The organism is Pseudomonas sp. HMSC065H01 (genome assembly GCF_001815235.1).
GTDB lineage: Bacteria > Pseudomonadota > Gammaproteobacteria > Pseudomonadales > Pseudomonadaceae > Pseudomonas > Pseudomonas aeruginosa.
Genome location: NZ_KV819923.1, coordinates 1 through 55711 on the forward strand (window position 1 = coordinate 1; position 55711 = coordinate 55711).

At 67.9% G+C, this 55711-nt stretch carries 53 protein-coding genes (1 of these 53 cut by a window edge); 27 read left to right on the forward strand and 26 right to left on the reverse strand.

Annotated elements, in window-relative coordinates:
* The coding region (gene yejK / locus HMPREF3014_RS26070) for a nucleoid-associated protein YejK (protein ID WP_070753854.1) at positions 1-799 on the forward strand (799 nt) is incomplete at its 5' end.
* Positions 800-841: 42 nt separating this feature from the next.
* Here the strand turns inward: yejK and HMPREF3014_RS26075 are convergent.
* From HMPREF3014_RS26075 to HMPREF3014_RS26115, 9 genes are all read right to left on the reverse strand, one after another.
* Positions 842-1753, reverse strand: a complete 912-nt coding sequence (locus HMPREF3014_RS26075; RefSeq protein ID WP_023087022.1) for a hypothetical protein — start codon at positions 1751-1753, stop codon at positions 842-844.
* Positions 1754-1841: 88 nt separating this feature from the next.
* The gene (locus HMPREF3014_RS26080; RefSeq protein ID WP_003105033.1) at positions 1842-2594 is read right to left on the reverse strand and encodes a VIT1/CCC1 transporter family protein; all 753 of its coding nucleotides are present in this window, start codon (positions 2592-2594) and stop codon (positions 1842-1844) included.
* A gap of 3 nt (positions 2595-2597) precedes the next feature.
* Positions 2598-3533, reverse strand: a complete 936-nt coding sequence (locus tag HMPREF3014_RS26085) for a glutathione S-transferase family protein (RefSeq protein WP_003092916.1) — start codon at positions 3531-3533, stop codon at positions 2598-2600.
* A 120-nt stretch (positions 3534-3653) separates the two neighbouring features.
* Positions 3654-4343, reverse strand: coding sequence for a CatB-related O-acetyltransferase (locus HMPREF3014_RS26090; RefSeq protein WP_003092917.1), 690 nt, complete (start codon positions 4341-4343; stop codon positions 3654-3656).
* Positions 4344-4371: 28 nt separating this feature from the next.
* Positions 4372-4686 (reverse strand): GIY-YIG nuclease family protein, encoded by a 315-nt coding sequence (locus tag HMPREF3014_RS26095; protein ID WP_003119275.1) that lies wholly within the window; start codon positions 4684-4686, stop codon positions 4372-4374.
* Positions 4679-5380 carry a glutathione S-transferase C-terminal domain-containing protein gene (locus HMPREF3014_RS26100; protein WP_003092922.1) on the reverse strand — a complete coding sequence of 234 codons (702 nt, stop codon included), beginning with the start codon at positions 5378-5380 and terminating at the stop codon, positions 4679-4681. The genes HMPREF3014_RS26095 and HMPREF3014_RS26100 overlap by 8 nt, the downstream gene beginning before the upstream one ends.
* 66 nt (positions 5381-5446) lie before the next feature.
* Positions 5447-5929, reverse strand: coding sequence for a nuclear transport factor 2 family protein (locus HMPREF3014_RS26105; protein WP_003118297.1), 483 nt, complete (start codon positions 5927-5929; stop codon positions 5447-5449).
* A 70-nt stretch (positions 5930-5999) separates the two neighbouring features.
* On the reverse strand, positions 6000-6716 hold the full coding sequence (gene pcsA / locus HMPREF3014_RS26110; RefSeq protein WP_003105024.1) for a phosphatidylcholine synthase: 717 nt from the start codon (positions 6714-6716) through the stop codon (positions 6000-6002).
* A 111-nt stretch (positions 6717-6827) separates the two neighbouring features.
* Positions 6828-7853, reverse strand: coding sequence for an amino acid ABC transporter substrate-binding protein (locus HMPREF3014_RS26115; protein ID WP_003119272.1), 1026 nt, complete (start codon positions 7851-7853; stop codon positions 6828-6830).
* A gap of 296 nt (positions 7854-8149) precedes the next feature.
* On the opposite strand from HMPREF3014_RS26115, the gene HMPREF3014_RS26120 reads away from it, so the two are divergent.
* Positions 8150-8797: an alpha/beta hydrolase gene (locus tag HMPREF3014_RS26120; protein ID WP_003105021.1), complete on the forward strand. Its 648-nt coding sequence runs from the start codon at positions 8150-8152 to the stop codon at positions 8795-8797.
* 15 nt (positions 8798-8812) lie between these two features.
* Here the strand turns inward: HMPREF3014_RS26120 and HMPREF3014_RS26125 are convergent, their stop codons facing one another.
* Positions 8813-10711 carry an acyl-CoA synthetase gene (locus HMPREF3014_RS26125; RefSeq protein ID WP_023087021.1) on the reverse strand — a complete coding sequence of 633 codons (1899 nt, stop codon included), beginning with the start codon at positions 10709-10711 and terminating at the stop codon, positions 8813-8815.
* A gap of 283 nt (positions 10712-10994) precedes the next feature.
* Here HMPREF3014_RS26125 and rhlB point away from each other — a divergent pair, with 283 nt between their 5' ends.
* From rhlB to dauR, 4 genes are all read left to right on the forward strand, one after another.
* Positions 10995-12518, forward strand: coding sequence for an ATP-dependent RNA helicase RhlB (gene rhlB, locus HMPREF3014_RS26130; RefSeq protein ID WP_003158777.1), 1524 nt, complete (start codon positions 10995-10997; stop codon positions 12516-12518).
* Positions 12519-12679: 161 nt separating this feature from the next.
* The gene (gene dauB, locus HMPREF3014_RS26135) at positions 12680-13627 is read left to right on the forward strand and encodes an NAD(P)H-dependent anabolic L-arginine dehydrogenase DauB (protein WP_003119268.1); all 948 of its coding nucleotides are present in this window, start codon (positions 12680-12682) and stop codon (positions 13625-13627) included.
* A 22-nt stretch (positions 13628-13649) separates the two neighbouring features.
* Positions 13650-14777, forward strand: coding sequence for an FAD-dependent catabolic D-arginine dehydrogenase DauA (gene dauA, locus HMPREF3014_RS26140; protein ID WP_023087020.1), 1128 nt, complete (start codon positions 13650-13652; stop codon positions 14775-14777).
* Between the two features lie 62 nt (positions 14778-14839).
* Entirely contained in the window at positions 14840-15472 is a 633-nt protein-coding gene (dauR, locus tag HMPREF3014_RS26145) for a transcriptional regulator DauR (RefSeq protein WP_003092943.1), read from the forward strand.
* Between the two features lie 23 nt (positions 15473-15495).
* On the opposite strand, the gene HMPREF3014_RS26150 is transcribed toward dauR, so the two are convergent.
* The 9 genes from HMPREF3014_RS26150 to HMPREF3014_RS26190 form a co-directional block, all read right to left on the reverse strand.
* The gene (locus tag HMPREF3014_RS26150) at positions 15496-16287 is read right to left on the reverse strand and encodes an ABC transporter substrate-binding protein (RefSeq protein WP_003118292.1); all 792 of its coding nucleotides are present in this window, start codon (positions 16285-16287) and stop codon (positions 15496-15498) included.
* A 637-nt stretch (positions 16288-16924) separates the two neighbouring features.
* Positions 16925-17914 carry a GTP 3',8-cyclase MoaA gene (moaA, locus tag HMPREF3014_RS26155; protein ID WP_003092949.1) on the reverse strand — a complete coding sequence of 330 codons (990 nt, stop codon included), beginning with the start codon at positions 17912-17914 and terminating at the stop codon, positions 16925-16927.
* Between the two features lie 56 nt (positions 17915-17970).
* A complete protein-coding gene (locus tag HMPREF3014_RS26160) occupies positions 17971-18789 on the reverse strand; it encodes a peptidylprolyl isomerase (RefSeq protein ID WP_003092951.1) in 819 nt (272 codons plus the stop codon).
* A gap of 54 nt (positions 18790-18843) precedes the next feature.
* Positions 18844-19527: a respiratory nitrate reductase subunit gamma gene (gene narI / locus HMPREF3014_RS26165; protein WP_012613641.1), complete on the reverse strand. Its 684-nt coding sequence runs from the start codon at positions 19525-19527 to the stop codon at positions 18844-18846.
* A 2-nt stretch (positions 19528-19529) separates the two neighbouring features.
* A complete protein-coding gene (narJ, locus tag HMPREF3014_RS26170; protein WP_003092956.1) occupies positions 19530-20270 on the reverse strand; it encodes a nitrate reductase molybdenum cofactor assembly chaperone in 741 nt (246 codons plus the stop codon).
* Positions 20271-20275: 5 nt separating this feature from the next.
* Complete coding sequence (gene narH, locus HMPREF3014_RS26175) at positions 20276-21817, reverse strand: nitrate reductase subunit beta (protein WP_023087019.1); 1542 nt, start codon at positions 21815-21817, stop codon at positions 20276-20278.
* 11 nt (positions 21818-21828) lie between these two features.
* Positions 21829-25614, reverse strand: a complete 3786-nt coding sequence (locus HMPREF3014_RS26180; RefSeq protein ID WP_023087018.1) for a nitrate reductase subunit alpha — start codon at positions 25612-25614, stop codon at positions 21829-21831.
* Positions 25615-25689: 75 nt separating this feature from the next.
* Positions 25690-27096, reverse strand: a complete 1407-nt coding sequence (narK2, locus tag HMPREF3014_RS26185) for a nitrate/nitrite transporter NarK2 (RefSeq protein WP_023087017.1) — start codon at positions 27094-27096, stop codon at positions 25690-25692.
* An 11-nt stretch (positions 27097-27107) separates the two neighbouring features.
* The gene (locus HMPREF3014_RS26190) at positions 27108-28403 is read right to left on the reverse strand and encodes a nitrate/nitrite transporter (RefSeq protein ID WP_003105298.1); all 1296 of its coding nucleotides are present in this window, start codon (positions 28401-28403) and stop codon (positions 27108-27110) included.
* 174 nt (positions 28404-28577) lie between these two features.
* Here HMPREF3014_RS26190 and narX point away from each other — a divergent pair, with 174 nt between their 5' ends.
* The 10 genes from narX to HMPREF3014_RS26240 all read left to right on the forward strand — a co-directional run bounded on the left by narX (position 28578) and on the right by HMPREF3014_RS26240 (position 36338).
* Positions 28578-30446 carry a two-component system sensor histidine kinase NarX gene (narX, locus tag HMPREF3014_RS26195; RefSeq protein ID WP_003105296.1) on the forward strand — a complete coding sequence of 623 codons (1869 nt, stop codon included), beginning with the start codon at positions 28578-28580 and terminating at the stop codon, positions 30444-30446.
* Positions 30443-31102: a two-component system response regulator NarL gene (narL, locus tag HMPREF3014_RS26200; protein WP_003092968.1), complete on the forward strand. Its 660-nt coding sequence runs from the start codon at positions 30443-30445 to the stop codon at positions 31100-31102. The genes narX and narL overlap by 4 nt, the downstream gene beginning before the upstream one ends.
* Positions 31103-31186: 84 nt before the next feature.
* Complete coding sequence (anvM, locus tag HMPREF3014_RS26205; RefSeq protein WP_003092971.1) at positions 31187-31582, forward strand: anaerobic/virulence modulator AnvM; 396 nt, start codon at positions 31187-31189, stop codon at positions 31580-31582.
* Between the two features lie 171 nt (positions 31583-31753).
* Positions 31754-32218 (forward strand): hypothetical protein, encoded by a 465-nt coding sequence (locus HMPREF3014_RS26210; RefSeq protein ID WP_003092973.1) that lies wholly within the window; start codon positions 31754-31756, stop codon positions 32216-32218.
* A 15-nt stretch (positions 32219-32233) separates the two neighbouring features.
* On the forward strand, positions 32234-32983 hold the full coding sequence (locus HMPREF3014_RS26215) for a class I SAM-dependent methyltransferase (RefSeq protein ID WP_003111263.1): 750 nt from the start codon (positions 32234-32236) through the stop codon (positions 32981-32983).
* A gap of 87 nt (positions 32984-33070) precedes the next feature.
* Positions 33071-33901, forward strand: a complete 831-nt coding sequence (locus HMPREF3014_RS26220) for an SDR family oxidoreductase (RefSeq protein ID WP_003119258.1) — start codon at positions 33071-33073, stop codon at positions 33899-33901.
* 20 nt (positions 33902-33921) lie between these two features.
* Positions 33922-34308 (forward strand): hypothetical protein, encoded by a 387-nt coding sequence (locus HMPREF3014_RS26225; protein WP_003113771.1) that lies wholly within the window; start codon positions 33922-33924, stop codon positions 34306-34308.
* A gap of 94 nt (positions 34309-34402) precedes the next feature.
* On the forward strand, positions 34403-35059 hold the full coding sequence (gene tpbA, locus HMPREF3014_RS26230) for a tyrosine phosphatase TpbA (protein ID WP_023087016.1): 657 nt from the start codon (positions 34403-34405) through the stop codon (positions 35057-35059).
* Between the two features lie 104 nt (positions 35060-35163).
* The gene (locus tag HMPREF3014_RS26235; protein WP_003113770.1) at positions 35164-36063 is read left to right on the forward strand and encodes a TIGR01459 family HAD-type hydrolase; all 900 of its coding nucleotides are present in this window, start codon (positions 35164-35166) and stop codon (positions 36061-36063) included.
* A gap of 29 nt (positions 36064-36092) precedes the next feature.
* Positions 36093-36338: a YgjV family protein gene (locus HMPREF3014_RS26240; RefSeq protein ID WP_003092978.1), complete on the forward strand. Its 246-nt coding sequence runs from the start codon at positions 36093-36095 to the stop codon at positions 36336-36338.
* 58 nt (positions 36339-36396) lie between these two features.
* Here the strand turns inward: HMPREF3014_RS26240 and HMPREF3014_RS26245 are convergent, their stop codons facing one another.
* Positions 36397-37671 (reverse strand): cation:proton antiporter, encoded by a 1275-nt coding sequence (locus tag HMPREF3014_RS26245; protein ID WP_003105667.1) that lies wholly within the window; start codon positions 37669-37671, stop codon positions 36397-36399.
* A gap of 441 nt (positions 37672-38112) precedes the next feature.
* Here HMPREF3014_RS26245 and HMPREF3014_RS26250 point away from each other — a divergent pair, with 441 nt between their 5' ends.
* Genes HMPREF3014_RS26250 through HMPREF3014_RS26265 form a run of 4 tightly spaced genes read left to right on the forward strand, consistent with a single transcriptional unit; the run spans position 38113 to position 41608 of the window.
* On the forward strand, positions 38113-38835 hold the full coding sequence (locus HMPREF3014_RS26250) for an ABC transporter permease (RefSeq protein ID WP_003092982.1): 723 nt from the start codon (positions 38113-38115) through the stop codon (positions 38833-38835).
* Positions 38835-39770: a glycine betaine ABC transporter substrate-binding protein gene (locus HMPREF3014_RS26255; protein WP_003105663.1), complete on the forward strand. Its 936-nt coding sequence runs from the start codon at positions 38835-38837 to the stop codon at positions 39768-39770. The genes HMPREF3014_RS26250 and HMPREF3014_RS26255 overlap by 1 nt, the downstream gene beginning before the upstream one ends.
* Positions 39770-40432 carry an ABC transporter permease gene (locus HMPREF3014_RS26260; protein WP_003119254.1) on the forward strand — a complete coding sequence of 221 codons (663 nt, stop codon included), beginning with the start codon at positions 39770-39772 and terminating at the stop codon, positions 40430-40432. The genes HMPREF3014_RS26255 and HMPREF3014_RS26260 overlap by 1 nt, the downstream gene beginning before the upstream one ends.
* Positions 40433-40444: 12 nt before the next feature.
* Positions 40445-41608 carry an osmoprotectant ABC transporter ATP-binding protein OsmV gene (locus tag HMPREF3014_RS26265; protein WP_003113768.1) on the forward strand — a complete coding sequence of 388 codons (1164 nt, stop codon included), beginning with the start codon at positions 40445-40447 and terminating at the stop codon, positions 41606-41608.
* Between the two features lie 127 nt (positions 41609-41735).
* Here HMPREF3014_RS26265 and HMPREF3014_RS26270 read toward each other — a convergent pair whose 3' ends face one another.
* The 4 genes from HMPREF3014_RS26270 to HMPREF3014_RS26285 are packed head-to-tail and all read right to left on the reverse strand — an operon-like array spanning position 41736 to position 46553.
* Complete coding sequence (locus tag HMPREF3014_RS26270) at positions 41736-42644, reverse strand: efflux RND transporter periplasmic adaptor subunit (RefSeq protein WP_003113767.1); 909 nt, start codon at positions 42642-42644, stop codon at positions 41736-41738.
* Between the two features lie 36 nt (positions 42645-42680).
* Positions 42681-42881: a DUF1656 domain-containing protein gene (locus HMPREF3014_RS26275; RefSeq protein ID WP_003082823.1), complete on the reverse strand. Its 201-nt coding sequence runs from the start codon at positions 42879-42881 to the stop codon at positions 42681-42683.
* Positions 42871-45066, reverse strand: a complete 2196-nt coding sequence (locus HMPREF3014_RS26280) for an FUSC family protein (protein WP_003119252.1) — start codon at positions 45064-45066, stop codon at positions 42871-42873. Before HMPREF3014_RS26280 ends, HMPREF3014_RS26275 begins: the two co-directional genes overlap by 11 nt.
* Positions 45063-46553, reverse strand: a complete 1491-nt coding sequence (locus tag HMPREF3014_RS26285; protein ID WP_003162562.1) for an efflux transporter outer membrane subunit — start codon at positions 46551-46553, stop codon at positions 45063-45065. The genes HMPREF3014_RS26280 and HMPREF3014_RS26285 overlap by 4 nt, the downstream gene beginning before the upstream one ends.
* Before the next feature lie 245 nt (positions 46554-46798).
* Between HMPREF3014_RS26285 and HMPREF3014_RS26290 the strand changes: the two genes are divergently transcribed.
* Positions 46799-47752 (forward strand): LysR family transcriptional regulator, encoded by a 954-nt coding sequence (locus HMPREF3014_RS26290; protein WP_004345745.1) that lies wholly within the window; start codon positions 46799-46801, stop codon positions 47750-47752.
* 94 nt (positions 47753-47846) lie between these two features.
* Entirely contained in the window at positions 47847-48824 is a 978-nt protein-coding gene (locus tag HMPREF3014_RS26295) for a 2-hydroxyacid dehydrogenase (protein ID WP_003104226.1), read from the forward strand.
* 17 nt (positions 48825-48841) lie between these two features.
* Here HMPREF3014_RS26295 and HMPREF3014_RS26300 read toward each other — a convergent pair whose 3' ends face one another.
* The gene (locus HMPREF3014_RS26300; protein WP_003092997.1) at positions 48842-49744 is read right to left on the reverse strand and encodes a DMT family transporter; all 903 of its coding nucleotides are present in this window, start codon (positions 49742-49744) and stop codon (positions 48842-48844) included.
* A gap of 125 nt (positions 49745-49869) precedes the next feature.
* On the opposite strand from HMPREF3014_RS26300, the gene mdrR1 reads away from it, so the two are divergent.
* The 4 genes from mdrR1 to fecA all read left to right on the forward strand — a co-directional run bounded on the left by mdrR1 (position 49870) and on the right by fecA (position 54760).
* A complete protein-coding gene (mdrR1, locus tag HMPREF3014_RS26305) occupies positions 49870-50751 on the forward strand; it encodes an efflux pump transcriptional regulator MdrR1 (protein WP_003132628.1) in 882 nt (293 codons plus the stop codon).
* 100 nt (positions 50752-50851) lie between these two features.
* Positions 50852-51361 carry a sigma-70 family RNA polymerase sigma factor gene (locus HMPREF3014_RS26310; protein WP_003092999.1) on the forward strand — a complete coding sequence of 170 codons (510 nt, stop codon included), beginning with the start codon at positions 50852-50854 and terminating at the stop codon, positions 51359-51361.
* Positions 51358-52311: a FecR domain-containing protein gene (locus HMPREF3014_RS26315; RefSeq protein ID WP_019681216.1), complete on the forward strand. Its 954-nt coding sequence runs from the start codon at positions 51358-51360 to the stop codon at positions 52309-52311. Before HMPREF3014_RS26310 ends, HMPREF3014_RS26315 begins: the two co-directional genes overlap by 4 nt.
* 94 nt (positions 52312-52405) lie before the next feature.
* The gene (fecA, locus tag HMPREF3014_RS26320; RefSeq protein ID WP_019681217.1) at positions 52406-54760 is read left to right on the forward strand and encodes a TonB-dependent Fe(3+) dicitrate receptor FecA; all 2355 of its coding nucleotides are present in this window, start codon (positions 52406-52408) and stop codon (positions 54758-54760) included.
* A 95-nt stretch (positions 54761-54855) separates the two neighbouring features.
* On the opposite strand, the gene ivy is transcribed toward fecA, so the two are convergent.
* The gene (gene ivy / locus HMPREF3014_RS26325; protein WP_003093002.1) at positions 54856-55317 is read right to left on the reverse strand and encodes a lysozyme inhibitor Ivy; all 462 of its coding nucleotides are present in this window, start codon (positions 55315-55317) and stop codon (positions 54856-54858) included.
* Positions 55318-55537: 220 nt separating this feature from the next.
* Between ivy and HMPREF3014_RS26330 the strand changes: the two genes are divergently transcribed.
* Positions 55538-55711, forward strand: partial view of a peptide chain release factor 3 gene (locus tag HMPREF3014_RS26330; protein ID WP_003093004.1) — the 5' end (the start) only. The gene runs 1410 nt beyond the window's last position; the window shows 174 of its 1584 coding nt (coding positions 1-174); the start codon lies at positions 55538-55540; the stop codon falls past the right edge of the window.

Here is a 55711-nt window from a genome sequence, read left to right on the forward strand (position 1 = left end):
CGGTGAGTACCTGGAGGGCGATCGCGACTTCGTCGGCTTCAGCCGCGAAGCGGTCGAGCACCTGCAGAAGCTGATGGAGGAGTCCAATCTCTCCACCGGCGGCCACATCCTGTTCGCCCACTACCAGCAAGGCATGACCGACTACCTGGCGATCGCCCTGCTGCACCACAGCGAAGGCGTGGCGGTGAACGAGTCGCTGGAGGTCACCCCGTCGCGCCACCTGGACCTCGGCCAGTTGCACCTGGCCGCGCGGATCAATATCTCCGAATGGCGCAACAACAAGCAGTCGAAGCAGTACATCTCGTTCATCAAGGGCAAGGGCGGGAAGAAGGTCTCCGACTATTTCCGCGACTTCATCGGCTGCCAGGAAGGGGTGGATTCGCCGAGCGAGACGCGCACCCTGCTGAAAGCCTTCAGCGATTTCGTGGAAAGCGAGGACATGGCCGAGGAACAGGCCCGCGAGAAGACCGAGACGCTGGTCGACTACGCCACCTCCCAGGCGCGCATCGGCGAGCCGATGACCCTCGACGCGCTTTCGGAACTGATGGACGACCAGCAACCGCGGGCGTTCTACGACTACATCCGTAACAAGGACTACGGCCTGTCGCCGGAAATCCCGGCGGACAAGCGCACCCTCAACCAGTTCCGCCGCTTCACCGGCCGCGCCGAAGGCCTGTCGATCAGCTTCGAGGCGCACCTGCTGGGCTCCAAGGTGGAATACGACGAAGAGCGCGACATGCTGATCATCCGCCAGTTGCCGACCCAGTTGAAGGACCAGCTCAAGCGGCGCAAGGACTGACCCGCGCCGCCCCGGAGCGCCGCCGGCGCTCCCTTTCCCTCCTCAGCCGCAGGCCCAGTCGAAGCGCATGTCGCGGAAATCGAGCTGGGCGTTGCCGCCGCCGAAGTTGTAGCCGCCCAGGTATTCCTCGAACTCTACGTAGAAGGGACTCATCTCCGGCACGCCCTGCACCGGACGCATGGTGCCGCCGATATGGTTCGGCAGGTGCCCTTCCACCCAGGGATGCTCGCGGTAGTTGTCGCGCTCGATCTTGCCGTCCAGCCAGTAGTGCGGCAGCTGGTAGCCGCCGTCGCCGTATTCGCTGGGCACCACCCCGGCGTTGGGGTCTTGCGCCCGCGCCGTCCAGCGCAGCGGGTAGCGTTGCTGGTGGCCGGCCGCCGGGCGGCCACCGAGGGCGCGCAGCAGGTAGTAGTCGTCCTCCGCCCAGTCCGGCACGAAGCTGGCCGCCGAACCAGCCTCCAGCCACTGCGGCGGCTCGGTCTGCGCCAACAGCGGGTTACCCGCCGGCAGCGCCGGCGGCTGGCAGGGCGCGCCGCTGAATTCAGCGGCGTCGAGCAGGATCAACGCATAGGCGCCGCCGAGGATGTCCTCCATCCGATGCAGACGCGGATGGCTATTGCGCCCGGCCTCCCAGAACGGCCGCAGTTCCGCTTCGGCCGGCGGTTGCGCGGGCGGATCGATGAGCATCTCGCGAATGCCGTCGACGCTGGTCGGTCCACCGTCGTTCTGGTCCGGGGCGAGGGAGAAGAAGCTCAGCGCGACGATCTCCGGGCCATGCACCCGGTAGTCCTCCGGCAGCAGCAGGGTGAAGCCGTGCATCAGCGGATAGCCGGTGTCCGGATCCAGCGGCCACTGCTCCGGACGGATGCCCGGCGGCAGGCCGAAGCACCAGCCGTGGTTGGCTTCGCCGGCGTGCGCGACGTCGTTGACGATTTCGATGTCGTAGGCGTTCATGGCCACTCCCTGGTCGGTTTTTCCTGTTCCCGGCCACGCCGGCCGGGTGTCGCAGTGTAAAACGGAGTCCCCCGCAGGCGAAAGACTTTCAGCCCAGGCCCACGCCGAGCGCGGTGCCCAACCCATAGGTGAAGGCCGCGGCAAGGGTACCGACCAGCACCTGGCGCAACGCCGAGAACGCCAGCGGCCGCCCGGTGAAACGGGCGGTGACCGCGCCGCTGAACAGCAGCGCAAGCAGGCTGGACAGCAGGCTTGCGACCAGCGCCGCGGCACCGTCGAGGAACAGGAACGGCGCCACCGGCACCAGGGCGCCAAGGGAAAACAGCAGGAACGACGTGCCCGCCGCGTTCCACGGGTTGCCGCCCAACTCCGTCGGATCGATGCCGAGGGCCTCGCGGGACAAGGTGTCCAGCGCGCCACGACCGTCGTTCATCAGTTGCAGGGCCACGCGCCGGGCGGACACCTCGCTCAGCCCCTTGGCGGTGAAGATATCGATCAGTTCCTGGGTCTCGGTGTTCGGGCAGAGCCTGAGCAGGCGTTCTTCCTCGGCGATGCGCTTGCTCGCCATCTCGCGGGCGTTGGTCACCGACAGCCACTCGCCGAGGGCCATCGAACAGGCCCCGGACACCAGTCCGGCCATCCCGGTGAGGACGATGGACGAATGCGCCATGCTCGCACCCGCCACGCCCATCACCAGGCACAGGTTCGACACCAGGCCATCGTTGGCACCGAGCACTGCGGCGCGCAGCTTGGTGCCGGCGTCGCGGTCCGGCCTCGCCTCGGGCAACGCGCACTGCGGCGGATCGGCGTCCGGCCGCAGCGGCGGGGTCTCCGCCGGCATGCCTCAACGCGCCTCGATGCGAAAGCCCAGGCGCGGGAAATGCACATGCACGGTACCCGCCCGCGGGTCTTCGCGGCGCAGGATGAGTTCCTCGCTGCCGGCGAAGAGCAGTTCGCCCTGTACCGCGTCGACACCGTAGTCGGTGGCGGCGATGGCGACCGCCTGGCCGGGCAGGAAACCGTTGGGGTCGCTGAAGGATTCGTCCGGCAATGCCGCGGGCTGGCTGCCGCGAGCCACCTCCAGGGCTTCCTCCGCACTCATCTCGGCTGGCGCGCCATGGCCGAAGCCGAGCACCCGTCCCAACCAGGCCTGCACCTGCGGGTAATCGTCGACCAGCGGCGCGGTGACCGGCGTGCCCTTGAGGAACCACAGGCAGTGCGCCACGGCGAAGTCGGCGACGGACGCTTCGCCGAACAGGAAATCGCCGTCCTCGCGCGACAACTGGCGCTCCAGTCGCGCCATGAATGCCGGCCACTGGTGGCGCGCCTGTTCCAGCGGCAGGCGGCCGGCGCTGCCGCCGCTGAATAGCTGGCTGCGATCGGCCATGAAGGCCTTGAGGAATTCCGGCGGCAGCTTGCCGAAACGCACGGCGATGGACTCCGGGGCGAACGCCAGGCTTACCGCGTGCTGGAACAGCACCGCGTCGGCCCACTGGGCGAAGCTCGCGGCGACCATCTCCTGGCCTTCGGGAAACAGCGCCGGAACCGCCTTTTCCTGCTCCAGGCGACGGGCGATCAACGCGGTATCGCAATACACATCGGCGCCGACCTGCAACACCGGGGTCTTTCGATAGCCGCCGGTCAGCGCCACCAGGTCCGGCTTGGGCATCACCGGCGGAATCATCACCGAACGCCAGGACAGTTGCTTGAAACCGAGCAGCAGGCGCGCCTTCTCGGCGAAGGGCGAAGTGGGATAGTGATGCAGGATCAGCTCTGACATGGGCGCCTCCGGGCGGATGTGAGGCACCAGCTTAGCGCGGCTGGGAAAACACGCCTATGACAATCCGGGACATGAAGGGCGCCCCATCGCCTGGCCCGATGGGCCTGGCGATGGGCGCGCTCAATCCAGCCGGCACCCCTGGCGGGTGATGGTCATCCGCCGGTACGCCGCACGCGGCGCCTCGCGCGCCTCCAGGGCGGCGAGGAACTCCCGGGGTCGGTCCAGCGGCAGGCCGGTGAGGAAGGCGCTATCCAGCTCCCACCAGCGTGAGGCGAGCAGGCCCTCGATGATCTCCGGCGGATGCCGGTAGCGGATCACCTGCGCCGGAGTCCCGGCGACGATGGCATAGGGCGGCACGTCGCGAGTGACCACGGCGCGCGTGGCGATGATCGCCCCAGTCCCGACCTTGACCCCTTCCATCACCATCGCGCTGTGCCCGATCCAGACGTCGTGGCCGATTTCCGCGTAGCTCAGCGCCGGCTCGTAGCGCAGCGCGGTGCCGGTGTGCTGGAAGGGGTGGCTGCTCACCCAGTCGCTGGGATGGGTGTGTTTTTCCTGGCCGATGAAGCAGTCCGAGCCGATCGAGCAGAAACGCCCGATGGACGCCACCAGGGACAGGTCGGTGCCGCTGCGCACATAGCTGTAGGCGCCGATCTCCAGCCTCGGCGGGACGATGCGCAGGTGGCCGAGTTCGACCTGCTCCTCGAGCACCAGCGTGGTGCGCTTGCCGACACTGGCCGGGCCGCCGGCCAGCTTGCAGCCGCGGCGGCGGATCCAGCGTTTCCACCAATGATTCTTCAGGTAACCCACGAATACCCCATGACCGCAGATGAACGTCCTAGATTGCCGGCTCGCCGACCTCGCGCAACACCGGTACGCCGACCAACAGGCGCTCCTTGGCGCGCTTGCTCAGGGCCTTGATCGCCCGCTCGCGGCGCAGGGCGTCGCCCTTGCTGGCGCAGGCCTCGACGTAGACCAGCGCGCGGGCGGGGCTGGAATGGAAGAACCGCGCACCCTTGCCGCTGCAATGAGTGTCGAAGCGGCGCAGCGGATCGTCGCTGATGCCGCAGTACAACGCGCCGTTTTCCGCCCTCACCAGGTAGACCGACCAACACTTCCCGATCGCCGCCGTGGCGGCCGTCGCCTCACTCACTCCAGACCCGCTCCCGCATCCGCTCGCAATACGCCACCAGGCGCGGATAGCCTCGCGCCACATGGCTGAGTGGGGTATCCAGGGTCGCCTCGATGAGGTTGGCGAGGATACCGTAAGCGGCGGCATCGGCGCTGCACGGATGTTCGCCGCCGTAGTACGGGACCTGGCCAAGCAGGCCGTCGAGGGCATCGAGGTCGTCGCGGGCGAAGGCCAGCAGTTCGTCCCTGCCGTGGACCCCGAGTCCCTGCGCCCTGAGGGTAGCGCGGACCTTGCGGCGCATGGCCCAGGCCACCGCGTCGCGCACGCCGAATGGCAGCGAGCCGAAGAACACCGGCTTGAGCACGCGCCAGCTGTCCTCGTCGAACCAGCGGAAATACAGCATCAGGTAGTACAGGTGTTCGTCGCACAGGCGTGTGATCGCCCGTGCCCAGCCCTTGCCCCGGGCATCCAGGCCGGCGTCGAGAGTGACCCCGTAGCGCTCGCCGAGGGTACGGATGACGATCTCGCTGTCACCGATCGCCTCGCCCTCGATACGCACGTAGGGCAGCTTGCCCTTGGGCGCCTTGCGCGGGTCGCTGACGACCTTCACCTGATACTCCAGGCCGGCCAGGCGCAACCAGGTTTCCAGTTTCAGGCAGTAGGGACTGGCATTGGGTACGTTGAATGCGGCGGGGAACTGGAAGAGCGTGATCATCGCGGCGTCCTGCGGGTTGTCCGCGGCGAGCTTAGGAGATTATCCGCGCTTCGGCCACCGACAGCCTCAGCCGGCCGCCGGATGGGCAGCCTGGTAGGCGGCCAGGCCCTTGCGCGCCTGCCCGCGGATCGCCCGCTGCACCGGCGGCGCCCAGCCCAGCAGCAGGCCCTTGGCGCCAAGCGCCTGGCGGCTCCAGCGCCACAGGTCGAACTGGTCGCGATGCTCGACGATCAAACCGCCGGCGAAGCGGAAACGGGCCTCGATGCGATTCTCCACCCTGCGCCCGGTCTGGGTGAACAGGTAGTGGGCCACCCATTGCGCACGCCCCTCGTTCTCGTCGGCGCGGACGTTCGCGTAGTCCAGGCGGAAGTCCCGCGCCCGGCTGGTCAGCAGGCGCCACATGTCGCCCACCTCGCGCCCGCGCAGTTCGCCGAAGGCCGGGTCGTGGAAGGTCGCCTGGGGAGCGTAGCAGGCCGCCATGGCCTCGCCGTCGAGGCGCTGGAAGGCCTGGTAGAAGCGCTCGATCAGTTCGGCGTTGGGGTGGGCCATGCGGGGTTCCTTGCGATGATAGGGACTTGCCAGGCGTCCCCAGGCGGGAACGCCGTCGTGCCGGGTCGTTTCAGCCGAACCACTCGCGGGCGCTGCGCCAGAGGCAGATACCGACGAAATAGGCCGAGGCGGCGAACCACAGGCCGAGCAGGATCGGCAGGTCGGCCGGCTGCTGGACGATCAGCAGACCGCTGCTGATCAGCCAGACGAAAGTCACGGCGATGTTCAGCGGCATGAACTGGCGCACGCGGAACGGGTGGAGGAACTTCATCCGGGTCAGGGTCAGGGCAGCCAGCACCAGCACCGTGGCGAGGTTGACCCAGGGGTGCAGGTCGAGCACGTAGAAGTACACCGCCACCACGTTCCAGGCGGCCGGGAAGCCGACGAAGTAGTTATCGGTGCTCTTCATGTTGACGTTGCAGAAGCAGAACAGCGATGAAACCAGGATCACGCCCACCGCCAGCAGCTCGAAATGCTCCGGCAGGGGGATGTAGCGGTAGATGAAGATGGCCGGGATGAACACGTAGGTCAGGTAGTCGATCACCAGGTCGAGCACCGAGCCGTCGAAATGCGGCAGCATTTCCTTGACTTCGTACTTGCGCGCCAGGGTGCCGTCGAGGCCGTCCACCAGCAGGGCCAGGCCGAGCCAGAGCAGGCAGGCCTGGGGTTTGTTGTCGACCAGCGCGAGCAGGGCCAGCAAGGCCAGGATCACGCCACTGGCGGTGACGGCGTGGACGCCCCAGGCCTTGGCTTTGTTGATGGGAGTCATCGATAGGTTCACGGGCATTTCTCTTGTTCGGTGTTCGGCATGACGCGTCGCTCTATAGTGCACCGGCACCGGTGCGTCTGTCTGTTATCGGATTGTCGGTGCTGGCGAGAGTTCAGCCAGCCCCGCCGGTCAGCGAATCGGCGGCGCATAGTGCAGGCCGCCGAGATTCCATTGCGCGTTGAGGCCGCGCGGCATCTTCAGCGGGCTGCCGTCGCCGACGTTGCGGGCGAAGATCTCGCCATAGTTGCCGACCTGGCGCACCATCTGCACCACCCAGTCGCGCGGCAGTTGCAAGTCCTTGCCGGCGTCGCCCTCGCTGCCGAGCAGACGGGCGACGTCCGGGTTGCGGCTGTCCCTGGCCTGGCGCTCGACGTTGCTCGAGGTGACCCCCAGCTCCTCCGCGTTGAGCAGGCCGTACAGGGTCCAGCGGACGATGTTGAACCAGGCTTCGTCGCCCTGCCGCACGGCCGGGCCGAGCGGCTCCTTGGAGATCACTTCCGGCAGCACCACGTACTGCTCCGGCTTGGCCAGCTTCAGGCGCTGGGCGTAGAGCTGCGACTGGTCGGAGCTGAGCACGTCGCACTGCCCCGCCTCCAGGGCACGGGCGCTCTTCTCGTAGCTGTCGTCGAGCACCGCCTTGTAGCGGATGCCGTGGGCCCGGAAGTAGTCCGCCACGTTCAGCTCGTTGGTGGTGCCGGACTGGATGCACACCGTCGCGTCCTTCAGTTCGCGGGCGCTGGACACGCCGAGCTTGCGATTGACCAGGAAGCCCTGGCCGTCGAAATAGGTGACGCCGGTGAAGTGGATGCCCAGCGCGGTATCCCGCGAGCTGGTCCATGAGGTGTTGCGCGACAGCAGATCGACCGTGCCGGACTGCAACGCCGAAAACCGCTCGGTGGCGGACAGCGGGGTGAAGCGCACCTTCTCGGCATCGCCGAACAGCGCGGCGGCCAGCGCCCGGCAGATGTCGACGTCGAGCCCCTTGAAACGGCCCTTGGCGTCGGCGTAGGAGAACCCCGGCAGGCCGTCGCTGACGCCGCACTGCACGTAGCCCTTGCGCTTCACCGCATCCAGCGTCGCACCGGCCTCGGCCGTGGCGCTGGCGCCGAGGCAGACAGCGGCCAGCAGCAGCCAGGTACCTTTCATTATTGTCATCTGTTCGCCACTCCCTTCGCCGCCCCTGGGTGAACCGCCGGCCCCGCGCCGGTCGCTTCCCGGGCCGGTCGCCGCACTGTAACCGCAAGCGCCGCGGCACCGGCAGAGGCAGCCGGCGGCGCGACCGCGGCGGGCGACGAACGGCGTACCCGGCGCACTTCCCTTAGCAAAGCGCATCCGCGGGAAATTGGCGAATGCATGATCTGCGACAATCTGGCCGACTTGCGAGCGGGAAAGCGCCTGTTGTCGAATGGTCCTCCCATTCCGAACGCATATGCCCCCTGCCTGGAGCCGTCATGAGCGAACCCCTGATCCTCGATGCCCCGAATGCCGACGCCTGTATCATCTGGCTGCACGGCCTGGGCGCCGACCGTACCGACTTCAAACCGGTGGCCGAAGCCCTGCAGATGGTCCTGCCGAGCACCCGCTTCATCCTCCCCCAGGCGCCGAGCCAGGCGGTGACGGTCAATGGCGGCTGGGTCATGCCGAGCTGGTACGACATCCTTGCCTTCAGTCCAGCGCGGGCCATCGACGAAGACCAGTTGAACGCCTCCGCCGACCAGGTCATCGCTCTCATCGATGAACAGCGCGCCAAGGGCATCGCCGCCGAGCGGATCATCCTCGCCGGTTTCTCGCAGGGCGGCGCGGTGGTCCTGCATACCGCCTTCCGCCGCTACGCCCAGCCGCTAGGCGGGGTGCTGGCGCTATCCACCTACGCGCCGACCTTCGACGACCTGGCGCTGGACGAGCGCCACAAGCGGATTCCGGTCCTGCACCTGCACGGCAGCCAGGACGACGTGGTCGACCCGGCGCTTGGCCGCGCGGCCCATGACGCCTTGCAGGCGCAGGGCGTGGAGGTGGGCTGGCACGACTACCCGATGGGCCACGAGGTGTCCCTGGAGGAAATCCACGACATCGGCGCCTGGCTGCGCAAGCGCCTCTGACGCCCGGAGCTTCTCTCAGACGGCGTGCAGCCGGTAGTTCAGCGCGTAGCCGCCGAGCAGCTCTTCCAGCGCCGCCTGGCGTCTTTCGTCAAGCGCGGGAACGTGCAGGTGGGCGAGCTGGCCGTGGCGCTCGTCGGCGACCACCTCCACGCGGATATCCTCGGCGATTCTCCGGCTTTCCTCCTCCAGCACCCGGCGGATCGCGTCCAGGCGCAGCGCCGGCTTGAAGGTCTTGCCCACCGCGGTGACCGGCATGCTCTCGATCAGCCAGATATCCTTGGGCACCGCCGCGCGCTCCGGTACGTGGCGGCTGGCGTGCTCCAGCAGCTCTTCCTCGCTGGTGCTGGCGCCGGGCTTGAGCTGGATATACGCCACCGGCAGCTCGCCGGCCTTGGCGTCCGGCTTGCCCACCGCCGCCGCCAGGGCCACGGCCGGATGCCGGTGCAGCGCTTCTTCGATCATCTGTGGGTCGATGTTGTGGCCACCGCGAATGATCAGGTCCTTGCTGCGCCCGGTGAGCCAGATGTAGCCGTCCTCGTCGATACGACCGAGGTCGCCGGTATTGAACCAGCCATCGCCGATCCAGATATCGCGGTTCCGGTCCTGTTGCAGGTAGCCCTTGAACACCGTCGGGCCCTTCAGGCAGAGGTTGCCCACCTCGTTCGGCGCGGCATCGCGCAGGTAATTGCCCTCGCCGTCGAGCACCGCGACCTTCACCTGGCAGTACGGCAGGCGCAGGCCGATCGAACCCGGCCGGCGCTCGCCGCCACGCGGGTTGCAACTGGTGCCGCAGGTACCTTCGGTGAGGCCGTAGCCCTCGATCACCTTGAGCCCGGTACGCGCCTCGAACTGGCGGATCAGCTCCACCGGCATCGGCGCCGCGCCGCACAGGGCGAAACGCAGGCTGGACAGGTCGCGGCCATCGCTGGGGACCTGCAGCAACGCCGCGTAGATGGTCGGCACGCCACTGAAGCTGGTGACCCGGTAGCGTTCCACCAGCTTCCAGAAGTCCTGGATCAGGGTCGGATTGCGGTAGCCCTGGGGCCCGGCCAGGAGCACCTGGGCGCCGCGATGGAAGGGCGCCAGGCCGGTAACCATCACGCCGTTGACGTGGAACAGCGGCAGGCCGCAGAGCAGCACGTCGTCCACCCCGTAGTCGGCGTTCAGGCCCATGATCTCGGCCATCGCCACCTCGTTGAAGTGGCTGTGCGGCGCCAGCTTCGGCGTGCCGGTGGTGCCGCCGGTGTGGAAATAGGAAGCGACGTCGTCCGGATGGATCGCCCGTCCGCTCTCCAGGCGGTCTGCCGGGCAGTCGGCGATCAGCGTATCGAAGTCCAGCACGCCCTCCGGCAGCGGCCCGCGCTGGGCCTTGAGCGCCTCGCGCTGCGGCGCCGGTAACAGGTTGGCCGGATCGACCACGACGATCGCGTACAGCTCCGGCAACTGCGCGCGCAGGCCGGCGACCTTCTGCCACAGGTCGGTGCCGGGGAACGGCGCCAGGGTCACCAGCACCCGGGTGTTGGAGGCGCGGATCAGCTCGGCGATGTGCTCCGGCTCCAGCAGCGGGTTGATCGCATTGACGATCCCGGCAGCCTCGCCGCCCCAGATCACGTAGTGGGTCTGCGGCAGGTTGGGCAGCAGGAAGGACACCGCCTGGTGGCTTTCCAGGCCCAGCCGGTGCAAGGCGTTCGCGGTCTGGGTGACGCGGGCGAACAGCTCGGCATAGCTGATCCGCAACGGTTCTTCGGCGGCGCTGCCATGCAGCAGGCAGCTCAGGGCGATACGCTGGCCGTGGCGCTGGGCCGAGCGTTGCAACAGTTCGTAGGTGCTGGACGGCAGGTCGCGCTGTTCCAGCGGCACGCGTTCCAGGGCTTCGATATCGCTCAGCCCGACGATCGATGGGGACGGATTCATGGTTTTCTTGTTCTTCCGTTGGTGAGTGGGCGGACACTCGCCGGATCGCTCCGGCACCGTCCCGAAGATGCCACCCCCGTCGTCGCCCTACCGTTGTCTTTTTGTAGCGCGCCGCCGGTCGCGCGCACGAGTCCTCCCGAAGGCTGCCCCGGGCGCTTCGCGCAGCCCCCTCCAGGCCCCGTCCGGCCAGGGCTGGAGGGCGCCGGCCAAGCATGGATTTCTCCCCGCTGGCAACATGCTTTACACTGGCGCCCGTTCATTCCTTAACCACTACGAGATCGCCGTGCTCAAAGCACTCAAGAAAATCTTCGGCAAGGCCGACGGAACCCAGCCGCAGAGCGGTTCCTCCCCGGTCCCGCAAGGCCCTGCCGGCGCTACCGCGAAAGGTACCGCCCCCACCGGCGAAAAGCCGACCGAGAAACGCCCACGCAAACCGCGCCCCCCGCGCGCCGACAACGAGTCCGGCGCCCCGCGCGCCGCTGAAAAGGCCGAGAAAGGCGAAAAGCCCGCCAAACCCGCCGCCAAAGAAGGCCGGGACGCCAAGCCGCGCAGCGACAAGCCGCGCCGCGAACGCAAGCCGAAGCCGGTGGACAACTGGAAGCTGGAAGACTTCGTGGTCGAACCGCAGGAAGGCAAGACCCGCTTCCACGACTTCAACCTCGCCCCGAGCCTGATGCACGCCATCCATGACCTCGGCTTCCCCTACTGCACCCCGATCCAGGCGCAGGTACTGGGCTTCACCCTGCGCGGCCAGGACGCCATCGGCCGCGCCCAGACCGGCACCGGCAAGACCGCCGCGTTCCTCATCTCGATCATCACCCAGTTGCTGCAGACCCCGCCGCCGAAAGAGCGCTACATGGGCGAGCCGCGCGCGCTGATCATCGCCCCGACCCGCGAACTGGTGGTACAGATCGCCAAGGACGCCGCGGCGCTGACCAAGTACACCGGGCTGAACGTGATGACCTTCGTCGGCGGCATGGACTTCGACAAGCAACTCAAGCAGCTGGAAGCGCGCTTCTGCGACATCCTGGTAGCCACCCCAGGCCGTCTGCTGGACTTCAACCAGCGCGGCGAGGTGCACCTGGACATGGTCGAGGTGATGGTCCTCGACGAAGCCGACCGCATGCTCGACATGGGCTTCATCCCGCAGGTCCGGCAGATCATCCGGCAGACCCCGCACAAGGGCGAACGCCAGACCCTGCTGTTCTCGGCGACCTTCACCGACGACGTGATGAACCTCGCCAAGCAGTGGACCGTCGATCCGGCGATCGTCGAGATCGAGCCGGAGAACGTCGCCAGCGACACCGTCGAGCAGCATGTCTACGCCGTGGCCGGCAGCGACAAGTACAAGCTGCTGTACAACCTGGTGGCACAGAACAACTGGGAACGGGTGATGGTCTTCGCCAACCGCAAGGACGAAGTCCGCCGCATCGAGGAACGCCTGACCAAGGACGGCATCAGCGCCGCCCAGATGTCCGGCGACGTACCGCAGCACAAGCGCATCCGCACCCTGGAAGGCTTCCGCGAAGGCAAGATCCGCGTCCTGGTGGCAACCGACGTGGCCGGCCGCGGCATCCACATCGACGGCATCAGCCATGTGATCAACTTCACCCTGCCGGAAGACCCGGACGACTACGTGCACCGTATCGGTCGTACCGGCCGCGCCGGCGCCTCGGGCACCTCGATCAGCTTCGCCGGCGAGGACGATGCCTTCGCCCTGCCGCCGATCGAAGAACTGCTGGGCCGCAAGATCACCTGCGAGATGCCGCCGGCCGAACTGCTCAAGCCGGTACCGCGCAAGCACTGAACGCAGGCGTGGAGAAAAAAAGGCGAAGCCATCCGGCTTCGCCTTTTTCGTTTCTGCGACACGCAGGTGCCGCCGTCGGTCATCGAGGCGGGTCGGCGCTTGCCCGACAATACCTTAAAGTCCAGAATGGACAAATTGTTTACATCCATTCCGGAGATCGCATGAGCGCCGCCACTCCCCTGATCGTCCAGCAGGCCGAAGCCGAGCAACTGCTCGCCCGTATCGACGTCCTCCAGGCCATGCGCCAGCTGTTCCTCGACCTGGCCGCCGGCCAGGCGCTCCAGCCGGCCCAGCAACTGGTGGAGTTCCCCGCCGGTCGCGGCGACTTCATCAACTACCTCGGCGTGCTCGCCCAGGAACAGGTCTACGGAGTCAAGACTTCACCCTACATCGTTCGCGAACAGGGCCCGTTGGTCACCGCCTGGACCCTGCTGATGTCGATGCAGACCGGCCAGCCCTTGCTGCTCTGCGATGCCGCCCGGCTGACCACCGCGCGCACCGCCGCCACCACCGCCGTGGCGGTGGATGCCCTGGCTCCGGCCGAAGCCGGCCGCCTGGCGCTGATCGGCAGCGGACCGGTAGCCCATGCCCACCTGCAATACGTGAAGGGCCTGCGTGACTGGCAGGGCGTGCGAGTCCATTCGCCGTGCCTGGACGAGCGCCGCCTGCAAAGCCTGCGCGCCATCGACCCGCGCGCCGAAGCCGCCGGCAGCCTGGAGGAAGCGCTGGACGAAGCCGATGTGATCCTGCTCTGCACCTCCTCGGCCCGAGCAGTGATCGACCCGCGCCAACTCAAGCGCCCGGCGCTGGTCACCTCGATCAGCACCAACGCGCCCCGCGCCCATGAGGTACCGGCGGAAAGCCTGGCGGCCATGGACGTCTATTGCGACTACCGGCACACCACCCCAGGCTCCGCCGGCGAGATGCTGATCGCCGCCGAACAGCATGGCTGGAGCCCCGAGGCGATCCGCGGCGACCTCGCCGAACTGCTCAGCGGCCAGGCGCCACGTCCGGAATACCGGCGCCCGGCGTTCTTCCGCTCGATCGGCCTGGGCCTGGAAGACGTAGCCCTGGCCAACGCCCTCTACCGCCTGCGCCAGGCAGGCTGATCGCGTGATGCAGGAGAGCAGCATGATCGAAGCGGATTACCTCGTCATCGGTGCCGGCATCGCCGGCGCATCCACCGGCTACTGGCTGTCGGCCCACGGCCGGGTCGTGGTGCTGGAGCGCGAGGCGCAGCCCGGCTACCACTCCACCGGCCGCTCCGCCGCGCACTACACGGTGGCCTACGGCACACCCCAGGTGCGCGCGCTCACCGCCGCCAGCCGGGCCTTCTTCGACAACCCGCCGGCCGGCTTCTGCGAGCATCCGCTGCTCAGCCCGCGTCCGGAAATGGTGGTCGACTTCAGCGACGATCCGGAAGAACTCCGCCGCCAATACGAAAGCGGCAAGGCGCTGGTGCCGCAGATGCGCCTGCTGGACGCGGAACAGGCCTGCTCGATCGTGCCGGTGCTGCGTCGCGACAAGGTCTTCGGCGCCACCTACGACCCCACCGGCGCCGACATCGATACCGACGCCCTGCACCAGGGCTACCTGCGCGGCATCCGCCGCAACCAGGGGCAGGTCCTGTGCAACCACGAAGCGCTGGAGATCCGCCGGGTCGACGGCGCCTGGGAAGTCCGCTGCGACGCCGGCAGCTACCGCGCGGCGGTGCTGGTCAACGCCGCAGGCGCCTGGTGCGACGCCATCGCCGGGCTGGCCGGCGTCCGCCCACTGGGCCTGCAGCCCAAGCGCCGCTCGGCCTTCATCTTCGCCCCGCCGCCGGGCATCGACTGCCACGACTGGCCGATGCTGGTCAGCCTCGACGAATCCTTCTACCTGAAGCCGGACGCCGGCATGTTGCTCGGCTCGCCGGCCAACGCCGATCCGGTCGAGGCCCACGACGTGCAGCCCGAGCAACTGGACATCGCCACCGGCATGTACCTGATCGAAGAAGCCACCACCCTCACCATTCGCCGCCCGGAACACACCTGGGCAGGGCTGCGCTCGTTCGTCGCCGACGGCGACCTGGTGGCCGGCTACGCCTCCGATGCGGAAGGCTTCTTCTGGGTCGCCGCCCAGGGCGGCTACGGTATCCAGACCTCGGCGGCGATGGGCGAGGCCAGCGCCGCGCTGATCCGCCACCAGCCGCTGCCGGCGCACCTGCGCGAGCACGGCCTGGACGAGGCGATGCTGTCGCCGCGCCGCCTGTCCCCCTGATGACCCGGCGGCGGGTTTGCGGCACACTCGCCTCGCCCGCCGTCCCACGAGAGTTCCTGCGCATGAGCCCGAGCCAAGACCCCAGCCTGGAGAACTACCGGGCGATCGCCGACGGCATCGCCACCCTGTTCTTCCCCCACGCCGAAGTGGTCCTGCACGACCTGCGCAGCCAGCGGGTCGACTACATCGCCAACAACCTGTCCAAGCGCGAGGTCGGCGACGACTCGGCGCTGGAAGACATGCTCGAAGGCGATAGCGACGAGCGCAACATCGGTCCCTACGAGAAGCTCAACTGGGACGGGCAGAAGATCCGCTCGGTCAGCACCGTGCTGCGCGACGCCGCCGGCCAGCCGCTGGCGGTGCTGTGCATCAACCTGAATATCAGCCTGTTCGAGAGCGCCAAGGCGGCGCTCGACCTGTTCCTCTCGCCGAGCAAGCTGATCCCGCAACCGGACGCGCTGTTCCGCGACGACTGGCAGGAGCGCATCAACACCTTCCTGCACGGCTGGCTGCGGCAGCGCCAGCTCGGCTTGAACCTGCTGACCCGCGAGCACAAGCGCGAACTGGTCCTGGCCCTGCACGCCGAGGGCGCGTTCAAGGGCAAGAGCGCCGCCAACTATGTGGCCAACGTGCTGAACATGGGCCGGGCGACGGTCTACAAGCACCTCAAGGAGCTGAAGGAAGGCGGCGACTGACGGCAGCCGCCGCCGGCGAGCGGTCAGTCGCCGTAGATGTCGCTCTTGAAGTACTTGCCCTCGATGCGCTTGTAGGTCCCGTCGGCACGAATCGCGTCGATCGCCGCGTTGAGCTTGCCGACCAGCTCGGCGTCCCCCTTGCGCACCGCGATCCCGGCGCCCTCGCCGAAGTATTTCGGGTCCTTGAACTCCGGCCCGACGAAAGCGTAGCCCTTGCCGCGCGGGGTATCGAGGAAGCCGGTCTGCAGCGGGATGGAGTCGGCGAAGGTGGCGTCGAGGCGGCCGGCCACCAGGTCCAGGTAGATCTCGTCCTGGCTGGTGTAGCGCACCACTTCAGCACCGGCCTTGGCCAGCACCGCGCTGGCGAAGCGGTCGGCGGTAGCGCCGCGCTGCACGCCGATGCGCTTGCCGGCCAACTGGCTGAAGCTGTCGTCGAGCTGGGCGCCTTCCTTCATCACCAGGCGGCCCGGCGTGAAGTAGTACTTGTGGGTGAAGTCCACCGAGCGCCGGCGCTCCTCGGTGATGGTGATGGAGGACAGCGCGGCGTCTATCTTGCGAACTTTCAGCGAGGGAATCAGGCCGTCGTACTCCTGCTCGATCCACTGGCACTTCACCTGCATCTGCGCGCACAGCGCGTTGCCGATGTCGTAGTCGAAGCCGGCCAGTTCGCCTTCGGCGGTCTTGAAGGAAAACGGCGGGTAGGCGGCCTCGATGCCGATCCGCAGGTTGCCATCGGCGGCGACGGCGGATCCGCTGGCGAGCACGCCGAGCAGCAGGCCTCCCAGCAGGTTCTTGGTGTTCAGCGACTTGATCATGGACGACTCCAGGGGTGACGAAGGTGCGCCCGCGGCCCGGGCGGGAAATAGACGGTGATCTGTCCTTATACTTTTCGTCCAATCTGGACCAAAAAGTACACACCGTCAATCGCCGTCCCTCCTCCGCTACCCCTCCTTACCTCCTTCGAGGAATAGGCCCGCCGGCCCGCGGGACTTAGTCTTGAGCCATACACAGCCACCCCGCGAGGTGTTCCGCTACGCAGACATCACCCCTTGCTCCATTTCAGCTATCACGGTTAAGGCTCTATTTACGCCTGGATCCCCGCGTCACGCTCATGCCGCGGGGATTTTTTCGTTTCGTCAACGCCCTTGAAAGGCTTCGCTACCCGTCGCAAACCGCGCTCCGCCAGCTAGCGCGCCCAGGTCGGCGCCGAGCGCGAGTACCGAAGGGTGCCTGAGCGACGTACGGGACCCGGTCGGGCTGGACATGCCCGGCCACCCGGACGCGCGGCGCAGCTAGGTGATCGCACGCAGTTCCTGCGACGGTTATGCCGTGATGTTTTCCGGGGGCGAGCTGTACAGCAGCGAGACCGGCGACGAGACCCTGCTGGCCTACCAGAAGAGCGGCCTCGCCCTGGCCGCTGGCGAAGGCCCGCTGGAGGCGCCCCGAGTCGCCTCAGCCGCCGCTCATGTTCATGAAGCGCAGCACCTGCACCTCGCCGGCGGCGCTGAATTCATGGCGCGCCGGCTTGCGCTGGAGCGCCTCGCCGATCGCTTCCAGCAACGGCCCGTCGTGCAGCGGGTGGCGGCGCAGCAGCGCGCGCAGGTCGAGCGAATGCTCGTGGCCGAGGCACAGCAGCAGGCGGCCCTCGACGGTCAGGCGCAGGCGGTTGCAGGTGGCGCAGAAGTTGTGCGAGTGCGGCGAGATGAAGCCGATGCGTGTCTGTGGATGCTCGACCAGGCGCACGTAGCGCGCCGGCCCGCCGCTCTGCTCGGCGCTGTCGAGCAAGGCGTGGCGCTGGGCGATCAGCGCGCGTACTTCGTCGCTGGAGCAGAAGCTCTCGCCACGTTCGCGGCCGACCTGGCCAAGCGGCATCTCCTCGATGAAGCTGATATCCAGGCCGCGGGCGATGGCGAAGTCCACCAGCGCCGGCACCTCATCGGCGTTGCGCCCCTTCATCACCACCGCGTTCAGCTTGATCCGGCGGAAACCGGCGGCCTGGGCGGCGTCGATGCCGGCCAGCACCTTGTCCAGCTCGCCGTTGCGGGTGATCGCCCGGAAGCGCAGCGGATCGAGGGTATCGAGGCTGATGTTGAGACGCGACAGGCCGGCGTCGTACAACGGCCGGGCGTAGCGCACCAGTTGCGAGCCGTTGCTGGTCATGCACAGTTCGCGCAACCCCGGCAGTGCCGCCAGGCGCTCGCACAGGCCGACGATGCCGGGCCGCACCAGCGGCTCGCCGCCGGTCAGGCGCAGCTTGCGCACACCGCCGGCGACGAACAGCCGGGCGACCCGCTCGATCTCCTCCAGGGTCAGCACCTGCTGGCGCGGCAGGAAGCGCATGTCCTCGGCCATGCAGTAGACACAGCGGAAGTCGCAACGGTCGGTGACCGACAGGCGCAGGTAGTCGATCTGTCGGCCTTGGCCATCGATCCAGTCGGTCATGTCCTGGGTACTCCGTTTGATCTTCGGGAGGGAGAGGGAAACATCGGCGCCGAAGGCTATTGCACCAGCGCCCCATCCGCACCCTCGAAGGCGAAGCCCTCGATACAGGCGTCTCCCGCCAGCACGCCGATGTACTGTCCCACCGCTCGCTGCAACACCTGCGCTTGCAGGTGCGCGGCGATCTGTGCGCGGGCCGCGTCGAAGTCGAGCGGCTCGCCGCCTTCGCGCGCCAGCAGTTCCACCACATGCAGGCCATAGCGGCTTTCCAGCGGATGCTCGAGCAGCCCGGGCGCGCGGCGCAGCAGGCGCTTCTCGAATTCGGGGACGGTCTGCCCCGGCTCGATCCAGCCGAGGTCGCCGCCCGCCTCCTTCGACGGACAGGCGGAGAAACGCCGGGCCAGGTCGACGAAGCGCTCGGGATGCCCGCGCAACTCGTCGAGCAGCTCCGCGGCCTGCTTGCGCGCCGTCTCGCGGCCTTCCAGGTCGTCCGGCGCGCAGGCCAGCAGCACATGGCGCAATTGCAGGCGCCAGGGGCCGAGCAGGCGCCCCGGATTGGCCGCGTACCAGGTCCGGCAGGCGTCTTCGTCGGCTTCCGGGACCTGCACCTCTTCCTCCAGCAATTGGCGGATGCGCGCTTCCTCCGGCGTCTCGCCGTCTTCGCAGCGGGCCTCGATGCCCAGCGCGTCGGCCCGTTGCAGGAGCAACTGGCGGACGATCAGCGCACGGCAGGCGGCCTCCAGCGCCAGCGCGTAGCTGTCCGCCGGGTGGTATTGCAGCTCGCGAGCCAGCAGGTCTTCACCGATGGCCACGCCGTTGACCTTCAGTTGCGGCAGTTCGACCTTCTCGACGCGTTCTTCGTAGTGGGAGCAACTCATGATCGATCACCTCGGTTCGGCGGGCCGGCGCCGGATGCGCCGGCCGCCCAGGGTTCAGGCAGGACGTTTCTGACGCACGATCTGGTAGCGCCGGCCCAGGTACCACACCGGCGCGCTGACGATGTGCACCAGGCGGGTGAAGGGGAACAGCACGAACAGGGTAAGGCCCAGGCCGACGTGCAGCTTGTAGACCAGGCCCACCGGCGCGATGGCCTCGGCCGCCGCCAGCGGACGCAGGGTGACGATGGCCTGGGCCCAGTCGGCGAGCATCACCATCACCGAGCCATCCATGTGATGGGTCGAGGCGACGATGGTGGAGAGGCCGAGGATCAGCTGGGCGTAGAGCACCAGCAGGATCATCAGGTCGGAGGCGTTGCCGGTGGCGCGCACCCGTGCGTCGGTCAGGCGGCGCAGGATCAGTCCGCTCAGGCCGATGAAGCAGAGCACGCCGAAGAAGCCGCCGGAGACCATCGCCAGCAGTTGCTTGCTCTCGGTGCTGATCAGGTGGTGGTAGACCGAGGCCGGGGTCAGCAGGCCGACGAAGTGGCCGGCGAGGATGAACAGCACGCCGACGTGGAACAGGTTGCTGTATACCCGCATGCCCTTCTTGCTGAGCATCTGGCTGGAACCGGCCTTCCAGGTGTACTGCGAGAGGTCGAAGCGCGCCCAGCTGCCGACCAGGCAGATCAGCAGCGCGACATAGGGATAGATCCCGAAGAACAGAAGATTGGTCGACATGCTCAGACTCCTTCGCGGGCCGCGCGGTACTGCATCTGCGGTACCGGCTGGGCGACCCATTGCAATGGTTGTTCGGTGGAAGCCGTTGGACGGCGGCCGCTGCTCGACGGGCAACCGCCGGCGGGGTCGGTGAAGCTCACCGGGGTTTCCTCCCAGGCCCGGTCGATGGCCTCCAGGCTGTCGTCGCGCTGTTCCTGGGCCTGGTCGCGACGCAACGCGCCGAGGTCCGGGCGCTCGCCGCCGAGTTCCAGCAACGCCTCGAAAATCGCCGCATAGGCGCTGCCGCGTTCCTCCAGGCGCAGCGCCAGCAGGCCGAGGATGTGCGCCACTTCGGCGAGCCCTTCGCTGGCCGCCGCGAACGGCAGCAGCGACAGGTATTCGAGGTACAGCGGCAGGTAGTCCGGCAGCTCCGGTACGTCGATCTGCAGGCCGGCCCCGGTATAGCGGTCGAGCAGGTCGACCATCGCCTGGCCACGGTCGCGGCTCTCGCCGTGGACGTGCTCGAAGAGCAGCAGCGAGACCGAGCGGCCGCGCTCGAAGAGACCGTCGTAGCGCGCCTGGACGTCCAGCAGGTCGCCCTGGCAGAGCTCGTTGAGCAGCGCCGCGAGGCCGTCGCGCAGCGCTTCCGGCAGTTCGCAGGTGCGGATCAGCGCATGCAGGCCGAGGCTCTCCTCGCGCAGCTCGGCGCGTGGATAGTCGAGTAGCAGGGCGAGCAGGCGGAACAGTTGGCTGTGATCGTTCATGGCGCTCACTCCTGGATCTGCACGACCTGGATCACGTCGCGGCGGTTGGTCGGCTTGCCGCCGAACAGGTTGACGGCGGAGTTGCTGCCGCCGGAACAGCCGTTGCCGAAGCTGAAGCCGCAGCCGGAACGCTCGGCGAAGGCATCGGAAAGCGCTTCCTCGCGGTGCGCGCTGGGGATCACGAAGCGATCCTCGTAGTTGGCGATGGCCAGGTAGCGGTACATCTCCTCCACCTGCTCCACGCTCAACCCGACCTTGGCCAGCACCTCCAGGTCCTGGCGGCCTTCGACGTGCTCGGCGCGCTTGTAGGCGCGCATCGCCAGCAGGCGCTTGAGCGCCAGCAGCACCGGCGCGGTGTCGCCGGCGGTGAGCAGGTTGGCCAGGTACTGCACGGGGATGCGCAGCGACTCGACGTCCGGGATCACCCCGTCGCTGCCGATGTGCCCCTCGGTGGCGGCGTTCTGGATCGGCGACAGCGGCGGCACGTACCAGACCATCGGCAGCGTGCGGTATTCCGGGTGCAGCGGCAGGGCCAGCTTCCAGTCCATCGCCAGCTTGTACACCGGCGACTTCTGCGCCGCCTCGATGACGCTGTCGGCCACCCCGTCCTTGCGCGCCTGGGCGATCACCGCCGGGTCGAACGGATCGAGGAAGATCTCCAGTTGCTTCTCGTACAGCTCGCGCTCGTTCTCGCAACTGGCCACTTCGTGGATGCGGTCGGCGTCGTAGAGCAGCACGCCGAGGTAGCGGATGCGCCCGACGCAGGTCTCCGAGCAGACGGTGGGCTGGCCGGCCTCGATGCGCGGGTAGCAGAAGATGCACTTCTCGGACTTGCCGCTCTTCCAGTTGAAGTAGATCTTCTTGTACGGGCAGCCGGAGATGCACATCCGCCAGCCGCGGCACTTGTCCTGGTCGATCAGGACGATGCCGTCCTCCTCGCGCTTGTAGATCGCCCCGCTCGGGCAGGACGCCACGCACGCCGGGTTCAGGCAGTGCTCGCAGAGGCGCGGCAGGTACATCATGAAGGTGTTCTCGTACTCACCGTAGATGTCCGCCTGGACCTGGTCGAAGTTCTTGTCCTTGCGCCGCTTGGCGAACTCGGTGCCGAGGATCTCCTCCCAGTTCGGGCCCCACTCGATCTTCTCCATGCGCTGCCCGGAGACCAGCGAGCGCGGGCGCGCCACCGGCTGGTGCTCGGCCTTGGGCGCGGTATGCAGGTGCTGGTAGTCGAAGTCGAACGGTTCGTAGTAGTCGTCGATCTCGGGCAGGTCCGGGTTGGCGAAGATGTTCGCCAGCACGCGGAACTTGCCGCCGATGCGCGGGCGGATCGAACCGTCTGCCGCGCGCACCCAGCCGCCCTTCCACTTCTCCTGGTTTTCCCATTCCTTCGGGTAGCCGATCCCGGGCTTGGTCTCGACGTTGTTGAACCAGGCGTACTCCATGCCTTCGCGGCTGGTCCAGACGTTCTTGCAGGTGATCGAGCAGGTGTGGCAACCGATGCATTTGTCGAGGTTCAGCACCATGCCGACTTGCGAACGAATTTTCATGGCGTCTCTCCTCAAATGTCCTGGGGCAGCGGTCGCGGCAGGGCGTCGCCGCCGAGTCCGCCGTGGCGGGGTTCGTCCAGCCAGTCGACCTTGCTCATCTTGCGCACCACGACGAACTCGTCGCGGTTGCAGCCGACCGTGCCGTAGTAGTTGAAGCCCCAGGCCTGCTGGGCGTAGCCGCCGATCATGTGGGTCGGCTTGAGCACCACGCGGGTCACCGAGTTGTGGTGGCCGCCACGGGTGCCGGTGGTCTCGCTGCCGGGTACGTTCACGATGCGTTCCTGGGCGTGGTACATCATCACCATGCCGTCCTTGACCCGCTGGCTGACCACCGCGCGGCAGGTCGCCGCGCCGTTGGCGTTGAACACCTCGACCCAGTCGTTATCGACGATCCCGGCCTTGGCCGCGTCGTGCTCGCTGAGCCAGATGATCGGACCGCCGCGCGACAGGGTGAGCATCAGCAGGTTGTCGCTGTAGGTGGAGTGGATGCCCCATTTCTGGTGCGGGGTGATCCAGTTCAGGGTGATCTCCGGGTTGCCGTTGGGCTTCCTGTTCAACAGTTTCTCGGTGGTCCGGGTGTTGACCGGCGGCCGGTAGCTGACGAAGCCTTCGCCGAACGCCTGCATCCACGGGTGGTCCTGGTAGAACTGCTGGCGACCGGTGATGGTGCGCCACGGGATCAGCTCGTGGACATTGGTGTAGCCGGCGTTGTAGCTGACGTGCTCGTCCTCGAGGCCGGACCAGGTCGGGCTGGAGATGATCTTGCGCGGCTGCACCTGGATGTCGCGGAAGCGGATCTTCTCGTCTTCCTTGGGCAGCGCTAGGTGGGCGTGCTCGCGGCCGGTGATCTTCGACAGCGCTTCCCAGGCCTTGACCGCGACCTGGCCGTTGGTTTCCGGAGCCAGGGCGAGGACCACCTCGGCGGCGTCGATGGCGCTGTCGATACGCGGCCGGCCCTGGCTGACGCCGCTCTCGACCACGCGATGGTTGAGGTCGCCGACCAGCTTCACTTCCTTCTCGGTGTTCCAGCCGATGCCCTTGCCGCCGTTGCCCAGCTTGTCCAGCAGCGGACCGAGCGAGGTGAACTTGCGGTAGACGTTCGGGTAGTCGCGCTCGACCAGGTGCAGCGTCGGCAGGTTGCGTCCCGGCACCGGCTCGCACTCGCCCTTCTTCCAGTCATGGCCGTCGCCGCCGAACGGCTGCGCCAGCTCGGTGGGGGTGTCATGCAGCAGCGGCACCGTGACCAGGTCCTGCTCCACGCCGAGGTGGCCTTCGGCGACGGCGGAGAACTTCTTGGCGATGGCCTTGTAGATCTCCCAGTCGCTCTTGGCTTCCCAGGCCGGATCGGTGGCCGCCGACAGCGGATGGATGAAGGGGTGCATGTCGGAGGTGTTGAGGTCGTCCTTCTCGTACCAGGTAGCGGTCGGCAGGACGATGTCCGAGTACATGCAGGTGGAGGACATGCGGAAGTCCAGGGTGGTGACCAGGTCGAGCTTGCCCTCGGCACCGTCGTCGACCCAGTCGACCTCGGTGGGACGCGGACCGCCGGCCTTGCCGAGGTCATCGTTCATCACCCCGTTCTTCGCCCCGAGCAGGTACTTGAGCATGTACTCGTGCCCCTTGCCGGAGGAGCCCAGCAGGTTGGAGCGCCAGATGAACATGTTGCGCGGGAAGTTCTGCGGATCGTCCGGCGATTCGCTGGCGAAGCGCAGGCCGCCGCTCTTCAGTTCGCGCACCACATAGTCGGCGACCGGCAGGCCGGCGGCCTCGGCCTCGGCGGCGATGCGCAGCGGGTTGCGGTTCAGTTGCGGCGCCGACGGCAGCCAGCCGAGGCGTTCGGCCTGGATGTTGTAGTCCAGGGCGTGTTCGGCGAAGCGGCTGGCGTCGGCCAGCGGCGACAGCACCTCGTGCATCGACAGCTTCTCGTGGCGCCATTGCGAGCTGTGCAGGTAGAAGAAGCTGGTGCCGTTCATCTGCCGCGGCGGCCGGCTCCAGTCCAGGCCGAAGGCCAGCGGCGCCCAGCCGGTCTGCGGGCGCAGCTTCTCCTGGCCGACATAGTGCGCCCAGCCGCCGCCGCTCTGGCCGATGCAGCCGCACATCATCAGCATGTTGATGACCGCGCGGTAGTTCATGTCCATGTGGTACCAGTGGTTCATCGCCGCGCCGATGATCACCATCGCCTTGCCGCGGGTCTTGTCGGCGCTGTCGGCGAACTCGCGGGCGACCTGCGTCGCGCGCGCCGCCGGGACGCCGGTGATGCGCTCCTGCCAGGCCGGGGTATAGGGCGTGTCGGCGTCCTCGTAGGAGGTCGCCACGTTGTCGCCGCCCAGGCCGCGGTCGATGCTGTAGTTGGCCATCTGCAAGTCATAGACGGTGGCCACCCGCAGGCGCTTGCCGTCCGCCGCGACGATCTCGCGGAACGGCACCCGGCGCAGCAGTACCTCGTCGTTGGCGACGCCCTTGAAGTGCGGGTGCTCCTGCCCGGCGAAGTACGGGAAGGCCACCTCGCAGGCATGTTCCGGGCCATCGAGCAGCGACAGTTGCAGGCGCGTCTGGTCACCGCTCCTGCCGTCCAGCTCGGCGATGTTCCACTTGCCAGACTCGCCCCAGCGGTAGCCGATCGCGCCGGTGGGCGAGACCAGCCCGCCGCTGCGCTCGTCGTAGGCGATGGTCTTCCACTCGGGGTTGTTGTCCTGGCCGAGGTTGTCCGCCAGGTCGGCGGCGCGCAGGTAGCGGGTCGGCTTGAACGCGCCGCCGGCGTGTTCTTCCAGCAACACCAGCATCGGCATGTCGGTGTACTGGCGGCAGTAGTCGACGAAGTAGGCGCTCGGCCGGTCGAGGTGGAACTCCTTCAGGATCACGTGACCGAAGGCCATGCCCAGCGCGGCGTCGGTGCCCTGCTTGGGGTTGAGCCAGAGGTCGGTGAGCTTGGCCACCTCGGAATAGTCCGGGGTGATGGAGACGGTCTTGGTGCCCTTGTAGCGCACCTCGGTGAAGAAGTGCGCGTCCGGGGTCCGCGTCTGCGGCACGTTGGAGCCCCAGGCGATGATGTAGCTGGAGTTGTACCAGTCGGCCGACTCCGGCACGTCGGTCTGCTCGCCCCAGATCTGCGGGCTGGCCGGCGGCAGGTCGCAGTACCAGTCGTAGAAGCTCAGGCAGACCCCGCCGATCAGCGACAGGTAGCGGGCGCCGGCGGCGTAGCTGACCATCGACATGGCCGGGATCGGCGAGAAGCCGATCACCCGGTCCGGACCGTAGGTCTTGGCGGTGTAGACGTTGGCCGCGGCGATGATCTCGGTGACCTCGTCCCAGCTGGAACGGACGAAGCCGCCCAGGCCGCGCTGGCTCTTGTAGCTCTTCGCCTTGGCGGCGTCCTCGACGATGCTGGCCCAGGCGTTCACCGGGTCGCCGTGCTGCGCCCGCGCCTCGCGCCAGAGCTTGAGCAACGGCTTGCGCACCTTCGGGTACTTCAGGCGGTTGGCGCTGTAGATGTACCAGGAATAGCTGGCCCCGCGCGGGCAGCCGCGCGGCTCGTGGTTGGGCAGGTCCGGACGGGTGCGCGGGTAGTCGGTCTGCTGGGTTTCCCAGGTGATCAGGCCGTTCTTCACGTAGATCTTCCAGGAGCAGGAGCCGGTGCAGTTCACCCCGTGGGTGGAGCGCACGATCTTGTCGTGCTGCCAGCGCTGCCGGTAGGCACCTTCCCAGGCGCGGCTCTCGTTGCTGGTCTCGCCGTGGCCATCGGCGAATTCGCCCTGCTTCTTCTTGAAGAACTGCAGGCGGTCGAGCAGGTGACTCATCTTGATCTCCTCACCCGGTCTGTGCCGGGCGTTACAACGCTAATCAGGGGTTGCCGCGGGCTGCTGCCGACGGACTCAACAGGGACTCTCCGCACCCTTGCGCGCGTACCACCACCAGGTGGCGACGATGCAGCTCAGGTAGTAGGCGATGAACACGTAGAGGGCGCCCTCGGCGCTGCCGGTCATGTGCAGCGAGGTGCCGAACGCCTTCGGGATGAAGAACCCGCCGAAGGCGCCGATGGCGGCGGAGAAGCCGATCACCGCGGCCGACTCCATGCTCGCGTTGCGCGCCGCGCCGGCTTCGTCGGCCTGGCCGTCGCGCACCCGCCGGGCCCACTCGTTGCGGAAGATCACCGGGATCATGCGGAAGGTGGAGCCGTTGCCGATGCCGGCGAAGAAGAACAGCAGGATGAAGGCGCCAAGGAAGCCGAAGAAGTTGCCCTGGCCGCCGTCGCCCGGCAGGAAGGCGATCACCGCGAACACCCCGCCGATCATCAGCGCGTAGTTCCACAGGGTGATCCGCGCGCCGCCGAACTTGTCCGCCAGCCAGCCGCCCAGGGGCCGGCTGAGGGCGCCCACCAGCGGACCGAGGAAGGCGTATTGCAGCGGGTTGACGTCGGGGAACTGGGTCTTGCTGAGCATCGCGAAGCCGGCCGAGAAGCCGATGAACGAGCCGAAGGTGGCCACGTACAGCCAGCACATCAGCCAGTTGTGCTTGCGCTTGAAGATCACCGCCTGGTCGCGGAACGAGGCCTTGGCGTCGGCGATGTCGTTCATCCCGAACCAGGCCGCGACCGATACCACGGCGATGAACGGCACCCAGATCCAGCCGGCGTTCTGCAGCCACAGGCGACCGCCGTCGCCGAGCTGCTGCGGCTCGCCGCCGAAGGCGCCGAACAGGCCGCCGGCCACCGCCAGCGGCACGGCGAACTGCATCACCGAGACGCCGAGGTTGCCGAGCCCGGCATTCAGGCCGAGGGCGGTGCCCTGCTGGCTCTTCGGATAGAAGAAGCTGATATTGGACATGCTCGAGGCGAAGTTGCCGCCGCCGAAGCCGCAGAGCAGCGCGATCAGGGCGAACACCCAGTACGGGGTGCTCGGGTCCTGCACGGCGAAGCCCAGCCAGATGCACGGGATCAGCATCGAGGCGGTGCTCAGGGCGGTCCAGCGACGACCGCCGAAGATCGGCACCATGAACGAATAGAACACCCGCAGGGTGGCGCCGGAGATCGACGGCAGCGCCGCGAGCAGGAACAGCTGGTCGTTGCTGAAGGCGAAGCCGGCGCTGTTCAGGCGCACAGTCACCGTGCTCCAGATCATCCACACGGCGAAGGCGAGCAGCAGCGCGGGGATCGAGATCCACAGGTTGCGGCTGGCGATGCGCTTGCCGTTGCGCGCCCAGAACTCGGGGTCCTCGGGGCGCCAGTCGAGCAGCAGCGGTCCCCGTGCGGCTTTCAGTTGGCTATTGGCGATCATGCCCATGACGGCATTCCTCAGGAGTGGGTGGGAAGGGTGGGAGGAAGGTCGACGTCGGCCGAGGCGGCCTGGCCGTCGATGCGGCGTTGCTGCTTGATCGCGTAGTGCATCCAGACCATGCAGACCACGGTCAGGCCGAACAGCAACATGAAGCAGGAGGAGCGCACGCCGATGTGGTCGGCGGCGTAGCCGAACAGGATCGGCAGGCAGAAGCCGCCGAGGCCGCCGATCACCCCGACCATGCCGCCGACGGTGCCCATGTTGCTCGGGTAGTAGTCGTGGATGATCCGGTACACGCTGGCCTTGCCGAAGCCCTGGGCAATGCCGACGACGAACACCAGGAAGGTGAACAGCCAGACGTTCAGGCCGATGCCCAGGCTGAGGTCGCCCTGGATGCCGTGGATGGTCATGGTGGTCTGCGGGTAGGAGAGGAAGAACAGGCACACCAGGCAGACCCAGAACACGCCCCAGTTCACCGAGCGCGCGCCGTAGTGGTCGCTGAACCAGCCACCGAGGGCGCGGATCAGGCCGGACGGCAGGGTGAACAGCATGGTGATGAAGGACGCGGTCTTCAGGTCCAGGCCGTATTCGGCGATGTAGTACTTCGGCAGCCACAGGGCCAGGGCGACGAAGCCGCCGAAGACGAAGAAGTAGTACAGGCCGAAGCGCCAGACGCGCAGCTCGGCGAGCGGCGCCAGTTGCTTGGCCAGGGTCGGCCGCTGGCTGGCCTCGGCGGCACCCTTGAGGTGCGCCGGATCGGTCCAGGTGAACAGCCAGAACAGCACGGCGGTGACCAGCATGGCTACCGAGTAGACCTGCGGCACCATGCGCCAGCCGAAGGCGACCACGATCATCGGCGCCACCAGGTTGGTGATCGCCGCGCCGGCATTGCCAGCACCGAAGATGCCCATCGCGGTGCCCTGGCGCTCCTTCTCGAACCAGGCCGAGGTGTAGGCGATGCCGACCGCGAAGGAGCCGCCGGCCAGGCCGACGAACAGGCCGAGCACCAGGTAGTGCCAGTACTGGCTGGCGAAGGCCAGGCCGTAGATCGGGATGGCCACCAGCAGCATGTGGATGAAGAACACGATGCGGCCGCCGAAGCGGTCGGTGATCAGGCCCAGCGGCAGGCGCACCAGGGAGCCGGTGAGGATCGGCAGGGCGACCATCAGGCCGAACTGGGATTCGCTCAGGCCGAGCTCGTCCTTGATGCGGATGCCGATGATCGAAAACATCGTCCACACGGCGAAATTCACCGCGAAGGACAAGGTACTCATGCCGAGGACGGAGTACTGTTTCTGACGTAGGGAAGCCATGGCTAAACTCTCTGCACGGACAGCGTTCAGCGAGAGCCTAGGGAAGGTGTTCCTATGCAAATTTGATAGGAATCAATGAAATACCGGCCGTTCCGTGCCTAGATGCGCGCCCCTACCTCGAAAGAGGTACGGCTGAAATTATTGCGCAACTCACTGTTTTAAAAGGCTTTTCTCATGAACAAGGCGACCGCGCCGGACGCTGACCAGCGGGACAGATTCTTTGGAGGTAGTGACAGGGCCGGAAAGCCGATCCTGCGCCGCTCCCTGGTAGTCCGCTTCGGCTGCTACCTCACCCTGCTGGTATCGCTGGCGCTGATCGGGATGTTCAGCGCCCTGCTCTTCGCCGACTACACGCACCAGGACGCCGCGGTGATCAACCACGCCGGCTCGTTGCGCATGCTCACCTACCGGGTCGCCCTGGAGCCCAGCCTGGAAGGCCGCCAGGCGCTGCTCGGGACCCTCGGCGAACGCCTCGACAGCGGCGACATCCGCCGCCTGCTGCAACGCCAGGACGCCGACGACCCGATCCGCCAGTTGCACCAGGAGCTGCGCGAGGGCCTCGCGCGCCTGGACCCGCGCGCGCTGCCCGGACGCGCCGTGCTGGACGCCTACGTCGGCGACATCGACCGTTTCGTCGGCATCCTCCAGGCCAAGGCCGAGCGCCGCTCGCAACTGCTCAGCACGGTGCAGGGCCTGTGCCTGTTCCTCAGCCTGCTGGTGGTGTTCGTCACCCTCTACGACCTCAGCTACCACGTCATCGGCCCGCTGCGCGAACTCACCAGCACCGCCCGCCGCCTGGGCCGCGGCGAGCTGGACGCGCGGGTCACCTACAGCGGCGAGGACGAACTGGCGCAACTGGGCGAGCGCTTCAACCAGATGGCCGGCGAGCTGAAGAGCATCTACGGCGACCTGGAAGAGCGCGTGGAGGACAAGACCCGCGCCCTCTCGCAGAGCCACCAGCGCCTCGAACTGCTCTACGCCAGCGCCCGCCGGCTGGGCGAGAACCCCTACGACAGCCGCACCCTGCAACCGCTGCTGAACCAGTTGGAGAAAGTGCTCGACGCCGGCCGCGTGACCCTCTGCCTGAACAAGGACGGGGTCGAGCGCGCCTACAGTTCGCTGACCACCACCGAGCGCCCGGCGGACTTCTGCCTGCAGGGCGACTGCGGTAGCTGCCGCGAGCAGGCCAGCGCCTGCGACCAACCCTCGTCCCTGGCCCAGCCATTGCTGATGCAGCCCCTGTCCATCGCCGGCCACCGTTTCGGCGAACTGTTCATCGAAAGCCGCAGCGGCCGCCTGGAGAACTGGCAGCAGCAACTGATCGAGACCTTCTGCGACAACATCGCCCGCACCTTCGCCCTGTCCCTGCAACAGGAACAGGAAAGCCGCCTGGCCCTGTTCGCCGAGCGCGGCACCATCGCCCGCGAACTGCACGATTCGCTGGCACAGTCGCTGTCCTACCTGAAGATCCAGGTCAGCCGCCTGGGCACCCTGCTCAAGCGCGAGGCGCCGGCGGAGAAGATCGAGGACACCCTCGACGAACTGCGCGAAGGCCTCAACGGCGCCTACCGGCAACTGCGCGAACTGCTCACCACCTTCCGCCTCAGCCTCGACGAGCCGAGCCTGGAAGCCGCGCTGGGGAACGCCGTGGCCGAGTTCGGCGAGCGCGGCGAGGTGACGATCGAACTGGACAACCGCCTGCAACACGTGCCGCTGAGCCCCAACGAGGAAATCCACGTCCTGCAGATCGTCCGCGAGGCGCTCTCCAACGTGGTTCGCCATTCGCAGGCGCAACGGGCCTGGGTGCGCCTGAGCAGCCAGGCCGACGGCCAGGTGAGCATCGCCGTCGAGGACGATGGCGTCGGCTTTGATCCGCAGCAGAACCGCAGCGGCCATTATGGGCTTACCATCATGCAGGAGCGCGGCCAGACCCTCGGCAGCCAGTTGCGCTTCGAAGCGCGCGCGCCCCACGGCACGCGAGTGCTCTTCAGCTTCGTGCCGACCGCCCTGCAACCCTCCGCCGCCAAGGAGCCGACCCCATGACGGACATGCCAGCCACCGCCGACGAACCGGTTCGCCTGCTGCTGGTGGACGACCATCCGATGATGCGCAAGGGCGTCGCCCAGTTGCTCGAACTGGAAGACGACCTCAGCGTGGTCGGCGAGGCCGGCAGCGGCGAGGAAGCCCTGCGCCTGGCCGCCGAACTGGACCCGGACATGATCCTGCTGGACCTGAACATGAAGGGCATGAACGGCCTGGACACCCTGCGCGCGTTGCGCGAGGCCGGAGTCGACGCGCGCATCGTGGTGTTCACCGTGTCCGACGACAAGGGCGACGTGGTCAACGTCCTGCGCGCCGGCGCCGACGGCTACCTGCTCAAGGACATGGAGCCGGAGCGCCTGCTCGAGCACATCCGCCAGGCCGCCACCGGACAGATGACCCTCAGCCCGCAGTTGACCCAGATCCTCGCCCAGGCCCTGCGGGGCGACGACCGCTCGAAGAGCCTCGACGAGCTGACCGAGCGCGAACGGCAGATCCTCCGCCAGATCGCCCACGGCTACAGCAACAAGATGATCGCGCGAAAGCTGGACATCACCGAAGGCACGGTGAAGGTCCATGTCAAGCGGGTGCTGCACAAGCTCGGCATGCGTTCGCGGGTCGAGGCCGCGGTGTGGGCGGTGGAGAACGACCTGGTGTAAGCCGCGCGCGGGCTTGATTCCGGTCAAGAAATCCACCGCGGCGCTGCGTCGATACTGGCGGCTTCCTTCCACGAGGCGCCCGTCATGATGTTCGAACGCAGCCCCGACGATCCCCTTCCCCTGGTCTACGCCTGCTCCGGCTGCTCCAACGTGGCGCAACTGGCCAACGATCTCGCGCTGCGCCTGGATCGCGCCCGGCTGGCGGAGATGTCCTGCATCGCCGGAGTCGGCGGCGACGTCCCGCTGCTGGTCCGCCGGGCCCGCTCCGGGCGACCGATCCTGGCCCTCGACGGTTGCCCGCTGCATTGCGTGAAAGGCTGCCTGGCGCGCCACGAGGTAGTCCCGACCCTGCACCTGACCCTCAGCGAACACGGCCTGAAGAAGCGCTACGGCGAGGACTGCGAGGCGCAGGACGCCGAGCGCCTGTTCGTCGAACTGGAGCGTCTGCTGACGCCGGGCGGCAAGCGCCGCTGCGAATGACGGCGAGGCCGGGGGCGGCGGCTATCCCCAGCCTGCCGAAACCCGCATCCCCGCCTTTCGGCCTCCCTCGCGCATATCGCGGCGCCTCCGCCGCGTAAGCGTGCCCGTACCGCCTGCGATACGCAGCAGTGCGCTAGGATGTCCCCTCGGCTTCGAAGAAAGGACATTTCAATGCTGATCGGTGCGCTGCTGGTTCTCACCTGGGTCATCCTCCTCGTCCGATACCCGGCCAAGGCCCTGCCGGTCTCCCTGGCGGCTCTCGCCGGGCTGGGCCTGGTGGCGGCCTGGGTGATCTGGCAGGACAACGACGAAAGCCGCCACCTGCAACGCCAGGAACTGCGCCTGAGCTATGCGCCGGAACGCTGTCCGGTGGACCGGCCGCTGGCGGTCGAACTGAAGAACGGCAGCGACCGACCGTTGCTGGAGCTACGCTGGAGGATCGCCGCCTACCGCCCCGGCGACAGCGTCAACCTGGCCGACACCAGCTTCGACAGCCCGCGCTACCGGGCGCCGAACGCCCTGCTCGGCGGCGACAGCTGGCACGATTGCCTGCCGCTGCCGCCGCTGCGTCCGGGCTATCGCGCCAGCACCCTGGAATTCCGCGCCGAACGCCTGGACGGGCGTTTCGGCAACTGACCGAGGGAGGACCCGATGGAAACCCGCCGTCTGTTCGACCAGGGCTCCGCTGCCTACGCCAGCGCCCGCCCGCGTTATCCCGATGCGCTCTACCGCCATCTCGCCGGGCTCTGCGGCCAGCGCCGGCGCGCCTGGGACTGCGCCACCGGTACCGGCCAGGCCGCGCTCGGCCTGGCGCAGTACTTCGGCGAAGTCCTCGCCAGCGACACCAGCGCGCAGCAGATCGAACACGCCGTTGTCCATCCGGGTATCCGCTACAGCGTGCAGGACGCCGAAGCCACCGACTATCCCGACGCCGCCTTCGACCTGGTCTGCGTAGCCCAGGCCTGGCACTGGTTCGACCATTCGCGCTTCAACCGCGAGCTGCTGCGCGTGCTGCGCCCCGGCGGCGTGTTCGCCGCCTGGGGCTACGGCTGGTTCAGCATCGACGCGCAGATCGATGCCGCCATCGACGAGGAATACCTGCGCCCGATCGGCCCGTACTGGGCGCAACAGAACCGCCTGCTGTGGAACGCCTACCGGGATGTCGAGCTGCCGCTGGGCGAACTCCCCGCGCCGGCCTTCGTCATCGAGCAACAATGGAGCCTGGCCCGGTTGTTCGACTACATGGCCACCTGGTCGGCCAGCCGCCTGTGCCGCGAGGCGCAGGGCAACGCTTTCGTGCGCCAGGCCCTGCAACGGGTCGCCGCGCTCTGGGGCGAGCCGACCTCGACACGCAGGGTTCGCATGCCGCTGGCGCTACGGATCGCGCGCAAGGACGCCTGACCGAGCCTTCGAGCGGTTTTCCGCGGCCGGCGAATCCAGTACGGTAGGCCGCCCTCCTTCCAACTCCCAGCCAAGGAACGCCGCCCCATGAGCCAACCCGTCGCCTTCGTCACCGGCTGCTCCAGCGGCATCGGCCGCGCCCTCGCCGACGCCTTCCAGCGCGCCGGCTACCGGGTCTGGGCCAGCGCGCGCAAGGAGGACGACGTGCGTGCCCTGGCCGAGGCCGGCTTCCAGGCGGTGCAACTGGACGTCAACGACGCCGCCGCGCTGGCCCGTCTGGCCGAGGAACTGGAAGTCGAAGCCGCCGGCCTCGACGTGCTGGTCAACAACGCCGGCTACGGCGCCATGGGTCCGCTGCTGGACGGCGGCGTCGACGCCATGCGCCGGCAGTTCGAGACCAACGTGTTCGCCGTGGTCGGCGTGACCCGCGCGCTGTTCCCGCTACTGAGGCGCAAGTCCGGCCTGGTGGTGAACGTCGGCAGCGTCTCCGGCGTGCTGGTCACGCCCTTCGCCGGCGCCTACTGCGCCTCCAAGGCCGCGGTGCATGCGCTGAGCGATGCCCTGCGCCTGGAGCTGGCTCCGTTCGGCGTCGAGGTGCTGGAAGTGCAGCCGGGCGCCATCGCCTCGAACTTCGGCGCCAGCGCCAGCCGCGAGATGGACAGCGTGGTCGACGAACGCTCGCCCTGGTGGCCGTTGCGCCGGCAGATCCAGGCGCGCGCCGCGGCATCCCAGGACAATCCCACGTCCGCCGAAGACTTCGCCCGCCAGTTGCTAGCCGCCGTGCAGCGCCGTCCGCGCCCGCCGCTGGTGCGCATCGGCAATGGCAGCCGGGCCCTGCCGGCGCTGGCCCGCTGGCTACCGCGCGGCCTGCTGGAGCGGCTGCTGAAGAAGCGCTTCGGCCTCGACACGCGCCTCTGAAACCGCCAGGAGATACCGCCATGGGCGACCGCCTTGCCGTACCCATCCGCTACTACGCCCTGGCCGGGATCGCCGCGGCGATCCTGCTCAACGTGCTGCTGCGCGGGGTGGTCCGCTTCGGCGGCCTGCCGGCCAGCCTGCTGATCGCCGCGCTGGTCGCCGGCGGCCTGGCCTGGTGGTTCGCCCGCGCGCAGCGGCGCTGGCCGACCTGGGGCGAGCGCTTGCGCCTGGTCGCCCTGTATGGCGGAGTGCTCGGGGTCCTTTACCTGCTGCTGGTCGGCCTCGCCTCGCTGAAAGGCGATCCCAGCCCGGCGGCACTGCTCATCGTGGTGCTGCACTACCTGTGCTATCCGGCGCTGTTGCTGGTGTTCTTCTCCGGCAGGGTCTATGGATTCTTCCTGCGCTGACAGGTGAGGCTGCCTCAACGAATTCTTCACATTCTCTTCAGCTCGGCTTGACCCGCCCTCGCCTAGTGTTGGCCACCCACCGCACGAGGCCGACATGCACCGTTCACCGCTCGCCTGGCTCCGCCTGCTCCTCGCCGCCGTGCTCGGCGCCTTCCTGCTCGGCGGCCCGCTGCATGCCGCCGAGACTGCCGCCACGCGTTCGCCAGCCTGGGCGCAAGCGGTCGACCCGTCGATCAACCTCTACCGCATGAGCCCCACCCTCTATCGCAGCGCGCTGCCCAACGCACAGAGCGTCGCGCTGCTGCAACGCCTGCAGGTGAAGACGGTGGTCAGCTTCATCAAGGACGACGACCGCGCCTGGCTGGGCCAGGCTCCGGTGCGGGTGCTCAGCCTGCCGACCCACGCCGACCGGGTCGACGACGCCGAGGTGCTCAGGGTCCTCCGCCAGTTGCAGGCCGCCGAGCGCGAAGGCCCGGTACTGATGCACTGCAAGCACGGCAACAACCGCACCGGACTGTTCGCCGCCATGTACCGCATCGTCGTGCAGGGCTGGGACAAGCAGGCCGCGCTGGAGGAAATGCAGCACGGCGGTTTCGGCGACGAGGACGACATGCGCGACGCCAGCGCCTATGTGCGCGGCGCCGACGTCGACGGCCTGCGCCTGGCGATGGCCAACGGCGAATGCAGCCCGTCGCGCTTCGCCGTCTGCCATGTGCGCGAGTGGATGGCCCAGGCGCTCGACCGGCCGTAAACACGCGCAGGGCCGAAAGGCTTGGTCCCGTCACGCAAGTTTGGCACCCTTGGGACTCGCCGCCGCACGCGGCGGCCCACTTCGACAGCCGCGACGAGACTCCCATGAGCGATGCCCCGACCTCCCCGCGCTTCAGCGCCGCCACCAGCACCCGCCTGCTCGACCATGCGCAACTGGAGGCGCTCTGCGCCGACTATGACGGCTTCCTTCTCGATCTCTGGGGCGTAGTGATGGACGGCACCGAGGCGTTCCCCGGCGCCCTTGCCTGGCTCGCCCGGCGGCACGCCGAAGGCCGCCCGGTCTGGTTCCTCAGCAACTCGTCCAGCAGCGTGGCGGAAATGAGCGCCGGGCTCGAGCGCCTGGGCATCCGGCGCGACTGGTTCGCCGGCATCACCACGTCCGGCCAGTTGACCATCGACGCCCTGCTGCAAACCGCCGAATACCGGCGTGGCGGTATCTACCTGGCCGGCGTCGGCCTGGCCCAGCAGAGCTGGCCGGCGGAAATCCGCGAGCGCTTCGTCGAGGACATCGCCCAGGCGGCGCTGATCGTCGGCGTCGGCAGCTTTCCCCAGGATGAACTGGAACAGCGCTTCGCGCCCCTGCGCGGCGCCACCGACCTACCGTTCCTCTGCGCCAACCCGGACCGCGTGGTGGTTTCCGGCGGCCGCACGGTATACGGCGCGGGCATGCTCGCCGAGCTGTTCAGCGAGGAAGGCGGCCAGGTCAGCTGGTACGGCAAGCCCGACCCGGCGGCCTTCCGCATCGCCCAGCGGCAACTGGAAGCGCGCGGCGCGCGGCACATCCTGTTCGTCGGCGACTCGCTGGTGACCGACGTCCCCGGCGCCCTCGCCGCGCGCATCGATACGCTCTGGCTGGGCGCCACCGGCATCCACCGCGAAGCCCTGGGCGCCGAGTTCAACGGAGCACTCGACGAGGAGCGGGTCAGGTCGCTGCTGCACGGCTATCCGATCCGACCGCACTTTGCCGCGCCAGGGCTGGTCTGACCCTCAAAGGTCGGAAAAAGGATGCACGCATGCACTGGCTGGACTACCTGCAATGGCCCGCCATGCTGGTCACGGTGGTGGCCGCCTGGCTGGTGGCGTCGGCGCATCGGCGAAGACGCAAGGTCGGCTTCTGGGTGTTCCTCGCCAGCAACCTGCTGTGGATCGCCTGGGGCCTGTACGCCCAGGCCTATGCGCTGATCCTGCTGCAGGTCTGCCTGGCGGCGATGAACCTGCGCGGCACCCATCGCAACGAAGCGCCACAGGACAGCGCCTGATGGCCGCCAACGAAAACGCCCGCCATGACGGCGGGCACTCGCTTTGCGAAGGCTGCGCTCAGTGCGCCCCCTCGCTTTTCTCCAGCGGCTGGCCGGCGTAGATACGACGCACCAGCGGGCCGATGGAAAGCCCCTGGAGCAGGATCGATACCAGCACCACGATGTAGGTCAGGCTGAGGATCAGGTCGCGCTCCGGCCCCAACGGCAGGGACAGCGCCAGCGCCACCGAGACGCCGCCGCGCAGCCCACCCCAGACCAGGATGCGGATGGTGCCCGCCGGTACCTGCCGGTTGGCGCCACGGAAACGGCGCAGGACCAGGATCGCCGGGCCCACCGTGAGCAGGCGCGAGACCAGCACCGCGCCGCCTAGGGCGAAGGCCGCCGCCACGTGCAGCCAGGAGAACGGCAACAGCAGTAGCTCCAGGCCGATCAGGGCGAACAGCAGGGCGTTGAGGATCTCGTCGATCAGTTCCCAGAACTTGTCCACGTAGCGCCGGGTCTCGTCCGACATCGCGTAGTGGCGTCCGTGGTTGCCGATGATCAGCCCGGCCACCACCATCGCGATCGGCGCCGATACGTGCAGGCGCGCGGCCAGCGCGGCACCGCCGATGACCAGGGCGAGGGTCAGCATGACCTCCACCTGGTACTGGTCGATGCCGCGCATCATCACGAACACGCCGTAGCCGAGCACCGCACCGAAGACCACGCCGCCGATGGCTTCCTGGACGAAGAGGATCGCCGTGGCGCTGACCGTGGGCGCCTCGCCGAGCTGGAGGATGCCGAGGATGATGGCGAACACCACCACCGCGGTGCCGTCGTTGAACAGCGACTCGCCGACGATGGTGGTCGCCAGCGGTTTCGGCGCGCCGGCGGACTTGAGGATGCCGAGCACGGCAATGGGGTCGGTCGGCGAGATCAGCGCGCCGAACAGCAGGCAGTAGATGAAATCCACCTGCCAGCCGAACAGCGGGAAGGTGTAGTAGGCCAGGCCACCGATGACGAAGGTGGCGATCAGCACCCCGGCGGTGGCCAGCAGGCCGATCGGCCACTTGTAGCTGCGCAGGTCGGAGAGGTCGACGTGCAGTGCGCCGGCGAACAGCAGCGCGGGCAGGAACCAGGTCATCAGCACTTCGGAGAAGTCGATGCGGCGGATGATTTCCTGCATCTCCACCTCGAGGATCGGATAGCCCAGTTCCGACAGCCCCTGGACGATCAGCGAGAACACCAGCGCCGTGGCCATCACGCCGATGGTCGGCGGCAGGCGGATGAAGCGGTAGTTCACGTAGGTGAGCAAGGTGGTCAAGGCAATGAATGCCGCGACGAGATCGAGCATGACGCGGGGTACTCCCTTAGCAGAAGGTAAAACACCTACCCCAAAAGGCCGATCCGTGAACCGTGGGGTGCGAATGTCTGGAAAAGCCCGAGAAAATTTCGGAACCCGCATCATAACCGCAGAAAAGCCCTGGACGTCCAGCGCACCGATACGGTGCATGGCGCGCCGCCGACGCGGCAGCACCATTATCGACCGCTTCCCCGGGAAAATTTCTTCGTTCGCCGCCAGCCCAGGCGAGACGGCGGCTGCGGCCGCTTGCCCAGGCCCGGTCATGGCACAAGCATGGCCGTTTCGTTGAACCTCCGCGAACGACGAACGGTCAACCCTTTCAGGGTCGGGAATTCGGTGCCCATCCGAAGCCTTTGATTTCCGGCCTGTTTCCGCGCTTCGACGAAGCGCCCGACAGCGTAGCCAACGCTCATTCCGAAGGGAGTCCCGACCATGGTGAAAACCTGTGGCAAGGCCCTGCTCGGCCTCTGCGCCGCAGCCGCCGTACTGGCCTTGCTGATCCACTGGATCACCCCCGCGACCATCCTCCACTACCGCGAGGACCTGCTGTTCTACTTGCAGGCCCACCTGGTGCTGGTCTTCAGTTCGATGGCGGCCGCCCTGCTGGTCGGCGTGCCGGCCGGCATCCTGCTCAGCCGTCCCGGCATGCAGGCCCAGGCCGAACGCCTGATGCAGGTGTTCAACGTCGGCAACACCATCCCGCCGCTGGCGGTGCTGGCCATCGCCCTGGCGATCATCGGCATCGGCAACGGCCCGGCAATCCTCGCCCTGTTCCTCGCCTCGCTGCTGCCGATCGTGCGCAACACCTACGAGGGCCTGCGCAATGTCTCGCCGGCGCTGAAGGAAGCCGCCACCGGCATCGGCATGACGCCCAACCAGGTGCTGCTGCGGGTGGAACTGCCGAACGCGGTGCCGATCATCGTCGGCGGCGTGCGCGTGGCCCTGGCGCTGAACGTCGGCTCCGCGCCGCTGGCGTTCCTGATCGGCGCCAACAGCCTGGGCAGCCTGATCTTCCCCGGCATCTACCTGAACAACCACCAGCAACTGCTGCTCGGCGCCGCCTGCACGGCGCTCCTCGCCCTGCTGCTGGACGCCCTGGTGGTGCTGTTCAGCCGCATGTTCCTGGAACGCGGCCTGACCGCCAAGGAGGCCTGATGAACCGACTGATCCGCTCACTCTGCCTGGCCTGCGCCGGCCTGTTCGCCGCCGGCCTGGCGCAGGCGGAAACCCTGCGCATCGGCGGCAAGACCTTCACCGAGCAGCGCATCCTCACCGCCATCACCGCGCAGTTCCTGCAGAAGCGCGGCTACGACGTGACGGTCACCACCGGCCTGGGCAGCACCCTGGCCCGCGCCGCCCAGGAAAGCGGCCAACTGGATATCGTCTGGGAGTACACCGGCTCGTCGCTGATCGTCTACAACCACATCGACGAGAAGCTCGACGCCGCGGCTTCCTACCGCCGGGTCAAGCAACTCGACGAAGCCCAGGGCCTGGTCTGGCTGAAGCCGACCCGCTTCAACAACACCTATGCCCTGGCCATGCCCGAGGAACAGGCCGAGCGCCTGGGCATCCAGAGCGTCAGCGATCTCGCGCGGGTGCTCGCCGAACAGCAGGAGGCCGAGCCCGGGAGCACCCACCTGTTCGCCATGGACCCGGAGTTCGCCGGCCGCCCCGACGGCCTCGGCCCCATGAGCGAGCTGTACGCCCTGCACTTCACCCGCAACGACATCCGCCAGATGGACGCCGGGCTGGTCTACACCGCGCTGAAGAACCGCCAGGTGTTCCTCGGCCTCGTCTACACCACCGACGGCCGCCTGAAGGATTTCAAGCTGCGCGTGCTGAAGGACGACAAGCAGTACTTCCCCTTCTACAACGCCGCCCCGGTGGTGCGTAAGGAGGTCATGCAGCGCCATCCGGAGTTCGCCACGCTGTTCGATCCGATCATCGAGCGGCTCGACGACGCCACCATGCAGGCGCTCAACGCGCGGGTCGATATCGAGCAGCAGACGCCACAGAAGGTCGCCGCCGACTTCCTCCGCGAACACCACCTGCTCGACGACGGCCAGGCCGGCCAGGGAGGTAGCCAGTAATGGACTTCTTCAGCGTGCTTTCCCATCTCGACTGGTCCCAGGTCGGCCAGCTCACCCTCCAGCACCTGCTGCTGGTACTGGTCGCCGTAGGCCTGGCGATCCTCGTCGGCGTGCCGCTGGGCGTGCTGATGACCCGCTTCACGTGGCTGGCCGGCCCGTTGCAGGGCGCCGCCACGGTGATGCTGACCATCCCCTCGATCGCCCTGTTCGGCCTGCTGATGCCGGTCTACTCGGTATTCGGCCAGGGCCTCGGGCCGCTGCCGGCGATCACCGCGGTGTTCCTCTATTCGCTGCTGCCGATCCTGCGCAACACCTACCTCGCCCTGACCGGCGTCGAAGCGGGCATCCGCGAGGCCGGCAAGGGCATCGGCATGACCTTCTGGCAACGCCTGCGGATGGTCGACATTCCCCTCGCGGTGCCGGTGATCCTCGCCGGCGTACGCACCGCCGTGGTGATGAACATCGGCGTGATGACCATCGCCGCGGTGATCGGCGCCGGCGGCCTGGGCGTGCTGATCCTCACTTCCATCAGCCAGAGCAACATGCCGATGCTGGTGGTCGGCGCGGTACTGGTCAGCCTCCTGGCCATCGCCGCCGACCTGCTGCTGCAATGGCTGCAACGCATCCTCACCCCCAAGGGACTGCGCGCCAGCGCGCACTGACAGGAGCCGAACATGATCGAACTGGACAAGCTCAGCAAGACCTTCACCCAGAAGAACGGCAAGGAGTTCCGCGCCGTCGATTCCGTCAGCCTGACCGTGGAGAAAGGCGAGATCTGCGTCTTCCTCGGCCCCTCCGGCTGCGGCAAGACCACCACCCTGAAGATGATCAACCGGATCATCCCGCCGACCTCCGGCCGCGTGCTGATCGACGGCCAGGACACCGCGGACCTCGACGAGGTCACCCTGCGCCGCCACATCGGCTACGTGATTCAGCAGATCGGCCTGTTCCCGAACATGACCATCGAGGAAAACATCATGGTCGTGCCGCGCCTGCTCGGCTGGGACAAGGCGCGCTGCAAGGAGAAGGCCCGCGAGCTGATGAGCATGGTCAAGCTGGAGCCCAAGCAGTACCTGCAACGCTACCCGCGCGAACTCTCCGGCGGCCAGCAGCAGCGCGTCGGGGTGATCCGCGCGCTGGCGGCGGACGCGCCGCTGCTGCTGATGGACGAGCCGTTCGGCGCGGTCGACCCGATCAACCGCGAGTCGATCCAGAACGAGTTCTTCGAGATGCAGCGCAAGCTCGGCATGACCGTGATCATGGTCAGCCACGACATCGACGAAGCCATCAAGCTGGGTGACAAGGTGGCGGTGTTCAAGAGCGGCCGGCTGCTCCAGTACGACCACCCGGACACCCTGCTGGCGCACCCGGCGGACGAGTTCGTCAGCGCCTTCACCGGCCAGGACAGCACGCTCAAGCGCCTGCTCCTGGTGCGCGCCGAAGACGCCGCCGACAGCAGCCTGGTCACCGCCCGGCCGCAGACCCCGGTGGCCGAGGCGCTGGAACTGATGGACGAGAACGACCGGCGCTACCTGATCGTGGTGGATGACCAGGGCAAGGGCCTGGGCTACGTGCGACGCAAGGACCTGCGCCGCCAGGAGGGCACCTGCGCGCCGTTCGTCACCCCGTTCCGGGTCACCGCCAGCCACGACGAGCACCTGCGCATCCTGTTGTCGCGGATGTACGAGTTCAACAGCTCCTGGCTGCCGGTGCTCGACCCCGACCAGCAGTTCCTCGGCGAGGTCACCCAGGAATCCATCGCCGACTACCTCAGCTCCGGCCGCTCGCGCGGCGGCAAGGGCCTGATCGTGTCGCCGGCCGAACAGGTCGGGGCCTAGGCCGCCGGGTGGATATTCACCGCCGGCAGCCGCCAACCGCAGCGTATTCCTGGCGAGTGGCGCCCTCTTCCGCCCCGCCGAAACGAAAAAGCCCGGCATCCGCCGGGCTTCTCCCTGCCCCTTCCACTCAACCGGCCCGCCCCGGCGCCTGCGCCGCCGAGGCCTGGTCGTCGCGCCCTTGCGGCTTGACGATCACCGTGCAGGTGATCCCCGCCGAGAGCAGCACGCCGTCCGGCACTTCGTCGATGTGTACCCGCACCGGCACGCGCTGGGCCAGGCGCACCCAGTTGAAAGTGGGGTTGACGTCGGCGGTCAGCTCGCGGCTTTCCGGGTTGTCGCGGTCGTAGATGCCGCGGGCGATGCTTTCCACGTGGCCCTTGAGGTGTTCGCCGCTCATCAGCTGCATGTCCACCGGGTCGCCTTCGCGGATGTACGGCAGCTTGGTTTCCTCGAAGTAGCCGTAGACCCAGTAGGAGTTCTTGTCGATCACCGCCATCTTCGCCTCGCCGACCCGCGCGTAGTCGCCACGGTGCACGTTGAGGTTGGTGACGTAGCCGTCGACCTGCGCCACCACCCGGGTGCGCTCCAGGTTCAGGCGCGCGGCGTCGAGCTGGGCCTTGGCCTGCTCGTAGTCGGCCATCGCCGCGGCGGCGGTGTTGTGGGCGTCGTCGCGGCTTTCGCGGGAGACCACCATCTCATCCATTTCCGCGCGCCGCCGGGCGTTCAACTGGCGCATCTCCAGGGTCGCCTTGCGCGAGGCAACCAGCGACTCGGCCTGCTTCACCGCAATACGGTAGTGGTCGGGGTCGATCTGCATCAGCAGGTCGCCTTTCTTCACCAACTGGTTGTCGCGCACCGGGACGTCGACGACGATCCCGGAAACGTCGGCGGCGACATTGATCACGTCGGCGCGCACGCGACCGTCACGGGTCCAGGGGGTGTCCATGTAGTTGACCCACAGGGTCCGCCCGATGAATACGGCGACCAGCAGGATCAGCAGGGTCGCCAGCAGGCTGATTACGGATTTCAAGGTCATGGTCGGCTCACGATAACGAAGAGGTGCGCTACCGCCTCAGCGGTAGATGGTCAGGGACAGGCCGCCGTACAGGCAGGCGAACAGGCTGACCCGGAACAGCGCCGGGTGCCAGGTGAAGCGATACAGGCCAACCGAGGCGAAGATCCGGTCGAGCCCCCAGGTGAGCGCCGCGGCGATCACGAACAACAGCGTCAGGGTCGGCATGTAGACCCCATGGATGGCGATTTCACGAGGCATGGACGGTACCTTGGCCGCTCGTCCGGCCGGCCAGTTCGGTCAGTGGCGAGGTCGGCGCGAGCAGGGAAGAACGGATGAAGTGCAGGTAGCTGCGCACCCGCCGTAGCGGCGAGCTGTCGAAGTGCGGCGCGCAGGGTTCGTCGGTGTGCCTGGCCGCGTGGATGGCCTGGTCGACAGCCGCCAGGGCGCGCTCCAGGTTCTCCGCACCGGGGCGCACGAACAGCCGGATCAGGGCCCGCCCCATGGCGCGGATCGCCTGGCGCCAGGGCATGGCCTCGGCGTAGCAGGGTTCGTCCGGCAGGCGCTCCTGCTCGCGACGCAGCTCGATGATCGCGTGGCCGACCTCGAGCACCAGGAACATCCAGCGCAGCAGCCCGCGCTGCACGTCCGGGCGCCCGGCGGCGACGCCATAGGCCTGGTTCAGCAGGTCGCGGGTACCGCTTTCGAAGGCCGAGCCAAGCCCCCTGCTCCTGCCGCTGATGGCGAACACCACGCGCATCCGCAGGTCGCGCTCGAGGCGCTTCCACAGCCAGGCGCTGTTGGGCGGCAGAATGACCGCAGCGGCCGCGGCCGAGAGCAGCATCGAGAGGATCAGGGCGATGTACTCGTTGATCACGTGGGCCGGGTCGTAGACGGTCAGGTTCGCCGGCACCGAACCGAAGCAGAAGAACACCAGCAGGCCGAGACCGTAGCCGGCCCACTGCGGCCGCGAGGAGATGAACGCGCCGAGGGCGAACACCGGCGCCAGCACCAGGCACAGCAGCGGGAAACCGTCGATGTGCGGGTAGACGAAGAACATCTCGCTGAAGCCGAGCAGCGCCGCCGCCATGGTGCCGATGGCCATCTGCATGGCGACCTTCTTCGGGTTCGGCGCCGCCGAGGCCAGCGCCGAGACCGCCACCGCATTGAGGGCGAAGGTGCCGCCGCTGGGCCAGGTGCTGTAGATCCAGAAGCAGCCGAACAGCAGGATCATCAACCCGGTGCGCATCCCCGCCACTGCCGCCGCCACCGCGTTGGCCTTGGCGGTGAAGGCGTCCTTCCACTGCTCGCGCTCGTGGCGGTGGGCGGCCAGCGAGGCATGGGTCAGGGCGTAGTCGTGCATTTCCTCGGCGAAACGGTAGAGCAGCTCGGCGGCGGTATTGAAGTCCAGCCGCGCCTCTTCGCCCGGCTCCCGCGCCAGCAGCTCGCCGCGCGCCTGGCGGATACGCGCCATCAGGCGTTCGCGGCAGTCGGCGAGGCGCTGGGCGAAGCGCTCGGCGTCATGGTCGGTGACGGCGCGGCCACGGATCTCCTCGAGCAGCCCGGTGATTTCCTCCAAGCACGGCTCGAACGCATCCAGCACCTGGGTGGAGCCCTGCGCGCGCAAGCGTTCGAGCAACTGGTGGAGGGCGTGGAAACGGGTATTCATGGCCATGAACTCGCTGCTCAGGCGAATCAGCCGGCCATTGCGCAGGCGCATGTGCGGATCCTCGAAGGCGCTCGCCGCGCGCATCGTCTCCAGGCCCACCGCCTGGGCGGCGAAGGCCACGTTGCTGCTTTCGAAGCGCTCGCGCCCGCCGACCCCGCGCAGGCTGTCGAGGACGAACGCGGCGAACAGGCCGAAGCGCACGTACAGCGCATTGCGCATCGCCGCGCTGGTGGTCTGCGGCATGATCACCGCGCTGACCACCCCCGAGCAGAGGATCGCCAGGCTGATTTCCAGGACCCGCCAGATCGCCTGCATGAAGGCGCCTTCCGGATGGCTGGTGGCGGGGATGCCGATCAGCGTCGCGGTGTAGCCGGCGAGCACGCAGGCGTAGGAGCGGAAGTCACGGTAGCGGGCGGCCCCGGCGGTGCAGAGGCCGATCCAGATCGCCGAGCTGAGCAGGAACAGCACTCGCTCCTGGGCGAACAGGGCGATCAGGGTGACCATCACGCTGAGGCCGACCAGGGTGCCGAGGATGCGGTAGAAGCTCTTGGCGAACACCTGGCCGCTCTGCGGCTGCATGACGATGAACACGGTGATGGTCGCCGTGCTCGGCTGCGGCAATTCCAGGCGCATCGCCAGCCAGAGGGTCAGGAAGGCCGCGCAGAGCACCTTGAACACGTAGATCCAGGTCGCCCCGTCGCTGCGCGCCCACTCGGCCAGCGCGCGCCGCCACTCGTCGCGGCTGGGCAGGGCGAAACCAGCGGAGCGGCCGCTCATCGCGAAGACACCGCTCTGACCGGGACGTTCTCCGGCGCCAGCTTCCGCTGCACCGGCGTATCGGCGCCGGCCCCGACGCCGCCGCCGAGGGCGGTGAGCAGGCTGGCATGGGCGGCCAGCCGGGCGGCCTGCACCTGCTCCTGGACCAGTTGCTGCTGGAACAGCCGGGTCTGCGCGTTGAGCACGTTGAGGTAATCGGTGAGGCCGCGCTGGTAGGCCAGGGTGGCGATATCGTAGGTCTTCTGCGCGGAAGCCACCGATTGCGCGGCGAATTCCTTCTGGATGTCCACCGAATGCAGGCGGATCAACTGGTCGGAAATGTTCTTCAGCGCATCCACCAGGGTCTGGTTGTATTGCTCCACCGCCGCGTCGTAGCCGGCCGCCGCCTCGCCCAACTGCGAACGCAGGCGGCCGCCGTCGAAGATCGGCAGGGTCACCGCCGGGCCGGCGCTGTAGGTGTACTTGGCGCTGCGGAAGAACTCCAGCATGCCGCCGCCGACGGCACTGAAGCCGACCGAGGCCATCAGGTCGACGTTGGGGTAGAAGTCGGCGCGCGCCACGTCCACGCCCTTGGCCAGGGCGGCGACCTGCCAGCGGCGGGCGACCACATCCGGGCGGCGACCGAGCAGTTCGGCCGGCAAGGCGCTGGGCAGGCTCGGCTGCGCCGCCAGGTTCAGGCTTGGCCGGCGGATCGTGCGGCCTTCGCCCGGGCCCTTGCCGGCCAGGGCGGCGAGCAGGTTGCGGGTGAGCTGGATTTCTTCGTCGATCACCTCGATGCGGCGCTCGGTCTCGGGCAGCGGCACTTCCGCCTGGCTGACCTCGAAATGCGTGCCGATGCCGCCGCGCAGGCGACGCTGGGCCAGGGCGAGGATGTCGCGCTGCTGTTGCAGCATGGCCTTGGCGATGTCCATCTCGGCGTACTGCAACGAGAGCTGGACGTAGGCGCGGACGATGTTGCCCTCCAGCTCGAGCTGCGCCTGGCGCGCCTCGGCGGCGGCCATGTGGGCCAGGTCGACGGCGCGCTCGCTGTCGCTGCGGTCGCGCCCCCAGAGATCGAGCTTGTAGTTCAGGCCGATCTCGGTGGAGTTGTTCCAGGAAGTGGTCCGCGCCAGGTCGCCGGGGCCGTAGAAATAGTCGTCCGGCCAGCGGTGGCGGACCAGCGAGCCCTTGCCCTCGATCTGCGGCGACTCGATGGACTCCACCAGCCCGGCCATGGACTTCGCCTGGCGTACCCGCGCATGGGCTACCGCCAGGCCTGGATTGCCGTCCAGCGCCTTCTCGATCCAGGCGTCCAGCTGCGGATCGGCATACACCTTCCACCACTGCGCCTGCGGCCAGCCGGCCTCGCGGGCGGCAGCCTGGATCGCATGGTCGGTGGCCAGGGCGTTGGCGTCGAGCGTGGCGGCCTCGGGGGCGATATCGCCTGTACTGACACAACCGGATATTGCGGAGAAAACGACGAGAAAACCGACGAAGGAGCCGACCAAGGTCAGTTCCTTCCTGAGAGCACGCGGCACGTTGTCTGATCCTGGAGGGGCGAAGCACGGAATTTGAACGGTACGGGCGCCGTTCAACCCGCTCGAGCGTTCGTGCGCTCGGGGGCCGATGAATTTTAAGAGGCTGGCGGCTGCTGATAAGCTGGCTCAAGTGCGATTGTTTATTGCGTAATGTGAAATAATCCGCCCTCGCAACAATCTGACACACTTCTGCGCGTGCCTAGGAGGCCCCGTCGATGGACACCCTGCAAAACATGCGAGCCTTCGTCTGCGTGGCGGAAACCGGAAGCTTCACCGCGGCGTCCCAGCAGCTCAACACCACCACCGCCTATGTTTCGCGGGCGGTGGCCAACCTCGAGACGCACCTGCGCACCCGCCTGCTCAACCGTACCACTCGTCGCATCGCCCTCACCGAGGCCGGCCAGCGCTACCTGCTGCGCTGCGAGCAGATCCTCGCCTACGTCGAGGAAGCCGAGGCCGAAGCCAGCGATGCCCATGCCCGTCCCGCCGGCAAGCTGAAGCTGCATTCGATGACCGGCATCGGCCAGCACTACGTGATCCGCGCCATCGCCGGCTACCGCCAGCAGTACCGCGACGTGACCTTCGATCTGACCATGGCCAACCGCGTGCCGGACCTGCTCGACGAGGGCTTCGACGTGGCCATCGTGGTGGCCTCCGAGCTGCCCGATTCCGGCTTCATTTCCCAGCGCATCGGCGAGACCTACAGCATTCTTTGCGCCTCGCCGGAGTACCTGCGCCTGAACGGCACGCCGAGCGAGCCTTCGGAGCTGGCCAGCCACGACTGCCTGCGCCTGGTCAGCCCGGTGGTGCCGCTGGATCGCTGGCTGTTCGACGGTCCCAACGGCCAGGAAATGGTCTCCATCGGCGCCTCGCCGTTCCAGGTCAATGTCGGCGACGCCATGACCGAGGCGATCCGCTCCGGGCTGGGCATCGGTATCCTGCCGGTGTATTCGGCCATCGAGGACCTGGGCAAGGGCACCCTGGTGCGGGTCCTGCCGCAGCACCGCCTGCAACAGCTCAACGTCTTTGCGCTGTACCCTTCGCGGCAGTATCTCGACGCGAAGATCAAGACCTGGGTGGAATACCTCAAGGAAAGCCTGCCCGGCCTGCTCCAGCGCGACGAAGCGGCGCTGGTGGAGCTGGGGCTGGAACTCGGAAGATCCTCCTGAGCCGATAATCGCCCGTCAAGCGGCGGGCCCCTGCCCGCCGCTTCGATGGCGGTGGTATGGTCGGCGCTTTCGCTCCCGCTTGCAGAGTCCCGTCATGAAAAAGAACGTCTTCGTCTTCAGTCGCCTCGCCCCCGAGCATCTCGAACGCCTGCAATGCCAGTTCAACGTCCGCGTGCTCGAACCGAAACAGGGCGACATCGACGCCCAGTACGCCGCCGCCCTGCCCGATACCCACGGCATGATCGGCGTCGGCCGGCCGCTCGGCGCCAGGCAACTGGAACAGGCGAAGCAGCTGGAAGTCATCTCCAGCGTCTCGGTCGGCTACGACAACTATGACCTGGACTACCTGAACCGCCGCGGCATCGCTCTCACCAACACGCCCGACGTCCTCACCGAGACCACCGCCGACCTCGGCTTCGCCCTGCTGATCAGCGCCGCGCGACGGGTCGCCGAGCTGGACGCCTGGGTCAAGGCCGGGAACTGGAAGCGCACCGTCGACGCCCCGCAGTTCGGCACCGACGTGCATGGCAAGAAACTCGGCATCCTCGGCCTCGGCCGGATCGGCGCGGCCATCGCCCGGCGCGGCCGTTTCGGCTTCGGCATGCAGGTGCTCTACCATGGCAACAACCGCAAGCCGGAACTGGAACAGGAACTCGGCGCGCGCTTCCTCGGCTTCGACGAACTGCTCGGCGAGGCCGACTTCGTCTGCGTGGTGGTGCCGCTGGGAGCGCAGACCCGGCAGTTGATCGGTGCGCGCGAACTGGGCCTGATGAAACCCTCGGCGATCCTGGTCAACGTCGCCCGCGGCCAGGTGGTCGATGAGGCCGCGCTGGTCGCCGCCCTGCGGGAGAAGCGCATCCTCGGCGCCGGCCTGGATGTCTACGAGAAGGAACCGCTGGCCGAATCGCCGCTGTTCGCCCTGGACAACGTGGTGACCCTGCCGCACATCGGCTCGGCCACCCACGAGACCCGCCGGGCCATGGCCGAGCGGGCGCTGCAGAACTTCGAGGCGGCCTTGCGCGGCGAGCGGCCGCTGGACCTGGTCAATCCGCAGGTGTGGCGACGCGGCTGAGCGCGCCTCCCTCTCCGCTAGGTCGAGCGCGCCGGCCCGGCCAGCGCCGGCGCCTTCGGCTTGCGGAACACCAAGACGTTGCCGAGCATCACCAGGACCAGCCCGGCCAGCGCCGGTGCGGTCCAGCGGTAGCCCTCGGCGAAGGCCGAGATGTTCAGCGCCACCACCGGGAACAGCACGGTGCAGTAGGCGGCGCGATCCGGGCCCATGCGCCCGACCAGGGTCAGGTAGGCGGTGAAGCCGATCACCGAGCCGGGGATCGCCAGGTACAGCAGCGAGCCGACGTAGCGCGCGCTCCAGTCGAAATTCAGCGGCACGCCCTGGAACAGGCACAGCGCCAGGAGGATCAGGGTGCCGTAGAGCATGCTCCAGGCATTGCCGGTGAGCGGGCGGATGCCGGCCTTCTGTTGCAGGCTGGAAAGCATGTTGCCGGTGGAGAAGCACAGCGTGCCTAGCAGGGCCAGGCCGAGGCCGTAGAAGGTTTCCGGGGTGGCCTGGTGACCCACCAATTCCGGCCAGAACAGCAGCCCCAGGCCGAGCAGGCCGAGACCGCCACCGGCCATCACGTTCGACGCGATGCGCTGGCCGAACCACAGGCGGGCGTTCAGCGCATTCCACAGGGTGGCGGTGGAGAACACCACGGCCACCAGGCCGCTGGGAATCCACTGGCTGGCGGTATAGAAGCAGATGAAATTCAGGCAGAACAGGCATACGCCCTGGGCCATGCACAGGCGTTGGCCCCGTGCGTCCAGCCTTTGCAGGCGGCGGCCGAGCAGCAGCACGGCGAACAGCACCAGCGCCGCCAGGGCGAAGCGGTAGGCGATCGACAGGGTGATCGCCACCGGGCCCATCTGCAGCTTGATGGCGATCCAGGTGGTGCCCCAGATGAGCACGGTGAGCAGGTACAGCGAAAGATTCATGGCGACTCCGCAACGACAGGATGCCGTCAGTCTGCGGGCGAGGCCGGGCGCGACCATTGTCCATTCTTGCGCTTTTCATCCGCCGCCTCTCGCGGCAGCGTCCGGGCGCGGGTAGCATGGCCGGCATGCACCAACCCAGTGATTTCCAGGTATTCCGCACCCTCGACCGGACCTCCAATGCGCGCCTGCTGCGCAGCAGCACGCTCAGCGACGGCCTGGCGCTCGCCCATTGGTACCGCGACGAAGCGGAGATCCTCGGCTACAGCGACCCCGGCCATCACACCCTGTCGCTCTACCTGCAGGGCGGCTGGCAGACCTTCCGCCGCGATCGTCCCGGGCTCTATGGCGGCCCCGACCGCTTCTGCGTGATGCCGGCCGAACACCACTCCGACTGGGCGGTGACACGCGGCCTGGGCTTCATGCACCTGTACATAAGCCCGGAACGCCTGGCCGGCGCGGCGGTACGCACCCTCGATTGCGAACCACGCAGCCTGCAACTGGAGGAGCGCACCTACATCCAGGACGAGCCGCTGGCCGCCCTGTGCCGGACCCTGGAACGACAGGACTGGAACGAACCCGGCGAGCGCCTGCTATGCACCAGCCTCGCCCACCAGGCGGTGGACCACCTGCTGCTCACCGGGTGCGGCAGGCGTACCGACGTACGCTGGCAGGGCGGGCTGGCCGCGCACGTGCGGCGGCGCCTGGCCGACTACATCGAAAGCCACCTGGAGCAGCCGCTGGAACTGGGGTCGCTGGCGGAGCTGGCGGCGCTCTCCGAGTACCACTTCGCGCGCATGTTCCGCGTCTCCTTCGGCCTGCCGCCGCACCGCTACGTGCTGGAACGACGCCTGGCGCGGGCCCGCGACCTGCTGGCGTACTCCGCGCAGTCGCTCCAGGAGGTCTCGCTGGCCTGCGGCTTCGCCAGTCCGAGCCATTTCAACCGGCGCTTCCGCGAAGCCCATGGCGCCACCCCGGGGCAGTACCGCGCCGCCCTGAAAGCCTCCTGAAAGCCAGGCGCCGACAGCCTGCGGTTGTAGGCAGGCATTCCCGCAGCATAAAATGATAACTATTATCATTCGTTAATCCTTCTGCTCCGGGAATGTCCAGGTGTCGAGCGCCGACCTCGCCCATGCGGCCGCGTTGCATACCCTCTACAGCGACCACCACCACTGGCTCACGGGTTGGCTGCGGCGCCGCCTCGGCTGCCCGCAGAACGCCGCCGACCTGGCCCAGGACACCTTCGTCAAGGTCCTGGTTTCGCGCCAGGCCGCGCGCATCGACGAACCGCGCGCCTTCCTCACCACCATCGCCCGCCGCGTGCTGTGCAACCACTACCGCCGCCAGGACGTCGAGCGCGCCTACCTGGAAGCCCTGGCCAGCCTGCCCGAGCGGGAAGTCCCCAGCGAAGAGACCCGCGCCATCGTCCTGGAGACCCTGGTCGAGCTGGACCGTCTGCTCGACGGTCTGCCGCCGCTGGCCAAGGAGACCTTCCTGCTGGCCCAGCTCGACGGCCTGGGCTACGCCGAGATCGCCACGCAGCTGGGCATCTCCCTGAGCAGCGTCAAGCGCTACATGCTCAAGGCTGCGCAACGCTGCTACTTCGCCGAGCTGCCATGAGCCTGCCCGCCGCACCCAAGGTGCCGCCGCAGGTGGCTGAACAGGCCGTGCGCTGGCTGGTCGAGCTGCAGGGCGGCGCCGACGACGAACGCCTGCGCCAGGCCTTGGAGTGCTGGCGCCAGGCGGCCCCGGAACACGAGCAGGCCTGGCGCCACATCGAGGCGGTCAACCAGCGCCTGGCCGGGATAGGCACGCCACTGGCCCTGGCCGCCATCAACGCACCGCATTCGCCGCAACGCCGGCGCGCGCTGAAGACCCTGCTGCTGGTCCTGGCCGCCGGCGGCAGCGCCTGGGGCCTGCGCGAGAGCGGCAGCCTGCAGCGCTGGAGCGCCGACTATGCCACCGGCGTCGGCGAACGCCGGCGCCTGGCCCTGGCCGACGGCAGTCGCCTCGAGCTGAACAGCGACACGGCGGTGGATGTCCGCTTCGATGCCGGCGAACGGCGCCTGCTCCTGCTGCGCGGGGAAATCCAGCTCAGCACCGGCCACGACCCGCGCCCGCTGCACGTGTACAGCGCGGAAGGCCGGCTGCGACCGGTGGGCACCCGGTTCGACGTGCGCCAGTTCGCCGGACGCACCCGCGTCGCCGTCCACGAAGGCGCGGTGCAGGTGGAGAACCACGCCGGCCAGGGCCTGCTGCTGCCCAGCGGCCGGCAGCTGGACTTCGACCGCGAGCGACTCGGCGCTCCGCAGCCGCTGCCGGTCGGCAGCGGCGCCTGGACCGACGGCATGCTGGTGGCCGCCGGCATGCGCCTGGACGAATTCCTCGCCGAAGTCGCGCGCTACCGCCCCGGCCGGCTGGGCTGCGACCCGCGCATCGGCGGCCTGCGGATTTCCGGCAGCTATCCGCTGGACGATAGCGAGCGGATCCTCGCCACCCTGCCGGCGGTGCTGCCCGTGGAGGTACGGCGCGTCACCCGCTACTGGGTCGGCGTGCACCCGCGCGAATGAGCGGAAAGATATTTCCGCGCACCTGAGCCTTTTTCCCCACCTCGCGTGACAGAGGAGGAAAGCCAACCTCGAAAGATCCACTGGAGTGTCCCTCATGTCCCCGTCACGCGCCCTGTCGCCGCTCAGCCGCGCCCTGCTCCTCGCCTGCCTCGGCGGTCCCGTCCTGGTTTCCGCCGGCAGCGGCTGCGCCGCCGAGATCCGCACCGATGCCCGCCAGTACTACCGGCTGCCCGCCGAGCCGCTGGAGCAGGCGCTGAACCACCTAGGCCGCCAGGCCGGCGTGCTGATCGCCTTCAGCCCGGAACAGACCGCCGCGCGGCGCAGCCAGGCGCTGGACGGCGAGTACACCCTGGAGGAAGCCCTGGCCGCCCTGCTCGCCGGCTCCGGCCTGGAGGCGCGCGCCCGCGGCGACGGCGCCTACACCCTGGAGGCGCTGCCGGTGGAAGACCCGGCCAACCTGCAGGCGCTCACCGTGGTCGGCGACTGGCTGGCCGACGCCAGCGCCGCCGACGTCTTCGAGCATCCCGGTGCGCGCGACGTGGTCCGCCGCGAGCAGTTCCAGGCCCAAGGCGCGGCCAGCACCCGCGAAGTGCTGGAGCGCATTCCCGGGGTCAGCGCGCCGCTCAACAACGGCACCGGCAGCCACGACCTGGCATTGAACTTCGGCATTCGCGGCCTCAACCCGCGCCTGGCGTCGCGCTCGACGGTGCTGATGGATGGCATCCCGGTGCCCTTCGCCCCCTACGGCCAGCCACAGTTGTCGCTGGCGCCGGTGTCCATCGGCAACATGGACGCGGTGGACGTGGTCCGCGGCGGCGGCGCGGTGCGCTACGGGCCGCAGAACGTCGGCGGCATCGTCAACTTCGTGACCCGTGCGATCCCCGAGGACTTCGCCACCAAGCTCGACGTGCACAGCGAACTCAGCCCCAGCTCCAGCCAGGACGGCCTGAAGACCACCCACAACGTGCTGATCGGCGGCACCAGCGCCAACGGCCTCGGCGGCGCCCTGCTCTACTCCGGCACCCGCGGCGGCGATTGGCGCGAGCACAGCGATACGCGGATCGACGACCTGATTCTCAAGGGCCGCTTCCAGCCCAGCGACGAACACGCGTTTTCGGCGATGACCCAGTACTACGATGGCGAGGCCGACATGCCCGGCGGCCTCGGCACCGCGGCCTACCGCGACGACCCGTACCAGTCGACCCGTCCCTACGACAAGTTCTGGGGCCGCCGTACCCTGGCCAGCGCCAGCTACGAATACACCCCCAACGCCAGCCAGAAGCTCAACGTCACCGGCTTCTTCACCAAGACCCTGCGCAGCGGCTACCTCGACCAGGGCCGCAACCTCACCCTGTCGCCGCGCGAATACTGGGTGCGAGGCCTGGAAACCCGCTTCAGCCAGGGCTTCGAGCTGGGCGAAAGTCGCCACGAAGTGGGCATCGGCCACCGCTACGTCAACGAAGCCAGCCACGAGCTGCGCTACTGGACCCGCGCCGACAGCGGCCAGCTACCCAGCACCGGCAGCCGCAACGACCGCGACACCCGCGGCAGCACCGAAGCCAACGCGTTCTACATCGACGATCGCATCGACATCGGCAACTGGACCATCACCCCCGGCATCCGCTACGAGAAGATCGATTCCGAACAGAAGAACCTGCTGAAGAACAGCAAGGACAGCGGCCGCTACAACGCCTCGCTGCCGGCGCTCAACGTGACCTACCACCTCACGCCGAGCTGGAACCTCTACGCCAACACCGAGGGCTCGTTCGGCACCGTGCAGTACAGCCAGATGGGCAAGGCGGTGCGCAGCGGCGACATCGAGCCGGAGAAGGCCCGCACCTGGGAACTCGGCAGCCGCTACGACGACGGCATCCTGCGCGCCGAACTGGGCGCCTTCCTGATCAACTTCGACAACCAGTACGAGAGCAACCAGCAGACCGACAGCGTGACCGCCCGCGGCAAGACCCGGCACAAGGGCATCGAGGCGGCGATCGCCTACGACCTGGCCGATCTCGACCCGCTGCTCTCCGGCTTCGACGTCTATGCCAGCTACGCCTACGTCGACGCGAGCATTCGCGAAGACGGGCCGAACAAGGGCAACCAGGTGCCGTTCTCCTCGAAGCACAAGGGCACCCTTGGCGCCAACTACCGCACCGGCGCCTGGAGCTACAACCTCGACGGCAGCTTCCAGACCAGCCAGTACGCCGACAACGCCAACACCGAGAGCGAAAGCGCCGACGGCAGCACCGGGCGGATCGCCGGCTGGATGGTCTGGAGCGCGCGCGGCACCTACGACTTCGGCCCGCAACTGAACGACCTCAAGCTCGGCCTGGGGGTGAAGAACCTGTTCGATCGCCGCTACTACACCCGCTCGTTCGACGACAACAACAAGGGCCTCTACGTCGGCCAGCCGCGCACCCTGTACGTACAGGCCTCGGTCGGTTTCTGAAGAAAGACCGCGGGAGCGCATGGCGCAACGGCGGACGATCGCCAGCGATCATCCGCCCTCCCCGCCGCCGGGCCTGGTTACCCTCAGGCCCGGCGTCACTTCCAGTTCGGATCGCTCTCCAACTGTTTCATCAGCAGCTCGCGGACCTGCCTGGAGGGTTCGCCGTACCAGCGATAGGTGGCGTACTTGCTCGGCGTCTGCATGACTTCGGCGGGCTCGTCCGGCAGGCTCACCTGCAGCCCGTAGGCGGCACTCTTGTCGCCGCGGAACGCCACCAGCAGGCGGTTGTTGCCGCAATCGTGGGGTTTGCAACTGTTGGCCAGGACGTAGGGCTGGCCCTCCAGGCTCAGGCTGGTGGACGGGGAACTCGGGCCGCTGGCGTCGGAAACCCATTTCGGCACGTCGCTCTCGCCCTTGAACATGGCATGCCAGGTGGCCTTGTAGCCGGGCTGGCCGAGCAGTTCGAACAGCCGCGGCTGCTCCTCGGCCTGCGCCGGCGCCCAGTGCAGCGCCGCGCCCAGCAAGGCCAGGGAGAGCAGTCTGGATACTCCGTTCATGGTGATTTCCTTCGATCGGGTGAAATGAAAGCAGTCTATCCGGCGGTGGCCGCCGCTGGCTGCTTGGAACGGCACGACTGCGACAAGTTCGCTGTCCACCGGCAATTCCATCGATCGCCGGATGACAGGCATCCCGACGCGCCGCGTTTTACCGCTATAATCCCGCGTTTTTCCGGGCCGTCCCGCGCCCACGCCAACGGATTCCAGCAGGCACGCATCCATGACCACTCAGGCCGCCGAAGTCGCGAAGCGCCGTACCTTCGCGATCATTTCCCACCCCGACGCCGGTAAGACCACCATCACCGAGAAGCTCCTGCTGATGGGCAAGGCGATCGCCGTCGCCGGTACCGTGAAGTCGCGCAAGTCCGACCGCCACGCCACGTCCGACTGGATG

Bases quoted from the DNA above. Each gene is read 5' to 3' on its own strand.
- HMPREF3014_RS26075 (WP_023087022.1), bottom strand. From the start codon at position 1,753: ATGAACGCCTACGACATCGAAATCGTCAACGACGTCGCGCACGCCGGC.
- HMPREF3014_RS26080 (WP_003105033.1), bottom strand. From the start codon at position 2,594: ATGCCGGCGGAGACCCCGCCGCTGCGGCCGGACGCCGATCCGCCGCAG.
- HMPREF3014_RS26085 (WP_003092916.1), bottom strand. From the start codon at position 3,533: ATGTCAGAGCTGATCCTGCATCACTATCCCACTTCGCCCTTCGCCGAG.
- HMPREF3014_RS26100 (WP_003092922.1), bottom strand. From the start codon at position 5,380: ATGATCACGCTCTTCCAGTTCCCCGCCGCATTCAACGTACCCAATGCC.
- HMPREF3014_RS26105 (WP_003118297.1), bottom strand. From the start codon at position 5,929: ATGGCCCACCCCAACGCCGAACTGATCGAGCGCTTCTACCAGGCCTTC.
- pcsA (WP_003105024.1), bottom strand. From the start codon at position 6,716: ATGCCCGTGAACCTATCGATGACTCCCATCAACAAAGCCAAGGCCTGG.
- HMPREF3014_RS26115 (WP_003119272.1), bottom strand. From the start codon at position 7,853: ATGACAATAATGAAAGGTACCTGGCTGCTGCTGGCCGCTGTCTGCCTC.
- HMPREF3014_RS26120 (WP_003105021.1), top strand. From the start codon at position 8,150: ATGAGCGAACCCCTGATCCTCGATGCCCCGAATGCCGACGCCTGTATC.
- HMPREF3014_RS26125 (WP_023087021.1), bottom strand. From the start codon at position 10,711: ATGAATCCGTCCCCATCGATCGTCGGGCTGAGCGATATCGAAGCCCTG.
- dauB (WP_003119268.1), top strand. From the start codon at position 12,680: ATGAGCGCCGCCACTCCCCTGATCGTCCAGCAGGCCGAAGCCGAGCAA.
- dauA (WP_023087020.1), top strand. From the start codon at position 13,650: ATGATCGAAGCGGATTACCTCGTCATCGGTGCCGGCATCGCCGGCGCA.
- dauR (WP_003092943.1), top strand. From the start codon at position 14,840: ATGAGCCCGAGCCAAGACCCCAGCCTGGAGAACTACCGGGCGATCGCC.
- HMPREF3014_RS26150 (WP_003118292.1), bottom strand. From the start codon at position 16,287: ATGATCAAGTCGCTGAACACCAAGAACCTGCTGGGAGGCCTGCTGCTC.
- moaA (WP_003092949.1), bottom strand. From the start codon at position 17,914: ATGACCGACTGGATCGATGGCCAAGGCCGACAGATCGACTACCTGCGC.
- HMPREF3014_RS26160 (WP_003092951.1), bottom strand. From the start codon at position 18,789: ATGAGTTGCTCCCACTACGAAGAACGCGTCGAGAAGGTCGAACTGCCG.
- narI (WP_012613641.1), bottom strand. From the start codon at position 19,527: ATGTCGACCAATCTTCTGTTCTTCGGGATCTATCCCTATGTCGCGCTG.
- narJ (WP_003092956.1), bottom strand. From the start codon at position 20,270: ATGAACGATCACAGCCAACTGTTCCGCCTGCTCGCCCTGCTACTCGAC.
- narH (WP_023087019.1), bottom strand. From the start codon at position 21,817: ATGAAAATTCGTTCGCAAGTCGGCATGGTGCTGAACCTCGACAAATGC.
- HMPREF3014_RS26180 (WP_023087018.1), bottom strand. From the start codon at position 25,614: ATGAGTCACCTGCTCGACCGCCTGCAGTTCTTCAAGAAGAAGCAGGGC.
- narK2 (WP_023087017.1), bottom strand. From the start codon at position 27,096: ATGGGCATGATCGCCAATAGCCAACTGAAAGCCGCACGGGGACCGCTG.
- HMPREF3014_RS26190 (WP_003105298.1), bottom strand. From the start codon at position 28,403: ATGGCTTCCCTACGTCAGAAACAGTACTCCGTCCTCGGCATGAGTACC.
- narX (WP_003105296.1), top strand. From the start codon at position 28,578: ATGAACAAGGCGACCGCGCCGGACGCTGACCAGCGGGACAGATTCTTT.
- narL (WP_003092968.1), top strand. From the start codon at position 30,443: ATGACGGACATGCCAGCCACCGCCGACGAACCGGTTCGCCTGCTGCTG.
- anvM (WP_003092971.1), top strand. From the start codon at position 31,187: ATGATGTTCGAACGCAGCCCCGACGATCCCCTTCCCCTGGTCTACGCC.
- HMPREF3014_RS26210 (WP_003092973.1), top strand. From the start codon at position 31,754: ATGCTGATCGGTGCGCTGCTGGTTCTCACCTGGGTCATCCTCCTCGTC.
- HMPREF3014_RS26215 (WP_003111263.1), top strand. From the start codon at position 32,234: ATGGAAACCCGCCGTCTGTTCGACCAGGGCTCCGCTGCCTACGCCAGC.
- HMPREF3014_RS26220 (WP_003119258.1), top strand. From the start codon at position 33,071: ATGAGCCAACCCGTCGCCTTCGTCACCGGCTGCTCCAGCGGCATCGGC.
- HMPREF3014_RS26225 (WP_003113771.1), top strand. From the start codon at position 33,922: ATGGGCGACCGCCTTGCCGTACCCATCCGCTACTACGCCCTGGCCGGG.
- tpbA (WP_023087016.1), top strand. From the start codon at position 34,403: ATGCACCGTTCACCGCTCGCCTGGCTCCGCCTGCTCCTCGCCGCCGTG.
- HMPREF3014_RS26235 (WP_003113770.1), top strand. From the start codon at position 35,164: ATGAGCGATGCCCCGACCTCCCCGCGCTTCAGCGCCGCCACCAGCACC.
- HMPREF3014_RS26240 (WP_003092978.1), top strand. From the start codon at position 36,093: ATGCACTGGCTGGACTACCTGCAATGGCCCGCCATGCTGGTCACGGTG.
- HMPREF3014_RS26245 (WP_003105667.1), bottom strand. From the start codon at position 37,671: ATGCTCGATCTCGTCGCGGCATTCATTGCCTTGACCACCTTGCTCACC.
- HMPREF3014_RS26250 (WP_003092982.1), top strand. From the start codon at position 38,113: ATGGTGAAAACCTGTGGCAAGGCCCTGCTCGGCCTCTGCGCCGCAGCC.
- HMPREF3014_RS26255 (WP_003105663.1), top strand. From the start codon at position 38,835: ATGAACCGACTGATCCGCTCACTCTGCCTGGCCTGCGCCGGCCTGTTC.
- HMPREF3014_RS26260 (WP_003119254.1), top strand. From the start codon at position 39,770: ATGGACTTCTTCAGCGTGCTTTCCCATCTCGACTGGTCCCAGGTCGGC.
- HMPREF3014_RS26265 (WP_003113768.1), top strand. From the start codon at position 40,445: ATGATCGAACTGGACAAGCTCAGCAAGACCTTCACCCAGAAGAACGGC.
- HMPREF3014_RS26270 (WP_003113767.1), bottom strand. From the start codon at position 42,644: ATGACCTTGAAATCCGTAATCAGCCTGCTGGCGACCCTGCTGATCCTG.
- HMPREF3014_RS26275 (WP_003082823.1), bottom strand. From the start codon at position 42,881: ATGCCTCGTGAAATCGCCATCCATGGGGTCTACATGCCGACCCTGACG.
- HMPREF3014_RS26280 (WP_003119252.1), bottom strand. From the start codon at position 45,066: ATGAGCGGCCGCTCCGCTGGTTTCGCCCTGCCCAGCCGCGACGAGTGG.
- HMPREF3014_RS26290 (WP_004345745.1), top strand. From the start codon at position 46,799: ATGGACACCCTGCAAAACATGCGAGCCTTCGTCTGCGTGGCGGAAACC.
- HMPREF3014_RS26295 (WP_003104226.1), top strand. From the start codon at position 47,847: ATGAAAAAGAACGTCTTCGTCTTCAGTCGCCTCGCCCCCGAGCATCTC.
- HMPREF3014_RS26300 (WP_003092997.1), bottom strand. From the start codon at position 49,744: ATGAATCTTTCGCTGTACCTGCTCACCGTGCTCATCTGGGGCACCACC.
- mdrR1 (WP_003132628.1), top strand. From the start codon at position 49,870: ATGCACCAACCCAGTGATTTCCAGGTATTCCGCACCCTCGACCGGACC.
- HMPREF3014_RS26315 (WP_019681216.1), top strand. From the start codon at position 51,358: ATGAGCCTGCCCGCCGCACCCAAGGTGCCGCCGCAGGTGGCTGAACAG.
- fecA (WP_019681217.1), top strand. From the start codon at position 52,406: ATGTCCCCGTCACGCGCCCTGTCGCCGCTCAGCCGCGCCCTGCTCCTC.
- ivy (WP_003093002.1), bottom strand. From the start codon at position 55,317: ATGAACGGAGTATCCAGACTGCTCTCCCTGGCCTTGCTGGGCGCGGCG.